49 protein-coding genes, 1 tRNA gene and 1 other RNA gene (2 of these 51 cut by a window edge) are annotated in these 57,671 nt (G+C 54.4%); 38 read left to right on the plus strand and 13 right to left on the minus strand.

The window, feature by feature from the left end; translation table 11 throughout:
- Positions 1-467 carry the 3' portion of an NADP-dependent malic enzyme gene (locus tag H7U06_RS10680; RefSeq protein WP_175626166.1) on the plus strand. 1,846 nt of this gene lie to the left of the window's left edge, so 467 of the gene's 2,313 nt are visible here — the last part of the coding sequence; the start codon falls outside the window, past its left edge; the stop codon is at positions 465-467.
- A gap of 448 nt (positions 468-915) precedes the next feature.
- Here H7U06_RS10680 and H7U06_RS10685 read toward each other — a convergent pair whose 3' ends face one another.
- Entirely contained in the window at positions 916-1,833 is a 918-nt protein-coding gene (locus H7U06_RS10685; RefSeq protein ID WP_175626167.1) for a 5'-nucleotidase, read from the minus strand.
- 133 nt (positions 1,834-1,966) lie between these two features.
- Here H7U06_RS10685 and H7U06_RS10690 point away from each other — a divergent pair, with 133 nt between their 5' ends.
- Positions 1,967-2,347 carry a YkvA family protein gene (locus H7U06_RS10690; protein WP_175626168.1) on the plus strand — a complete coding sequence of 127 codons (381 nt, stop codon included), beginning with the start codon at positions 1,967-1,969 and terminating at the stop codon, positions 2,345-2,347.
- 53 nt (positions 2,348-2,400) lie between these two features.
- Here H7U06_RS10690 and H7U06_RS10695 read toward each other — a convergent pair whose 3' ends face one another.
- Complete coding sequence (locus tag H7U06_RS10695) at positions 2,401-2,661, minus strand: hypothetical protein (protein WP_175626169.1); 261 nt, start codon at positions 2,659-2,661, stop codon at positions 2,401-2,403.
- 165 nt (positions 2,662-2,826) lie between these two features.
- Between H7U06_RS10695 and H7U06_RS10700 the strand changes: the two genes are divergently transcribed.
- The 5 genes from H7U06_RS10700 to H7U06_RS10720 all read left to right on the plus strand — a co-directional run bounded on the left by H7U06_RS10700 (position 2,827) and on the right by H7U06_RS10720 (position 9,097).
- On the plus strand, positions 2,827-3,285 hold the full coding sequence (locus H7U06_RS10700) for an Rrf2 family transcriptional regulator (RefSeq protein WP_175626170.1): 459 nt from the start codon (positions 2,827-2,829) through the stop codon (positions 3,283-3,285).
- A gap of 86 nt (positions 3,286-3,371) precedes the next feature.
- Positions 3,372-4,574: an NO-inducible flavohemoprotein gene (gene hmpA, locus H7U06_RS10705; protein ID WP_175626171.1), complete on the plus strand. Its 1,203-nt coding sequence runs from the start codon at positions 3,372-3,374 to the stop codon at positions 4,572-4,574.
- Between the two features lie 707 nt (positions 4,575-5,281).
- Positions 5,282-7,924: a response regulator gene (locus H7U06_RS10710; protein ID WP_175626172.1), complete on the plus strand. Its 2,643-nt coding sequence runs from the start codon at positions 5,282-5,284 to the stop codon at positions 7,922-7,924.
- A 4-nt stretch (positions 7,925-7,928) separates the two neighbouring features.
- Complete coding sequence (locus tag H7U06_RS10715) at positions 7,929-8,420, plus strand: Hpt domain-containing protein (protein ID WP_175626173.1); 492 nt, start codon at positions 7,929-7,931, stop codon at positions 8,418-8,420.
- A gap of 26 nt (positions 8,421-8,446) precedes the next feature.
- Positions 8,447-9,097 carry a response regulator gene (locus H7U06_RS10720; protein ID WP_175626174.1) on the plus strand — a complete coding sequence of 217 codons (651 nt, stop codon included), beginning with the start codon at positions 8,447-8,449 and terminating at the stop codon, positions 9,095-9,097.
- 92 nt (positions 9,098-9,189) lie between these two features.
- On the opposite strand, the gene H7U06_RS10725 is transcribed toward H7U06_RS10720, so the two are convergent.
- The 4 genes from H7U06_RS10725 to H7U06_RS10740 form a co-directional block, all read right to left on the minus strand.
- Positions 9,190-11,031 (minus strand): nuclease-related domain-containing DEAD/DEAH box helicase, encoded by a 1,842-nt coding sequence (locus tag H7U06_RS10725; protein WP_217703461.1) that lies wholly within the window; start codon positions 11,029-11,031, stop codon positions 9,190-9,192.
- A gap of 272 nt (positions 11,032-11,303) precedes the next feature.
- Positions 11,304-11,388, minus strand: a tRNA-Leu gene (locus H7U06_RS10730).
- A gap of 108 nt (positions 11,389-11,496) precedes the next feature.
- The gene (locus tag H7U06_RS10735) at positions 11,497-13,236 is read right to left on the minus strand and encodes a glycosyltransferase family 39 protein (protein WP_175626175.1); all 1,740 of its coding nucleotides are present in this window, start codon (positions 13,234-13,236) and stop codon (positions 11,497-11,499) included.
- Between the two features lie 180 nt (positions 13,237-13,416).
- On the minus strand, positions 13,417-13,683 hold the full coding sequence (locus H7U06_RS10740) for a type B 50S ribosomal protein L31 (protein WP_175626176.1): 267 nt from the start codon (positions 13,681-13,683) through the stop codon (positions 13,417-13,419).
- 208 nt (positions 13,684-13,891) lie between these two features.
- Here H7U06_RS10740 and H7U06_RS10745 point away from each other — a divergent pair, with 208 nt between their 5' ends.
- Positions 13,892-14,500 (plus strand): trimeric intracellular cation channel family protein, encoded by a 609-nt coding sequence (locus H7U06_RS10745; protein ID WP_175626177.1) that lies wholly within the window; start codon positions 13,892-13,894, stop codon positions 14,498-14,500.
- A 91-nt stretch (positions 14,501-14,591) separates the two neighbouring features.
- Here H7U06_RS10745 and rho read toward each other — a convergent pair whose 3' ends face one another.
- Both rho and trxA read right to left on the minus strand, forming a co-directional pair.
- The gene (rho, locus tag H7U06_RS10750) at positions 14,592-15,857 is read right to left on the minus strand and encodes a transcription termination factor Rho (RefSeq protein WP_124574812.1); all 1,266 of its coding nucleotides are present in this window, start codon (positions 15,855-15,857) and stop codon (positions 14,592-14,594) included.
- 108 nt (positions 15,858-15,965) lie between these two features.
- Entirely contained in the window at positions 15,966-16,292 is a 327-nt protein-coding gene (gene trxA / locus H7U06_RS10755; RefSeq protein ID WP_012078487.1) for a thioredoxin TrxA, read from the minus strand.
- A gap of 286 nt (positions 16,293-16,578) precedes the next feature.
- Between trxA and H7U06_RS10760 the strand changes: the two genes are divergently transcribed.
- The 25 genes from H7U06_RS10760 (at position 16,579) to H7U06_RS10880 (ending at position 47,419) form a co-directional block, all read left to right on the plus strand.
- On the plus strand, positions 16,579-19,266 hold the full coding sequence (locus H7U06_RS10760; protein WP_175626178.1) for a PD-(D/E)XK nuclease family protein: 2,688 nt from the start codon (positions 16,579-16,581) through the stop codon (positions 19,264-19,266).
- Entirely contained in the window at positions 19,266-22,571 is a 3,306-nt protein-coding gene (locus H7U06_RS10765) for an exodeoxyribonuclease V subunit beta (protein ID WP_254873219.1), read from the plus strand. The genes H7U06_RS10760 and H7U06_RS10765 overlap by 1 nt, the downstream gene beginning before the upstream one ends.
- A 157-nt stretch (positions 22,572-22,728) precedes the next feature.
- Positions 22,729-22,944, plus strand: a complete 216-nt coding sequence (locus tag H7U06_RS10770; RefSeq protein ID WP_175626179.1) for a DUF904 domain-containing protein — start codon at positions 22,729-22,731, stop codon at positions 22,942-22,944.
- Positions 22,941-23,252 (plus strand): cell division protein ZapA, encoded by a 312-nt coding sequence (locus tag H7U06_RS10775; protein ID WP_175626180.1) that lies wholly within the window; start codon positions 22,941-22,943, stop codon positions 23,250-23,252. The genes H7U06_RS10770 and H7U06_RS10775 overlap by 4 nt, the downstream gene beginning before the upstream one ends.
- A 37-nt stretch (positions 23,253-23,289) precedes the next feature.
- Positions 23,290-23,468: non-coding RNA, 6S RNA (ssrS, locus tag H7U06_RS10780), on the plus strand.
- A gap of 153 nt (positions 23,469-23,621) precedes the next feature.
- Entirely contained in the window at positions 23,622-24,080 is a 459-nt protein-coding gene (locus tag H7U06_RS10785; protein ID WP_175626181.1) for an EVE domain-containing protein, read from the plus strand.
- A gap of 681 nt (positions 24,081-24,761) precedes the next feature.
- On the plus strand, positions 24,762-25,991 hold the full coding sequence (gene epsL / locus H7U06_RS10790) for an XrtB/PEP-CTERM-associated polysaccharide biosynthesis outer membrane protein EpsL (protein ID WP_254873220.1): 1,230 nt from the start codon (positions 24,762-24,764) through the stop codon (positions 25,989-25,991).
- Entirely contained in the window at positions 25,981-27,384 is a 1,404-nt protein-coding gene (locus H7U06_RS10795) for an undecaprenyl-phosphate glucose phosphotransferase (protein WP_175626182.1), read from the plus strand. Before epsL ends, H7U06_RS10795 begins: the two co-directional genes overlap by 11 nt.
- Before the next feature lie 36 nt (positions 27,385-27,420).
- Positions 27,421-28,209 (plus strand): polysaccharide export protein EpsE, encoded by a 789-nt coding sequence (gene epsE, locus H7U06_RS10800; protein ID WP_175626183.1) that lies wholly within the window; start codon positions 27,421-27,423, stop codon positions 28,207-28,209.
- 13 nt (positions 28,210-28,222) lie between these two features.
- Positions 28,223-29,626: a chain length determinant protein EpsF gene (gene epsF, locus H7U06_RS10805; protein WP_175626184.1), complete on the plus strand. Its 1,404-nt coding sequence runs from the start codon at positions 28,223-28,225 to the stop codon at positions 29,624-29,626.
- Between the two features lie 44 nt (positions 29,627-29,670).
- A complete protein-coding gene (epsG, locus tag H7U06_RS10810) occupies positions 29,671-30,573 on the plus strand; it encodes a chain length determinant protein tyrosine kinase EpsG (protein ID WP_175626185.1) in 903 nt (300 codons plus the stop codon).
- Between the two features lie 16 nt (positions 30,574-30,589).
- A complete protein-coding gene (locus H7U06_RS10815; RefSeq protein ID WP_175626186.1) occupies positions 30,590-31,609 on the plus strand; it encodes a polysaccharide pyruvyl transferase family protein in 1,020 nt (339 codons plus the stop codon).
- A 12-nt stretch (positions 31,610-31,621) separates the two neighbouring features.
- Positions 31,622-32,698, plus strand: coding sequence for a glycosyltransferase family A protein (locus tag H7U06_RS10820; RefSeq protein WP_175626187.1), 1,077 nt, complete (start codon positions 31,622-31,624; stop codon positions 32,696-32,698).
- A gap of 4 nt (positions 32,699-32,702) precedes the next feature.
- On the plus strand, positions 32,703-34,181 hold the full coding sequence (locus tag H7U06_RS10825; protein WP_254873221.1) for an O-antigen ligase: 1,479 nt from the start codon (positions 32,703-32,705) through the stop codon (positions 34,179-34,181).
- Positions 34,178-35,152: an acyltransferase gene (locus H7U06_RS10830; RefSeq protein WP_175626188.1), complete on the plus strand. Its 975-nt coding sequence runs from the start codon at positions 34,178-34,180 to the stop codon at positions 35,150-35,152. The genes H7U06_RS10825 and H7U06_RS10830 overlap by 4 nt, the downstream gene beginning before the upstream one ends.
- Before the next feature lie 20 nt (positions 35,153-35,172).
- Positions 35,173-36,600, plus strand: coding sequence for an Atrophin-1 multi-domain protein (locus tag H7U06_RS10835; RefSeq protein ID WP_175626189.1), 1,428 nt, complete (start codon positions 35,173-35,175; stop codon positions 36,598-36,600).
- The gene (locus H7U06_RS10840) at positions 36,600-37,187 is read left to right on the plus strand and encodes a serine O-acetyltransferase (RefSeq protein WP_175626190.1); all 588 of its coding nucleotides are present in this window, start codon (positions 36,600-36,602) and stop codon (positions 37,185-37,187) included. The genes H7U06_RS10835 and H7U06_RS10840 overlap by 1 nt, the downstream gene beginning before the upstream one ends.
- An 11-nt stretch (positions 37,188-37,198) precedes the next feature.
- Positions 37,199-38,443 carry a glycosyltransferase gene (locus H7U06_RS10845; RefSeq protein WP_217703462.1) on the plus strand — a complete coding sequence of 415 codons (1,245 nt, stop codon included), beginning with the start codon at positions 37,199-37,201 and terminating at the stop codon, positions 38,441-38,443.
- Entirely contained in the window at positions 38,440-39,627 is a 1,188-nt protein-coding gene (locus H7U06_RS10850) for a glycosyltransferase family 2 protein (protein ID WP_175626191.1), read from the plus strand. The genes H7U06_RS10845 and H7U06_RS10850 overlap by 4 nt, the downstream gene beginning before the upstream one ends.
- Positions 39,617-40,807 (plus strand): WecB/TagA/CpsF family glycosyltransferase, encoded by a 1,191-nt coding sequence (locus H7U06_RS10855; RefSeq protein ID WP_254873252.1) that lies wholly within the window; start codon positions 39,617-39,619, stop codon positions 40,805-40,807. The genes H7U06_RS10850 and H7U06_RS10855 overlap by 11 nt, the downstream gene beginning before the upstream one ends.
- 244 nt (positions 40,808-41,051) lie before the next feature.
- Positions 41,052-42,071 (plus strand): UDP-glucose 4-epimerase GalE, encoded by a 1,020-nt coding sequence (galE, locus tag H7U06_RS10860; protein ID WP_175626192.1) that lies wholly within the window; start codon positions 41,052-41,054, stop codon positions 42,069-42,071.
- A gap of 44 nt (positions 42,072-42,115) precedes the next feature.
- Positions 42,116-43,315: a sugar phosphate nucleotidyltransferase gene (locus H7U06_RS10865; protein WP_175626193.1), complete on the plus strand. Its 1,200-nt coding sequence runs from the start codon at positions 42,116-42,118 to the stop codon at positions 43,313-43,315.
- Between the two features lie 11 nt (positions 43,316-43,326).
- Positions 43,327-44,745, plus strand: a complete 1,419-nt coding sequence (locus H7U06_RS10870; protein ID WP_175626194.1) for a mannose-1-phosphate guanylyltransferase/mannose-6-phosphate isomerase — start codon at positions 43,327-43,329, stop codon at positions 44,743-44,745.
- Entirely contained in the window at positions 44,745-45,974 is a 1,230-nt protein-coding gene (locus tag H7U06_RS10875; protein ID WP_175626195.1) for a hypothetical protein, read from the plus strand. Before H7U06_RS10870 ends, H7U06_RS10875 begins: the two co-directional genes overlap by 1 nt.
- Positions 45,971-47,419 carry a lipopolysaccharide biosynthesis protein gene (locus H7U06_RS10880; RefSeq protein WP_254873222.1) on the plus strand — a complete coding sequence of 483 codons (1,449 nt, stop codon included), beginning with the start codon at positions 45,971-45,973 and terminating at the stop codon, positions 47,417-47,419. The genes H7U06_RS10875 and H7U06_RS10880 overlap by 4 nt, the downstream gene beginning before the upstream one ends.
- Here the strand turns inward: H7U06_RS10880 and H7U06_RS10885 are convergent.
- The 3 genes from H7U06_RS10885 to H7U06_RS10895 are packed head-to-tail and all read right to left on the minus strand — an operon-like array spanning position 47,416 to position 49,755.
- Positions 47,416-48,024 carry a phosphatase PAP2 family protein gene (locus H7U06_RS10885; RefSeq protein WP_175626196.1) on the minus strand — a complete coding sequence of 203 codons (609 nt, stop codon included), beginning with the start codon at positions 48,022-48,024 and terminating at the stop codon, positions 47,416-47,418. The genes H7U06_RS10880 and H7U06_RS10885 overlap by 4 nt on opposite strands.
- A gap of 35 nt (positions 48,025-48,059) precedes the next feature.
- Positions 48,060-48,857 (minus strand): prolipoprotein diacylglyceryl transferase, encoded by a 798-nt coding sequence (lgt, locus tag H7U06_RS10890; RefSeq protein WP_175626197.1) that lies wholly within the window; start codon positions 48,855-48,857, stop codon positions 48,060-48,062.
- Between the two features lie 4 nt (positions 48,858-48,861).
- A complete protein-coding gene (locus H7U06_RS10895) occupies positions 48,862-49,755 on the minus strand; it encodes a LysR substrate-binding domain-containing protein (protein WP_175626198.1) in 894 nt (297 codons plus the stop codon).
- Between the two features lie 190 nt (positions 49,756-49,945).
- Here H7U06_RS10895 and ilvD point away from each other — a divergent pair, with 190 nt between their 5' ends.
- Complete coding sequence (ilvD, locus tag H7U06_RS10900; protein WP_175626199.1) at positions 49,946-51,619, plus strand: dihydroxy-acid dehydratase; 1,674 nt, start codon at positions 49,946-49,948, stop codon at positions 51,617-51,619.
- Positions 51,620-51,844: 225 nt separating this feature from the next.
- On the opposite strand, the gene H7U06_RS10905 is transcribed toward ilvD, so the two are convergent.
- Complete coding sequence (locus H7U06_RS10905) at positions 51,845-53,224, minus strand: sensor domain-containing diguanylate cyclase (RefSeq protein ID WP_175626200.1); 1,380 nt, start codon at positions 53,222-53,224, stop codon at positions 51,845-51,847.
- Positions 53,225-53,398: 174 nt separating this feature from the next.
- A complete protein-coding gene (locus tag H7U06_RS10910) occupies positions 53,399-53,614 on the minus strand; it encodes a TIGR04438 family Trp-rich protein (RefSeq protein WP_175626201.1) in 216 nt (71 codons plus the stop codon).
- A gap of 158 nt (positions 53,615-53,772) precedes the next feature.
- Between H7U06_RS10910 and H7U06_RS10915 the strand changes: the two genes are divergently transcribed.
- The 4 genes from H7U06_RS10915 to H7U06_RS10930 form a co-directional block, all read left to right on the plus strand.
- Positions 53,773-54,081: a c-type cytochrome gene (locus H7U06_RS10915; RefSeq protein WP_124574836.1), complete on the plus strand. Its 309-nt coding sequence runs from the start codon at positions 53,773-53,775 to the stop codon at positions 54,079-54,081.
- Between the two features lie 425 nt (positions 54,082-54,506).
- Positions 54,507-55,682: a branched-chain amino acid ABC transporter substrate-binding protein gene (locus H7U06_RS10920; RefSeq protein ID WP_175626202.1), complete on the plus strand. Its 1,176-nt coding sequence runs from the start codon at positions 54,507-54,509 to the stop codon at positions 55,680-55,682.
- 91 nt (positions 55,683-55,773) lie between these two features.
- A complete protein-coding gene (locus H7U06_RS10925; protein WP_175626203.1) occupies positions 55,774-56,703 on the plus strand; it encodes a branched-chain amino acid ABC transporter permease in 930 nt (309 codons plus the stop codon).
- 1 nt (position 56,704) lies between these two features.
- Positions 56,705-57,671: the 5' portion of a branched-chain amino acid ABC transporter permease gene (locus H7U06_RS10930; protein WP_175626204.1), read on the plus strand. Its footprint extends 197 nt past the window's final position; the window shows 967 of its 1,164 coding nt (coding positions 1-967); the start codon lies at positions 56,705-56,707; its stop codon lies off the right edge, out of view.

Below are 57,671 nucleotides of genomic sequence, written 5' to 3' on the forward strand. Positions count from 1 at the left end.
CGACGGCAGAGCAGCTGGCGGAGATCACTATCCTGGCTGCAGAAGAAATGCGTCGCTTCGGCCTGGCGCCACGTGCTGCGCTGTTGTCGCACTCGAACTTCGGTTCCAGCAATAGCGAGTCTGCACAAAAAATGCGCAAGACTTTGCAACTGGTACGCGAACGTGCGCCTGACCTCGAAATCGATGGCGAGATGCATGGTGATCTCGCATTGAATTCTTCACAGCTGAAAACGGCTATGCCGGACTCGACTTTGAAGGGTGATGCTAATCTGCTGATCTTGCCTAATATTGATGCGGCTAATATTACTTACAACCTGTTGAAGACGACTGTTGGCAATGGCGTTGCGATTGGTCCTATCTTGCTGGGTTGCGAGAAGCCTGTTCATATTTTGACGCCGTCGGCTACTGTACGTCGGATTGTTAATATGACGGCTTTGTGTGTGGCGGATTCGGTGGCTGAACGCTAAGCTGTAGCTCTTATAAAAAAGCCGCTCTTGCTTTAGGTAGGGCGGCTTTTTTTATTGCTTGTCTGATTTCGTTTAGTGTTGCTGGTGCGGTATTTTCTTCGATCAGTGTTGGGTTGCCGGGGGTGGCCCGGCGGCCACTCACTTTCTTTGCTTCGCCAAAGAAAGTAAGCAAAGAAAGGCGACCACGGCGCCGCTGCCCCTGCGAGGTCCCCGTTTGTGCAGGAGAAAAAATGGGAAGTGGACGAAACTCGCTACCCTTGCAGGGCGCGTATCCGCTTGCAAGCGGATACCGTTACGCAGGCGCGGAACAGTGTTCCGCGAATTCCCTGCTACACCTCAAACACATCCACTTCTTTTTCCATTTTCTGTCCCGCACAAACGGCATCGTCACAGTGGATCACAACCACGGCCTCTGTGTGAACGACGCGGTCGCTTTTATTGAAGGAATTTAGCTGTCTTTAACTTCAGCCTTTAAGGGCACTCGCCCTGTCTGCACCAGCGGCGAAGCCCGATCGCAATGCCCGGGCTGGTCGTCGAAGAACATATGCGGTTTGAATGCCGCCAATACATCGGACTTGGAAACGCCACCCATGAAGAAGGTTTCATCGATGGTAACGTCCCATGCGCGCAAGGTGCGGATGACGCGCTCATGCGCCGGGGACGAGCGTGCAGTCACCAAAGCAGTGCGTATTGGTGCTTTGTGTGCGCTCGAGTTCTTGAAGCTGTTCTGGATGAAGGACAAGGCTTTGAGCAGACGCGCAAACGGGCCTTCTGGCAAAGGCCTCAATGCATTTTCGCGTTCATGGTTCTCAAACGCTTCTATGCCCTGGGTTTGGTAGATGCGTTCCGATTCGTCGGAGAAGATGACGGCATCACCGTCGAAGGCGATGCGGATTTGATCCAGCTCTTCAAAGGCGTTTGCCGGTTTTTGATACAGCAGCGCAGCCGCGGTACCTGAATCGATCGCCGCCTGTACGTCATCTTCATGCAGCGACAGGAACAGGCTGACGTTGAAGGCGTGCAGATAAGGGGCTAGCGATGCACCACCGGACAGAACGGCTCTGGTGATGTCGAGATCGTAGTGTTTGATCGAGTTGAAGATGCGCATCGAGGTTTCGGTCGAGTTGCGCGACATGATGACGACTTCAACGAAGCGTTGGCCGGGAGCCAGCGCATTGAGTTTCAGTAGTGCACGCACCAGCGCAAAACCGGCACCCAGCTTGAGGATTTCTCCTTCATTGTCGAGCTGGTGCTGGCGATAGGCTTCCAGGCCCTGGGTGCGAAAGATGGCTTCTTCGACTTCGAGGTCAAAGAGTGCGCGGGATGAGATTCCAACTACCAGCAGGCGGTCTAGTGAAACGGGCATGTAGGGCTTTTCTTCCAGGTATCAGGAATGGTGTGCAAAGGGCATAATTGCAGGATTACTTTGCAGGTTCAGGTCGGGATCATTATAAACATTCCTGCTTGCTACACCTGCTGAACCTTTATCTGAGAGCGCAATGCTGGCAACCATCAGGAAATGGGCGAGACGCATCAAGAGCGATATCATCGTTTTATGGTTCGCCCGCAAGCATCCGGATGCGCCCTTCATGGCGAAAGCGGTATGCGTGATTGCAGTGGCGTATGCACTGAGTCCTATCGACCTGATCCCCGACTTTATTCCTATCCTCGGTTATCTGGACGATGTATTGCTGGTGCCCGGTTTGATTTGGCTGGCTTTGCGCCTGTTGCCACCGCAGGTGTTGCAGCAATGTCGGGTGCAGGCGGAGGAGTGGATTACCAAATACGCACGCAAGCCCAAGAGCTATATAGGCGGTGCGCTGATCGTGCTGGTATGGTGCTTGCTAGCTTATTTGTGCTGGCGCTGGTTGGCGCAGTAGCCGGCCATATGCCTGAAGTGAGAGCGGTAGGCGTACCGCTCTCTTTGAAGAATTTACTGTTGTGGTTTGTCTTCGCCGTCTTCGTAAAACGAGACGCGCAAGGTACGGGTGCGATGCAGTTTTTTAAGGCCTGCTTTGGTACCGAGATATGCCGCCAGTACGCAGTACAGCAAAGCCATCCAGCCGAGGTAGTAAACACCGACGAAAGGCAGGACGATGACGAGGACGGTCGCGAAAAAGTCGCGCCGTTCGATTGTGATCCAGTAATGCGATAACGCGTACACAATGAAGAGCCCAATGAAGCCTAGCAACATGATGTTTCCCTATTGACAGATGTGTCTGCATTCTAGCATCCGGATATTTGCTGATGAGCGGTTTTCGCTGCTGCGCTGCGGCAAGGAAACGACGTCAGGGAATCAAATATGTTGCGTTCAATATGCATATTTAATAGAATGTGTATCACTGGAGAGCGATAGCTTATGAAACTGACCCGGTTTTCGGACATAGGATTGCGAGTGCTGATGTATTTGGCACGGGAGTCGCGCAGCCCGTCGGTTACAGTGGCAGAGGTCGCGATGCAGTTTGATGTGCCGCATAACCATCTGGTCAAAGTAGTTGGCATGATGGCAAAGATGGGCTGGATAGATGCTGTGCGTGGACGTAACGGCGGTATCAGTCTGGCTGCCAGTCCGGAGACGCTGCATATAGGCAGCATCCTGCGCGTGCTGGAAGGTGATGACGAAGCCATCGATTGTGAAGGGATAGGTTGCCGTCTTTCTGGTGATTGTCGTTTGCGCAATGCCTTGAAGATAGGTGTTGATGCTTTCTACAATGCGATGGATGAGTACACGCTGGCCGATATTGTTTCCGGTAATACGGGTGAGCACATCGTCATGATGCATCGCAATTTCCTGATGGATCGCGCAGCTATCGCATAAGTTGAATTGGTTGGTATGGTCGGGCCTGGATCGGGCCCTTTTTAATAAGTTTAAAGTTGCATTTTAAATGCATCATAGGAGTGATTATGTTGTCTGCAGCATCCCGTCCTTATATAGACGCCAGTGTTCCTGTCCTGCGTGAACATGGTTTGGCCATTACCCAGGCCTTTTACAAAAACCTGTTTATCTCACACCCGCAGCTGCACAATATTTTTAATGCTGGCAACCAGGCTAACGGTGCGCAGCAGCAGTCGCTGGCTTCTGCCGTATTTGCCTATGCTGCCAACATTGATAACCCTTCCGCGTTGGCACCTGTTATCTCGCGCATCGTGCATAAGCATGTTTCGCTGGGCGTGACTGCTGCGCACTATCCGATAGTGGGCGAGCATTTGCTGGGTGCGATCAAGCAAGTGCTGGGCGATGCCGCCACGCCAGAACTTATCGCGGCGTGGGCAGAAGCCTATGGCATCCTGGCACAAGCGCTGATCGACGAAGAAAGCCGTCTGTATGCTGCTGCTGGTGTGAACCCGGGTGATCTGTTCGAGATGAACGTCACGGCAGTCGAACAGGAAAGCGCGCAGGTCAAATCGTTCACGCTGGTACCCAAGGATGGCAGCACTACACCTGCATTCCGTCCAGGCCAGTATGTCAGCGTGGCAGTGCACCTGTCGCATGGTCTGCGCCAGCTACGTCAGTACAGCTTGTCGGATGCGCCGGATCATCGCCACTTGCGCATCTCGGTCAAGCGCGAAGTCGCTGGCAAGGAAACACCCGCCGGTATGGTTTCCAATTGGTTGCACGACCATGTACAAGTGGGCAGCGTGCTGTCGGTCAGCAAGCCATTCGGTGACTTCACACCGGATACCGATAGCGAAGAGCCTATTGTTCTGTTGTCGGCAGGCGTCGGCATCACGCCTATGATTTCGGCGTTGAACCGCATTGCTTATGTGGCGCCACAAAGACGTGTGATCTTTGCGCATGCCGCACGCAATGCAAGTCATCATCCGCATCGTGCAGATATTGCAAAAGCAGCGGCGCTGATGCCTAATCTGCAGAGCGTGACCTTCTATGAAGAAGAGGCCGCTGAACAAAGCAGTGCACATGCTTTGCCGGGTCGTATGCAGCTGAAGAAACTACCGCAATGGGATGTTGCCAATACCAAAGTGTATATGTGCGGTCCTTTGCCTTTCATGCAAACACAATGGGCGGATCTGGTAGCTTCTGGTGTGCCGGTCAAGAACTTGCATCGTGAAGTCTTTGGTCCGGACATGCTGGATCATCTAATCTGATGACGGGTATCTGGTCGTCATCCGGTGCGTGCTCATAAGCGTGCCGGATGGTGAGCATGATAGGCACAGCCAGCGCTAGCCCCGCTGGCTGTGTCACTTCTACACGCATGCTGTTGGATGTTGCGTCCAGTCGTACTGGTAGCGACTTAAAAACTCTGCTGAATTGCTTGTCTGTAGCTGGCGCAAGTTCTTACTTCATTTCTGTCCGCGCTCCATCACTCTTCCTGCATTTCACCTCATCGATGCTGCATCGATGTTCTTTCCATTGCTCGCGCTGCTCGTTTGCATATGCATAGTCAGTGCGCATGCCGCATAAATGTTTTCAGATTACAGATGTCACGCGTTTAGAAATATGACGATGGTCTGCACGTTTGTACCGAAAATGTCGTACGGGAATTTGAATATGGCAATGAAGATGCAAAAGCGTTAACGGATGCGCAAATAATCGAACGATCATTCTCCGTTAATTGGGACGTAGTAGTCGATCAAGACTAATCTTGGTACGTATCAAGTTTATTCTCCCTAGACTGATCTCAATGACAAATAAGAGGAAAAAAGGGAGTGACAATTATCCGTCGTTGGCACCTGGTGCGCCGGCGGCACTCCTGAAATTTTTAGCGTTAGCGTTGTTGCTTTGTATAGTCGCCGGTACAGCGCTGTTTTTGTACTGGCACTTCAGTAACTTGGTATCTGCACACCGGCGGCAGATGAATGCTGCTGCCTATAGTGCGCAGATTTATTTCGATCAGCGTGAAGAATTATTGCGCTCTCTTAAGAATTCCGCGATACGTATACCTGCATCATCACCATCCCTGCATCTCTATGCTGAAATGAAAGGTGATGGCGTGATGGCTGCGCCGCTACCAAGCGGCGATCCTGCAAGCAGCTGGGCTTTACTGCTTACCAAGCGTGACCTGCACGCAATCAGCTCGGCGTATACACGTCTGATTCATTTCTTGCCGCGGCAGGGCATGAAGACCACTTCTATCTGGCCTGCCGAGAGTCCGGATGCAATTGTGAATCCACAGCAAGCGAAACTGATAGAGCAGGAATTGATGAAGGTAGAGCTTGCCGCTGATAAATCGCAAGTGCAAAAAATGGTGTGGCTGGATGTGTCCGGAAAAATGCGTGACAGTCTTTATATATTCAGCCTGCTGGATCCCAGGCAACCTGCAGCTGGCTGGTTAGGGCTGGAGTTGCATAGCATAGATAGCGGGATTGAATTCCCCAGTATCCATGGCAGCAGCTATGTCTTGCTGGATCAGAATCAGGACGCAGTTCTGCAGAGCGTGCCTCAGTTGGAAATGCCGGAGCAATTCAGGAAAAGCTTTCAGCAAGATGCCTTCGGTTTGTACGGCAATAATTTTTGGCCCGACTACATGGCACTTAACAAACGGGTAGGCGAAGCGGGCTGGAATTTAGTCTATTACATACCCATAGGTCACTTGCTATACGACGGCAGAGTGGCTATCCAGCTTGCGCTGCTTCTTTGTGCCTTGCTCATAGCGGCAGTATTCCTCGGTATGCGCTATATCCGTGATTACCTGATTGTTCCAGCGACCAAGCAATACGATGCCTTGCTGGATATGGCTTCCTTTAGCCAGACCATGATAGAAACCGCGCCGGTGGCTCTGTGTGTATTGCGGCGTGAAAACGGCAGCGTGGCCCTGGCGAATGAATTGACGCGTAGCTGGCTGGACGGTGAGGAGGACTGGCAAGCGAAGGTACTGACTAATCCTTACGGCGACAAAGACAGGGAAATGATTTTGCGTGATGGCCGCGACGTCTACCTGACGATAGCACCTACGCGTTACCGTGGTGAGGAAGTCTTGCTATGTGCTTTCATTGATATAACAGCACATAAACGGATAGAGACGTCATTGCTGCAGGCAAAGATCAGTGCCGATGAAGCGAATACGGCCAAGACGATTTTTCTTACCACGATGAGCCACGAATTGCGTACACCTTTGTATGGCATGTTGGGTGCACTGGAATTGTTTTCCATGACTACGGTGACGAACCAGCAAAGGATGTATCTGAACGCGATGCAACAGTCGTCGTCGATTCTTTTGAATGTGGTGAGCGATACGCTCGATATTTCGAGGATAGAAGCTGGTCAGGTAAAGCTTGAAGCAAGCGCGTTCTCACCCGTGGCGCTGGTCGAGGAAGTGGTCGCGGTCTATGCCGCGCGGGCAGAACGTAAATCGCTGGATATCTACAGCCTGCCTGACCCCCGCATACCGGATGCCTTGATCGGTGACGTGATACGGGTCAAGCAGATACTCAACAACCTGATGACCAACGCCATCAAGTTTACCCAAACAGGGCGCGTCGTCGTCCGGTCAGAGTTGCTGGCTACAACGGATGACATGGTGACGCTGGCCATACGGGTGGAAGACACCGGGCGTGGCATAGCCTCAGAAGATCTGGTGCATATATTTGAACCGTTCTATCAGGTCGAGCAGGATGCCTTGCTGAAAAATGGCACAGGCCTGGGCTTATCGATTTGCTGGCGCTTTGCCCAAATCCTGGGCGGCACTATGGATGCGACCAGTCAGCCCGGGGTGGGCAGCATCTTCTCTTTGACCTTGTCGCTACCGATCAACAAGAGTGCTGTATCGCAGGATGTGCCGGTTCTTGATGATGTAAAGCTATACGTGCACTCAGGTTTCCGCGATCTGTCTGAAAACATATGTGGCTGGTTGGCAGCGTGGGGAGGCGCTGCCATACGCTATGACAAGGCGCTGCATCAGGACGATGGTAAAGCCATCCTGCTGGATATCGCGTCATCCAGGAAACAGGGCGGGATTGCATGGAGCGGGCCACGCATCGTAGCAAAGCTGCCTGGATCATCGCTGGATGATGATGCGAAGAATAAATCGCAGTTGGTACATATCTACAGCGTGCGGGCGATCGCAAAAGCAATCGATCGCGTGCAGCGTCTGCACGATGTCATAGAAACCACGGAAGTGGAGCCGCAGGCTGCGCCTATGGAGCTACGCATACTGACGGTGGAAGACAACCCCATTAACCGCATGATTTTGAAAGAGCAACTGTCGCATCTGGGTTGCGAAGTCGAGTTTGCCGGCAACGGGCGCGAAGCGCTGGATCGTGCAGACCTGATGGAGTTCGACATCATATTGACTGATGTAAATATGCCCGTGGTTGATGGTTATGAACTGACTGAGCGTTTGCGCAAGATGGAATATCGCAAACCTATCTTTGGCATTACCGCCAATGCGATTCCGGAAGATGAGCAACGTTGTCTGGCGGTCGGCATGAACAGGGTGTTGACCAAGCCCCTGTCTATCGCTGTTCTGCAAGCTGAGCTGCAAAGCATACAAGGATAAGGCGATGGCGACTGCAGTTCAATTCAGTTCGTATGGAAATTTTTCCAGTGACAAGTTCTGGCTATTGTTATGCGTGGCCATTGCGTTGCTGTTGTCCGGATTTACCTATGTGATTTTTCGTATACGTAAAAGGAATAAGCAGATGAGGGACGCGGCTTGCAGGGAGGCGATGGAGAACGTCAAGGAAACTACATATACACCGCAAATTTTTGTGGAAGTACCCGCCAGATACCGTGAGGTCTTTGTGCAAACCATGGAAGAAGACCTGAACATCCTGAATCAGGCATTGCAAGAAGATCGCACAAGGGCGGTGCTGAGCATGTTGCACCGTATGCATGGTGCATTGGTTGCCGTCGGCATGACGGAGTTTGCGCAGCGATGTGAATTGTTAGGAAGAACAGGGGGCTTGCTAGGTATGGAAGATGAACTGAAAAAAGACATCAAGGAACTGGCGCAGGATTTAATGCGCATGGTGCAGTGGCAACACACGATTTAATTTAACCATAGTAGGTGATTATTGTTATGAAAAAACAGACCGTCATTATTGCTGATGACCATCCTTTGATTTTGATGGGATTACGGGACCTGGTGGAAAAAGACAGCAGTTTTGAACTGACAGGTGCGGTGTCCAGTTCCAGTGCCTTGATAGCACTGGCGCGGGAGAATCCAGCCGAGATATTCATTACTGATTACTCGATGCCGGGCGATGATGTCTATGGCGATGGCATACGTCTGATCAAGTATCTGATCAGGCATTTCCCGCAAACCAAGATACTGATCGTGACCATGATGTCCAATCCGATGATCATCTCTGCACTTTACGATGCCGGTGTGTATGCAGTTGTCAGGAAGAGTGACGATCCGGCTGAATTCATCGCCGCCTTGCATATACTGAGACTCGGGCGTAAATACTTCCCGCCCGGTTTTCAAAAGGATAGCAAGGCGAATGAACGCACCAAGTTCATCGGTGAGCGCATTAATAGTCTGTCGCCCAAGGAGTTTGAAGTCTTACGTTATTTTATCCAGGGCAAGCCCATCATGCAGGTCGCCTTGCACCTGAATCGCAGCATCAAGACTGTGAGCGGGCAGAAAATCGCCGCCATGCATAAGCTGAATGTGAAGACGGATCAGGAGTTGATTGCGTTTTGTCTGGAGACGGGCTTGTTTCAGTGAGCATTAATCTGAATATTGCCACTCAAAAATAAAATCGCTCTTGCAAAGTAGGAGCGATTTTATTTGTCTCAGACTTTAGGTCAGATTAGATATCAAATGAAATTTAAGGTCGTCATTGCCCTTTGCATCTTCCCTGTAATCATTGAATCTTCTCCATATGTCATTACTAACTCATGTGTTGCTCGTGTCATCGCTACATAAAGCAATCGTGCCTCGTCTTCTTCTGGTTCTACGTGCTTTGTAGTGGTTCCGACAGCGGGAATGCAAACTAATGGAAACTCCAATCCTTTGCTGCTGTGCATAGTCACGATTTTTACACTCTCGTGATTTAGGTCGAATTTTTTATTCTTGTCTTGTTGCCATTCGAAGGGAATACCTTTGCGGTTAAGTGCCTGACTTACTTCCTTGCCGATGCCGTAATTTCGATAAATTACTGCCATCTGACTCCAGGGCATTCCCGTTTTGTTGGCGTTGATTAGTCTTTCGGCCAAGTGCTCAATCTCAGCGCTCAATTTCGGAAACTTAATGAGTAATGGCTTCGGTCCATGTCGCCCTGTGCTCATGGGTTGTACCGTTGGCATTTGATCTTCTTCAGTGTCTTTCGTGGAGAGCAAGTCGTCGGCGAAGGCACGCGCGACTGCCAGGATTTCAGCGGTGTTACGATAATTTAATTTGAGTATGGTTGTACGGCCTTTAGCCTGTACCCCAACGCTGGAAAACGAGAAACGTAATTTCTTGGGGCCGTTATAAATCGATTGTGCATCGTCATATAACACCAGCAATGAATTCGTATCAGGATGAATCATCTGTACCACCAATTTGAGCCATTCTGCTCTAAAGTCATGTCCTTCATCGATAAGCACAGCGTCATATTGAGCTGACGGGATCAACTTTTGATCGACGGATCGAATAACTTTTTCGATACAAGCTTCGAAGAAGCCATCCATATCGGTATTATTTGGTGGCATGCCTACGTTATAAGCTTTTAATTGCCTCACACACCAGGCATGAAAATTGACGACATTGACTTTGTTCTGTAATCCCTTGGTCGCCATAGTGCTGGCAAGCTTGGCCGCCAGCGTCTTGTTATAGCAAAGTACGAGTATGGGGCGTTGGCACATTTTTGCCAGATGTTCTGCTCGGTAGCCTAAGATTAGTGTCTTACCTGATCCGGCTACTCCATGAATGACACGATGTCCTTCGCCTAGGCTACGTGCCAGTTGTTCCTGCTGGATATCCATGACGCGCAATACATCTGGGATTTCAATTTCTTTTTGGCTGTTGTCTGAAAATATATCCGCCTGTGCAGGGATGCGAATTTCTGGAAACATGTGCCAGCGCACGCGGTCGATTTGGGGCAACGAAAGTGTGCGTGCAAACTTGTACGGGAACATATCCCACAGGCGTTTTTGAAATTCTTCGGCGTCAACACTTTGTGTCATTTCGTCTTTGCAAATGACAAGATGTGCCGGTAGCACATTCTCCATGTTGTGATCATCGAACTGCTTACGGTCAATGTTGGTCAATGCCACGCCATGCCCATAAGGGAAGGCTGGCTTTCCTTTTAACGATCCGTTTGGCCAAATTAACTGTGGATCACGTTCGAGTTTATTGGTTATGACATACATGTATTGTCGCGCTTGCTCTAGCGGATTCAATTCATGTTTGATGCCATGGTCGGTGTGAAGAACAACGCTTTGTTTGTCTATGCTCTGGATGGACGTGAGTTTCCAATCCTTGACCTCGATTACCAGCAAGCCACGACTGGGATGAAAGATAACGAAATCCGGGTGCCGCGTCTTCTCGCCGATCGATACGTCATACCAGCACAGGTAATCGTCCTCAAGCTTTTCTTCTAAGCGTTCGGCCAAACGTTTTTCGCCGCTAGTCATGCGGGACTTACACGCACCGATTGCAGGGATGAGAGTGGCCATGGCTACACCTATAGATGTTTCATCGCATATTACTATTTGGAAACGAGGTTTTGTAGATTTACTTCTATCCGCACTTTTGTTTTAGTGCGCTTGATCTGAAAGCTTTGTTCTATGAGGAGATAAGCATGTCGCTTATCGATGCGCGCTAATGTCGGAACTGAAGTGTGGTTCAGGAGGGCTGGAGTCATTATGCAATATGCAGAATGCAGAATGACTTGAATAACAAAAAACCCGTTATGTCAGAAGACAAACGGGTTTTTGATATGACTTATTGGTGCCGAGAGCCGGAATCGAACCGGCACGCCTTGCGGCGCGGGATTTTGAGTCCCGTGCGTCTACCTATTCCGCCATCTCGGCAACGCAAGCTGAGCATTATGCTCGATTTGCCCGATTTGAGCAAGACTCATGACGCTTGAATATGCTGCCTGTACGCAAATTTTTTACAAAATCGATAGCTAATCGACATTACTGCTGGCTGGCGGCCGGGGCGTTGTAGACACGGCGATACAGGCGGAAGCGTTCGTCGCGGTCAGCCGGCCGGCGACCGTGCCAGACCAGTTGCCATTGCTGGTTGTAACGCGTGATGGACTGCGCTGCATCATTGCCGCGGTGGGTGTCCTGCAGCAGCAGGTAGTCGCAGTTTTTCTCGCCAATTTGCGCGAACTCTACCTTGCCGAAGTAAGCGAAGGAAGCACGCTGGGCCGGGCCTACATTCGAGGCGACGCAACGTTTGACGGTCGGCAAGGCCGCATCGATTTGCTGCGCGACGCCGACATAGCTCTTGATGTAGTTACCCCATGGCAGCCACAGTGTCATCAGCAGTAACCAGCACAGGATGATACCGCCGGATGAGAGCACGACCGCGCGCCACAAGACCGACGGGCGACGCGAGACGCGCCAGTAGACGATCCAGATCCAGCCTGCGGACGCAGCAGCGGCGACCAGCAGGATGAAGAGGTTGAATTCAGGTTTGAAGCCTGGCGCGATCTTGAATGCGTTCTTCGCCAGTTGTGCTGGCCAGCCGGTTTGCTTGGCGATCCAGCCTATCCAGATGAAGGCCGCGCAGGTGGTCAGCATCATGACGGAGAACCAGTCGACCGCATTGATGGCGCCACGCTTCATGGTCGGCAAGCCGAAGGCAGCCAGGATCGCGAGCATAGGCAGCAGTGGCAACAGGCTGGCTTCTTCACCGTGTGAGTTGAGCAGTGCCAGTACCAGCAGTGCAGCGAAGAAAGTCAGTGGCAGCGTGATATGCAGTGCCGCGTGCTGGCGACGCCATGCATAGACGGCCCAGATCGCGAACGGCCATGCTGGCCATGCGAACCAGATGGCATTCTTCAGGAAATATTGCAGCGTGGACCAGGACGGGGCGTCGACCAGGTGGTAGTTCCACGCCATCCACGCATCTATCGGCGAGTTGCCGTGTGGTTGCACTTGTTGACTGGCCCATATCCACGCACCGGTGATGGCGGCAGCCAGTGGCAGCGAGATTAGTATAAGGCGTGGCAACAGGGCACGCTCGCGTATTGCCGCGAGCACTATGATGCCTAGCCAGATGGCGAAGGGCGTGACCCAGCCGCGCGTCAGTGCCAGCAAGCCGAGTGCGACACCCAGCACCACTGCGCGACGCACGGTGTGTTTTTCAAACAGGCGGGTGGTGGCGTACAGCGCGCAAGCGACCAGTGAAACCTGCAGCGCTTCCGAGGTAGTGCCATGACTGTGTACCAGCAAGCCGAGGCAGCCCAGGTAGATCAGCAGTGCGCCGTCTGCCAGTGTGCGGCCGAAGTCCTTCGGTTCAGGTTGTCCGCCGAAGGCGAGCTTGAGTGGTTGCGCTTCAGTGCGACGACCCAGCAGGTAGGTGGTGTACCAGACTGCGGTCGAGCCCAGCAGGAAGAAGCAGATAGGTGCGATGCGCGCAGCCATGGGCGCACCGACCAGCCAGCCAAATAATTTGATGCAGATGGCGCCTAACCAGAATGCCAGCGGACCTTCTTCCGGCATGGCGAGGCCGACGATATTCGGTGATAACCAGTCGGCCAGTGTGCCGGTGGCCATGGTCCACATGATGCCAAAGCCGGCAGCGTCGTCTGGTTTCCACGGATCACGGCCAACCAGGCCGGGCAGGATATACAGCAGACACAGTGCGAACAAGGCCCAGCGCGGGAGTGCGAGTGTAGCGGAGGCGGGCAGGCGGACTGGCTTCATGTAGGGGACGTTATTTTTATTTGATCCGGCGTTATTGTGCCGTAAAAATTCTTTATCAGTGCAGCGGATTCATCCGTATAGAGTGAAAAGGCCGATTTTGCGCGCACTGACAGGCACATGGGGCCTGATGCAATAATAAAAAAGGCAGCCGTAGCTGCCTTTTTAAAACGCTGTGACGAATTATTCTGCCACGCTTGTTTTGGAACCGACGGAACCGAATTTCTTGCGGAATTTATCCACGCGACCTGCGGTATCAACGATTTTGTGTTTGCCGGTGTAGAAAGGATGCGATTCCGACGAAACCTCGATCTTGATCAGCGGGTATGTTGCGCCTTCAAATTCGATGGATTCACGAGTTTGAATGGTCGAACGGGTGATGAATTTGAAATCGTTAGACATGTCTTGAAACACGACTTCGCGATATTCTGGGTGTATGCCTTCTTTCATTTTTCTGCCTTGGTTAGTTTGGTAGCCAATCGTCACTTCGTCGGTCGCACAGCTTCTTGACCCGATTGTCGATCACTTGCCTGGGTTGGAACGAGCCGGAGATTATACAATGAAATCATGGGTTTGCGATAGATTTGGCAACAGCGGTGTTACAGTTCAGCACCAAGAATAAAAGGGAGACCCTGTGACAATAGGTTTGCAAAGTGGCATGAGTACGCTACTGCAGGTGGTGGAGGCCTGCGGCATTATCGCCTTTGCCTGCTCTGGCTTCGTCGAGGCGCGGCGCAAGGATATGGATCTGGTAGGGGTGTTTATTGTTGCCTTTGTGACAGCTTTTGGCGGCGGTACCTTGCGCGATATGTTGCTGGACCGGCGTCCGCTGTTCTGGGTCGAGCATCAGGAATACGCGATTCTGGTCTTCGTACTGGCTTTGCTGGCCGGGCCGTTTTTGCCGCATTTGCGTTCTGCCGTCGCTGAAAAGACGATAGTCGTGGCGGATGCGCTGGGTCTCGGCTTGTTTAGCGCGGTCGGTACTTCGCTGGCGATGGAGGCGCAAATGCCGGTGTTTATCTGCGTGATGATGGGGGTGACGACCGGTATTTTCGGTGGCGTGCTGCGTGATGTCTTGTGTAACCAGATACCGATGGTGTTCCGCCGCGAGCAGTTGTATGCGACCTGTTCATTGCTCGGCTGCACTGTGTATTTGCTGCTGGAGTGGTTGAATATGACGTCTGCCTTTGCGTTGATAAGCAGCATCCTGGTGACGTCGGTGTTACGCCTGTTGGCAGTGCGGAAGAACTGGCGTTTGCCGGGATAAAGCACAGGCTAATAAAAAAGCCCGCTTTCATTTTTAGTGAAAGCGGGCTTTTTGTTTTCAGCCGAATACTGGCTGAAAAGCAGATGCAGGATCAGGAATTTCCGCGACGCATCATGTCGAAGAATTCGGCGTTGTTTTTGGTCGCCTTCATCTTGTCGAGGATGAACTCCATCGCTTCGATCTCGTCCATGCCGTACAACAGTTTGCGCAGGACCCAGATCTTTTGCAGTTGATCCGGTTTGATCAGCAATTCTTCGCGGCGGGTGCCGGATTTGTTCAGGTTGATGGCAGGGTAGACGCGCTTCTCGGCCAGACGGCGTTCGAGATGGACCTCCATGTTACCGGTACCTTTGAATTCTTCGTAGATCACGTCATCCATACGGCTGCCGGTTTCGATCAGTGCGGTCGCGATGATGGTCAGCGAGCCGCCTTCTTCGACGTTACGTGCAGCACCGAAGAAGCGTTTAGGACGTTGCAGTGCATTCGCATCAACACCACCGGTCAGTACCTTGCCGGAAGCAGGGATCACGGTGTTGTAGGCGCGTGCCAGACGAGTGATGGAGTCGAGCAGAATCACCACGTCTTTTTTCATTTCGACCAGGCGCTTGGCTTTTTCCAAAACCATTTCGGCGACTTGCACGTGACGTGTTGCTGGTTCATCGAAGGTCGATGCCACGACTTCGCCGCGCACCGAACGCTGCATCTCGGTCACTTCTTCCGGACGTTCGTCGATCAGCAAGACGATCATGACCGCTTCAGGGTGATTGGTGGTGATCGCGTGTGCGATGTGTTGCAGCATCACGGATTTACCGGATTTAGGCGATGCAACCAGCAAGCCGCGTTGGCCTTTACCGATAGGGGCGATCAGATCGATGATGCGGCCGGTGATGTTTTCTTCGCCGCGCATATCGCGTTCAAGCAGCAATGGCTTGTTCGGGTGCAGCGGCGTCAGGTTTTCAAACAGAATGCGGTGTTTCGAAGCTTCCGGCGATTCGCCGTTGACCTTGTCTACCTTGACCAGTGCAAAGTAGCGTTCACCGTCTTTCGGTGTGCGCACTTCACCCTCGATCGAATCGCCGGTGTGCAGATTGAAGCGGCGGATTTGCGAAGGTGAAATGTAAATGTCGTCTGTGGACGCCATGTAGCTGGCGTCGGGCGAGCGCAGGAAGCCAAAGCCGTCAGGCAATACTTCGAGGGCGCCATCGCCAAAAATTTGTTCTCCTGATTTCGCGCGTTTCTTGAGAATCGCGAACATCAGTTCTTGTTTGCGCAAGCGCGCAGCGTTGTCTATGTCCAGGCTAATTGCCATTTCTAGCAGTGCGGAGACGTGTAACGCCTTTAATTCAGATAAATGCATATGTTTGAGTTTCCCAGGATGGGAGATAAAAAGGTGGGGGAGGGAACGACGCGGTGAAGTTGGTAATCATGCAGCGATGCGGGCGCATCGCTGCCATTTTTAATTATTTCAGATGTTGCTATCGATGAATGCGGTCAATTGGCCTTTTGCCAGTGCGCCGACTTTTTGCGCAGCTGGTGCACCGTTCTTGAACAAGATCAGTGTAGGAATGCCGCGGATACCGAATTTGGCCGGAATCGCCTGATTGGCGTCAACGTCCATTTTCGTGATCTGGATTTTGCCTGCATACTCTTTGGCAACGTCTTCCAGGATAGGTGCAATCATTTTGCACGGACCGCACCACTCTGCCCAGAAGTCGACCAGAACAGGTTTGTCGGATTTCAATACGTCTGTATCAAAAGATGCATCGGTAATATGTTTGATGTTTTCGCTCATGTTTGCCTCAGTCTGAGGGGAAAAGGATAAATCTGCGCCTGGGCATCACCTACTAATTGGTATTTGCCTGCAGCGTCTCCGCTTACTGAAACTCAGATGGAGACGTTGCGTTTGAATTCAAGTTTTGAAGGTGTAACCAGAGGTGATCAGGCGGGGTCTGGGCAAATCATAACCTATTTTATAAAAAGTGGGGCATTGCTCGAAAAATTTCACTCGTGTCGCATAAAATGCAAAACCGGATAGTCTGTAGCTACTAATTCCATTGATTTCTTCAACTGAGCCCTTGATGCCGCCTCGCACTGTATTAATTCCACCTTCCGCCGCCTTTTGGGACGATGCCGCACGTGCATTGTTACAAAGCGATGCGTTGACAGGTGCGCCGCAGTCGGCGGTGCGGGATTTATCCTCATTGCGGGTAGTGGTATCGACTTTCGCGCATATACAACTATTAAAGAATGCATTGGGGCGGCAGCTGGGCGCGGCTTTCATCCCGCCGACGATTACTTCGCTGGGTGAATATATAAGGCTGTTACCACCGCAAACCGTTGCCAGTGCCACCGCACCTAGCGAACGACTGATGTCGCTGTATGCGGACCTGCGCCAGCATGCGTGGTTAAAGAAGCTCTTCAGCGCACGCCGCAATACCGATTTGTTACCGCTGGCAGAAATCCTGCTGGCACTATCAGATGAATTGACGCTAGCCATGCTGCCGGAGTTGCAGGTGTCGACCGATGTGGCCGATGCGCGCTGGCAGGCGGCGCTGGAGCAATTGTCACCAGTGGCGCGCAATTTGTTATCAGATGAAACGCAGCTGGTCTGGACCATCTGGAAAACCCAGCTGGATGCCAGCGATGCGATCGTGCATCGCTACGCGCAAATGATGCGTATCGCCGAACAGGCGCAATTGCCATTGTTCTGGATCAGCCCGGTAGAAGCCGATGCGCTGGAACAGGCTTTCCTCGATGCTTATCAGCGCAACCGACCTGTGGTTGCGATCACACTGGACTGGCATGCGCAACATATTAATAGTACTTATGCCGCCGCCTGGCCCGAGTTGCTGGCTGATGAAGACACACACGCTATCAGCGAATTGCCATTGGCAACACCTGCGGATTTGTCTTTGTATGCTGCGCATAACCTGGAAGCAGAAGCTAAAGCTGGTGCGCAAACCATACTCGACTGGCTGCAGCAGGGTAAAACGAATCTCGCCATCGTCGCGCAGGATCGCGTAGTTGCACGTCGCATCCGTGCGTTGCTGGAACGCGCGCAAGTCATCGTCGCGGATGAGACCGGCTGGAAGTTATCGACTACGCGTGCTGCTGCCGCGCTCGCATCATGGCTGGAGCTGGTGGCGGCGCGTGCTGAAACCATCGCCTTGCTCGACTTCCTGAAGTCGCCGTTTGTTTTTGCCAACACGGACAATAAAGCCGACCTGGTGATGGCGAGTGAACTCGCTTTGCGTCGCTCCAATGTACTGGGTGGCTGGGATGCGGTCGGTGACGCACTGACCGCGATTCCTGCGGCGCAGAATATGGTGAAGCTGCTGGCACAACAGGCGACCGGTTTCAGCAAGGGCAAAACCTTGTGCGACTGGATCATCGCCAGCCAGCAAACGCTGGATGCGTTGGGCATGCGCGCAGCCTTGCAGGCGGATGGTGCCGGTGCACAAGTGCTGCAGCTATTGCAGGATATAGAGCAGGACTGCACGGCAGTCGGACACGTTTTTTCATTTGCCGAATGGCGCGCTTTCCTCAATCTGCAACTGGAAGCAACTGCCTATGTGCAATTGAACCGCGACCGCCGCGTCGTGATGTTGCCTTTGAATGGCGCGCGTTTGCGCAGCTTCGATGCTGTCTTGCTGGTCGGTGCGGATGCCGAACACTTGCCGTCGCAACCGAGCGAGACTTTATTCTTCGCGAATGTGGTGCGACGTGAATTGGGCTTGGCAACACGTGAAAGCAGACAGCGCCAGCAGTTGCGTGATGTGACCGAATTGTTGTCGTCGAATCAGTTGGTAGTGATGTCATGGCAGGCGCATAAAAATGGCGAACCGAATCCTGTCAGTCCATGGATAGAGCGTTTGCAACTGAGCCTGGCGCGTGCCGGTTTGCCGGGAGTCGCGATGCATCAGGTCGAGATAAGCCCGCGCAGCCTGACACCTGCACCACTCAGCATGCCAGCTCCACATGCTGCCGTGTTGCGCCCGCAGAAACTTTCTGCCAGCGGCTACAACAGCCTGGTTGCTTGTCCTTATCAATTCTTTGCCACACGCATGCTGGGTTTGTCCGGGCTCGATGAGTTATCGGATATGCCGGAGAAGCGCGATTACGGCGACTGGCTGCATCAAATCCTGGCGATCTTCCATACCCGTTTGCACGAAGTGGCGCAGTCCGGGCGTGCAGCTTTACTGCAAGAGATCACCGACCAGGTATTCAACCTGGCGCTGGATAAAAGTGCGGCCGCTCTCGGTTATTACGCACGCTGGCAAAAAGCGATGCCCGCTTATCTGGACTGGTTAAGCGAGCGTGAAGCGCAAGGCTGGCATTTTGTGCTGGGTGAAGAGAAGTTTGAAAAAGTGCTGCGTTGGGATGATGGCGAAATCATCCTGCACGGTCGCGTCGACCGCATGGATGAGAATGAAGCAGGCGAACGTGCAGTGCTGGATTACAAGAGTACCAACCAGACTGCACTGCGGGAAAAACTCAAGCATGGCGAAGACCATCAATTGCCGTTCTACGGTTTGCTATCGGATGTGCCGCTGACGAATGCGCTGTATATCCCGCTGGAAGCCAGCAAGGACAAGATCAAGGAAGTGGAATCACCCGACTATGACAACTGGCAGCAGACCTTGAGTACGCAGATCGTCAACAGCATGCGTGCGATTGCGCATGATGCACCTTTGCCTGCGACCGGCCCGGAATCGGTATGCCAGTACTGCGATGTGCGCGGACTCTGCCGCAAGGGAGCGTGGTAATGCGCGGGCCCGATGAGATGACACAGGATACAGCGATGTCGGAGCAGCGCATGGTGCCGCGTGCTTATGAAATCAATGGCGAGCAGGCGGATGCGGCGCACTTCGTCGCACGTGCCTGTGATCCTGCACGTTCAGTGGTGGTGGAAGCCTGTGCCGGGAGCGGCAAGACCTGGTTGTTGGTAGCGCGGGTACTGCGGTTGTTACTGGCTGGTACCGAGCCCGCTGCCATTCTCGCGATTACTTTTACGCGTAAGGCGGCGCAAGAGATGCGCGAACGCCTGATGCAGTTGCTGCACGAGCTGACGCTGAAACCGGATGCGGAAGTACTGGCCTTGCTGCGCGAACGCGGCATCCCTGAACATGCGCTGGCCGAGACTTTGCCGCAGGCGCGTGCATTGTATGAAAAGGTTTTGCGCAGTCCGCAAGCCTTGTCGATAGACACCTTCCATAGCTGGTTCGCACGCCTGATCCAGATCGCACCTTTGGCTTCTGGTGTGCCGCATGGCTATAGCCTGACAGAAGCGACTGGCGAATTGTTATCGGATGCTTACAGTCGCTTCATGCAGGAAGTGAATGAAAAGGACCAGCAACACGTCAAGGACGCACTGATAGACCTGTATGGTCAGGTCGGTGACTTCAGCACGCGTAACTTATTGAATTCCTTTATTGCCAAGCGCGCCGAGTGGTGGGCTTCGGTGCAGGGCGGTGAACCGCTGCAGTGGCTGGAAGAACTTTGCGGTGCAGATGGCGTGAGCGATGCACGCCTGTCCTTGTGGTCGGATGAAAAGCTGCTGGGACGTATCAATCAGATAGCCTGGTTGCTGGGGCAGGGCACAGCTGTTAACCAGGAAAGAGCGACGGCGATAGAGAAAGCCGTCAGCGCCGGTGCTGCACTGGAAAACTTTGAAGCACTGACGAATGAGTTTTTTGATGCCGGCGGCAAGTTCCGTAAAAACCGCTCTACCAAAAACCTGACCAAAGCCTTGCTCGATAACCTGGGTGAAGACGGCGTCTATGCATTTGAAGTTGAGTTTGAAAGCACAGGCGAAGCGCTGAAGAAGATCCTGCGCCGTAGCATGGAGCCCAAAGTCATCGCGCTGAATCGTTCCTTGTTTATTGTGGGTGCTGCCTATCTGGAGATCTATCAGGCAGTCAAAGCTGAGCAACGGGTATTCGATTTCGCCGATCTGGAATGGCAAGCTTATCGCCTGTTAACGAATGAAGAACACGCGGCTTATTTGCAGAGTCGCCTTGATGCACGTTACAAACATGTGTTGCTGGATGAATTCCAGGATACCAATCCGCTGCAGTGGAGCATAGTCCAGGCCTGGCTGAATGCGTATGGCGACGATAGCGACAAGCCCAGCATGTTTGTGGTCGGTGATCCCAAGCAATCGATTTATCGCTTCCGTCGTGCCGAGCCGCGCGTGTTTTCTGCTGCACGCACCGTGCTGGTGGCGCAAGGTGCAGACTTCCTGCGTACCAATCAAACGCGACGTAATGCACGCGGCATCGTTGAAGTGTTGAACGACAGCTTCCGCGGCAATCCTATTTATACGCCACAGACTACCCTGTCGGCCAACGAAGGCGCAGTGTGGCAGTTACCGCTGGTGCAGCAGGAAAAGACTACGAAGACGAGCTGGACACCAGCCGATATGCGCGATCCGTTGACCGAGCCGCGCGAGGAAGAGGAAGATGCGCGCCGTCTGGAAGAAGGGCGTGCGGTAGCGCAAGCCATCCTGCGGGCACGTACCTTAAACAAAGGAGCGCAGTGGTCGGATGTAATGTTGCTGGTAAAGAAGCGTACCCATCTGGGTGCTTACGAGCGTGCGTTGCGTGAAGCCCGTATCCCGTTTGCATCAGACCGGCGCGGTGGTTTGCTGGAATCGCTGGAAGTGGCCGACTTGATCGCCTTGCTGACTTTCCTGATTACGCCACATGACAATCTCGCGCTGGCGCATGTACTCAAGTCGCCCATCATGGGTGCAACCGATAACGACCTGATCGCACTGGCCTTGCGCAGCGAGAAAACCTGGTGGAGCCGTTTGCATCAGGCCGAATTGAATACACCAGTGCTACAGCGCGCAGTACAGCTATTGGAAAAATGGCTGGAGCTGGCCGCGCGTTTGCCGGTGCATGATTTGCTTGATCGCATCCTGCATGAAGGTGATGTGGTCGCACGTTATGCGCTCTCGGCATCGCCGTTGGTGCGCGGGCAAGTGCTGGGTAATATCGAAGCTTTTACCGAGCTGGCGCTGAACCTGGATGCCGGACGTTATCCGAGCTTGCCTAAGTTCATCGATGCCTTGCGTCGCCTGCAAAAGTCTGCCGAAAGCGATGCGCCGGATGAAGCCGATATCGACGCTGCGCTGGATGCAGTACGCATCCTGACTATACACGGCGCGAAAGGGCTGGAAGCCGACATCGTGGTTTTGCTGGACGCCAACCACAGCGATCCGGCGCGTGATGATTACGGCGTGCTGTGCGAGTGGAAGCAGGAAGCAGATGCGCCAAATCACTTCTCGGTATTCGGGCGCCAGGCTGAACGTGGTGCGGCGCGTGATTATTTGTTCGCAGAAGAAGAACAGCTGAAAACCCAGGAAGACTGGAACCTCTTATATGTAGCGACCACGCGCGCCAAGAAGCTATTAATAGTCAGCGGTGTGGCAGATGCGCGCAGTGGCTCGGAGAGTGGTATGGCTGAGGGTTGCTGGTATGCGCGCTTCCAGGGCGCCCAGGAAGTCGAGCTGGAGCAGCAGGAGCAGGTGTCGGATGTCGCTTTGGAACAGGAATTCCAGTTGGCGATCTTCAGTCCACCTGCCATGCCCTTGCCACAGACCGAGCTGCCGGAAGCATTCAGTAGCGCCGAGATAGAAGAGGGCATAGCCCTGCATGCGCTGATGGAGCGCCTGACCCAGCACTGGCCGATACAGCGCTACGATGCAGCAGCTGTCGCGAAATGGCTGCCGTGCACACGCGAGATGGCGGAAGTAGTGCGGGTGCAGGCTGAGGCGATATTGGGGCAGCCTGAATTAAGTCGCTTCTTCGATCCGGCGCAGTATCGTTTTGCGCGCAATGAGATGGAAATTGTCAGCAATGCCGGAGTTGCGCGTTTTGACCGCGTGGTGATGTTTGACGATGAGTTGTGGATATTGGATTACAAACGCAATTTGTTCGATAGCGAGCGGGCGGCGTACACTGCGCAGCTGGCGCGTTATCGCATTGCAGCACAGGATGTCTTCCCCGGCCTGAACATCCGTACCGCACTGATCACGGTGGATGGCAAGCTGACTGAGGTAATATGACGCATGCCGTGCATGCATTGCGTGGCGTGTAATTTTGGCAAGCGAGCTAGTCCTATCGCTGACCGCTAATCGATAAATTTAAACCTTGCAGCGGAAAACCGACGGCCGATAGTGCTATCTATTGACGGTCATTCCTCTGCACTACTATAGTGGCGAGATGATTACAGACTTTCACAATCTTTCTGCAAAGATCAGCCAGCTGGCTGATTTGACCCAGTCGCTACGTAGCGAAAATGCGGATTTGCGCATCAAATCGGCGGCTCTGGCAGCCGAAAATGCCGAATTGACGCGCCGCATGCAGGAAGCGCACGAACGCGTTGCTGCACTGCTCGCAAAAATCCCGACACAAGAACAAGATGAGGAGACCGCATGATCCAGCTCGACGTATCCATCATGGGGCAGCCTTATAAGCTGGCTTGCAAGGAAGGCGAAGAAGGCGCGTTGCAGGAAGCGGTTGCGTATCTGGACGGCAAGATGTCGGCGATCCGCGATGCCGGCAAACTGAAGGGTAACGACCGTATCGCTGTCATGGCTGCACTCGGAATTGCTGCAGAGCTTTTGGCGACAAAATCGCCAAGTGGCCCTTTGTCCGAGATGTCGATGTCCGAGGTCAAGCAAAAAATCGCTGCAATGCACGAAACGCTGGATACAGCATTGGCGCCACAAGAAAATCTTTTCTAAGATTTCTTTTCCTTGTCCTGCGATTGGAGTAAACTAAGCGCTCCTGCCGTGTTCGCCATTGCCATAAAATCCTTGAACCATTTATGCGCAGCGGCTGCGGAATTTTGTTCGATGGGAGTGCGCGTCGCTAGTCCGATGAACCCGAAGTTGAACTAACTGTGGCCAACTTGAACCTCTTGGTTCAGGATGCCGGCAAAGCGGCACAGGCGGGACTTGAATACTGGAACGGTTGCATGCAAATGCAGCCGTTTTTTATTTCCGCCGTCGTTTTGAACAAGAGCGGGCATCTGCTGCAACATCACCGGACGATATGGTGGTCTCTTTGGTTTTATAATTCCCCGGTATATCCAACCTTTCAGGCAACAGCTTATGCGCTATTGGCTCATGAAATCCGAACCGAGCGAAGTCAGCATCGACGATGCATGGTCTGCTCCCAAACGTACCGTGGCCTGGACCGGCGTGCGTAACTACCAGGCGCGTAACTTCATGCGCGACACCATGCAGGTAGGTGACGGCGTCCTGTTCTACCACTCCAGTTGCGCCGAACCCGGCATCGTCGGCCTGGCCGAAGTCGCCAGCACCGCCTATCCCGACCATACCCAGTTTGAGCCGGACAGCCACTACTACGATCCGAAAGCGACGCAGGAAACGCCGCGCTGGATGATGGTCGACGTCCGTATCAAGAAAAAGACCCGCCTGCTGTCACTGGCCGAAATGCGCACTATGCCGGAATTGAGTGGCATGGTGCTCCTGCAGCGTGGCAGCCGCCTGTCGATTACACCTGTCACAGCGGATGAATGGAATTTCATCTGCAAACAATTGGCCTGATTCCGGGCAGTTAATTCTCTTCATCTTGTGCAGGCGGAATATTGCCTGCGCATCTTTGCCTCTTCATCCCCTGTTTTTTGCGTCGGGAAATTTTCTGCAATGGAAAATTATGTTGATGAAGTGCGCCTCTGTTACAAAAAATATTTAACATTTTTATGAATATTTAATGACAGCGAGCATGTAATTTTTTCGCATGTCCTTATACGGTAAAAAATTCAAATACGCTGATCTGCCTCTTTTTTGAGCAGTTAGGTGCGTTGACCACGCAAGATGTACAGGCATTGCGCGTAACTTTTACAAACTCATTCCTCTCGTCCTTACGCACGGACATCAAGCGTTTCCTTTCATTATTTTTTCTCAATTCAGGAGAGGAATATCTCGTATTTATCTGCGCGCATGGCGTGGAACTAAATCATGAGCCCCCTCTCTTAACCAGCTCTTTGTATAGACAAAATGACACGAATTTATTGCTGCAGAAAATTTTTGTTCGAGCGCAATTTGAAATAAAAAAGTTTCTCACTCGCGCTCTTATCTGTGTGCATGTTTGCTTCCTTCATCGGGGCCTTATTGAAGAATGGTGGAAAAAATGATGGTGTCGTTGATTTCATATACACACAGCATGCGTGACTTAAGTGTGACTGCAGTGATTCAGGTGTTGGTAACCCAGGCGCTGGCAGATTAATGATGAACATACTTGTGATGCATGAGCGCGCCGTTCTTGCGCGCCGCAAGGAAGTTGGCCTGAGATCGGCCTTGCTGCTGCTCGCCACGATGGCGAGTCTGCCGGTATTTGCTGCAGATCCGGTCAGTGGCGATACCTTTACCCCTTATGCCAGCTACGGTATTTACTACGATTCCAATCTGTTGCGGCAATCGGATATCGTGCGACAGAGTGGGGCGCAGCTATCAGATCGCTGGACGCGCGCTGCGGTAGGGATACGCATGGATAAGGATATAGGCCGACAGAAATTGACCGCCGATGCCTCTGTCTATCGCGCTGATTACGATCGCTTCAACCAATTTAATAACACGGGTAAAGACCTTATCGCCAACTGGAAATGGGCGTTGGGCAACCAGTTTTCCGGTAACGCTGGTGTTAACTATGCAGAAGGCCTGACTTCTTTTGATGACTTCCGTAGTCTGCAACGCAGCATACAAACGCAGACCAAGACCTACGTCGATGGTTCGTGGCGTTTCCATCCGAGCTGGGCACTGAACGCTGCTTATAGTCACTATGACTTGGGCTACGACCTGGAAATACAGAAGCCGTCCGAACGCACGCTGGACATCACTGATGTCGGCGTCGACTACCTGGCGCGCAGTGGCAATAAGGTTGGCATGGTTTTGCGTCACATCGAAGGTGACTACACCTATGCCGACATCAACTCCTATACGCAGAATGAAGTGAAGGCCAAGGTCGACTGGCAAGTCACCGGCAAGACTATGCTGCAATTCCTCGGCGGCTATTCCAAGCGTGAATATGCAATCAATCCACAGCGCGATTCGGGCGTACCGAGTGCACGCCTGACTGCTTACTGGAAGGCGACCAACAAGACCGCCGTTTCGCTCGCTGCGTGGCGTGAGCTGGGTGCGACCGACAATCTGGCCGCCAACTATGCGCGTAACCAGGGTGTGAGCCTGGCGTCGACCTGGGATGCGACCAGCAAAATCAGCGTTGATGGCCTGGTAATGACAGAGAAGCGCAGTTACAACGGCGTGTCAGTGGTACAGGGACTGGACCCGCTGAATCGTTCTGATGACTACCGCAACGCCTTGCTCGGCGTGACTTACAAGCCGACTTCGCATTGGCGCATACGCGCAGCGGTGTTCCGCACCACCCTGGATTCGAATATTCCATCGGCGTCCTACAGTACCGATGGTGCTCATATCAGTACACGCTATGAATTCTGACATCAGCCAAATCAAATATCCGGCGGATATACCCGCGCGGAATTTTTATCGCCGCCTGCTTGATCCGCTGATTGCGATCGGCTTGCTCTATCTGATGAGCGTGCTGATAGGTCAGGGTTTCAGTGCACAGCATGTAGTGCTGGCGATACTGACTTTCTTTATCAGCTCGACGGTATTCAGCTGGAGTGATCCGTGGCGGGATGCGGCTTCGAATAACTTCCTCAGCAAACTCAAAGCCATCCTGCTGACCTGGAGCCTGGTAAGCGTGCTCTTGCTGTTCTTCGGCTATGTGGCTGGTCTGTCGGTCTTGTTTGCGCAACAGGCTGTCGTGCTGTGGCTGCTGCTGACGCCGCCGGTTCTGTTGCTCGGCCAGATCGTTCTGCAGAAGGCCAGCTCCGGATTGCGTCGTACCGGCATACGTTCGGTGGTGCTGGTCGGCGTCAATGAGTTGAGCGTGAAGCTGGCCGAGCGTGTCGATGAAAATCCGGATCTGCGCATGGAAGTCAGCGGCTTCTTTGACGACCGCGATATCTCGCGTCAGCCGGAGGAGCAGCGCGTACCTTTGCTCGGCAGCATGTCAGATATCCCGGCTTACGTGCGGCAAAACAATATCAACACCATCTTCATCAGCCAGCCTATCTCGGCACAGCCGCGCATACGCAAGTTGCTGAATGAATTGCAGGACACTACGGCATCGATTTACTTCCTGCCGGACATCTATGTGTTTGACCTGATACAGGCGCGTTTCGATAGTGTGGCCGGTTTGCCGGTGGTCGCGATCTGCGAGTCGCCGTTCACAGGCATTAATAGCATGATCAAGCGCGGCAGCGACATCGTGCTGGCCTCGATCATCCAGCTCATGCTGCTGCCGGTGATGCTGGGCATCGCGATTGCGATCAAGGCCACCTCGCCAGGCCCTGTGATCTTCCGCCAGCGCCGTTACGGCCTCGATGGCGAAGAAATCATCGTCTACAAATTCCGCTCTATGACGGTGTGTGAAGACGGTGCTCGCGTAGTGCAGGCGACCAAGGACGATCAGCGCATCACGCGCATAGGTGCTTTCCTGCGCAAGACTTCACTGGATGAGTTGCCACAATTCTTCAATGTCCTGCAGGGCCGTATGAGCATAGTCGGACCCCGCCCACATGCAGTCGCGCACAACGAGCTGTATCGCAAGCAAATCAAGGGTTACATGCTGCGCCACAAAGTACGTCCCGGCATTACCGGCTGGGCGCAGGTGAATGGCTTGCGCGGTGAGACCGACACGCTGGACAAGATGGAAGCGCGCATCGCCTATGACCTCGACTACCTCAAGCGCTGGTCGCTGGCACTAGACCTATGGATCATCCTGCGCACCTTCAAGGTCGTGCTGATGCGTGACAACGCTTATTGATACCGACAACTGAATACGAAGCAAATGGAGTGAAGCATGAAAAAAATAAGACAAGCAATGTTAGCGATTCTGATGGTTACCGTAGGTAGCTGGGTGCAGGCGGCCGATGTGCCGCTGGGTGCCGGTGACGTGGTGAAGATCACGGTATTCGGTAACAGCGACCTGACAGTGGAGACACGTGTCAGCGAAGCGGGCAGCATTTCATTCCCGCTGGTCGGTGAAGTCAAAGTCGGCGGTCTCTCATCCAACCAAGCGGAAAAGAAAATCGCCGACCTGCTGGATAAAGGTGGTTTCATCCGCAACCCACAGGTCAACCTGATGGTGACCGAGATGCAGAGCCAGCAGGTATCGGTGCTGGGACAGGTCAACAAGCCCGGGCGTTACCCGGTTGATGGCAAGCGCAGCCTGACCGATGTGCTGGCGATGGCGGGCGGTGCGAATGAAGAAGCGGCCGATACCGTGATCCTCACGCATACCCGCGATGGCAAAACCAGCAAGGAAACCATAGACCTGCTGGAACTGGTGCGCTCCGGTGACCCGAGCAAGAACCGCGAGCTGGTGACCGGTGACCAGGTATTCGTCGAGCGTGCACCGCGTTTCTACATCTACGGCGAAGTACAGAAGCCAGGCTCTTACAAGCTGGAACGCAACATGATGGTGCTGCAAGCCTTGTCCACCGGCGGCGGCCTGAGCCCACGCGGTACCGAACGCGGCGTACGCATCAAGCGACGTGATGCGAATGGCGTGCTGCAAATCATGAGCGTCAAACATGACGATTTACTCAAGCCGGACGACATCGTCTATGTAAAAGAAAGCCTGTTCTGAGCGGGGGGCGACTATGACTATCAGCCAAATCCTGCGCACCCTGCGTGCGCGTTACAAAATTATCGTGTTGTTGCTGGCACTGACGCTGGCATCCGCCTTCGTGGTCAGCCTGGTGATGTCCAAGACCTACAAGGCAACGACCGCACTGGTGCTGAACAACAAAGGTGTTGATCCGGTTACCGGCCTGAATGTGCCAGCGCAACTAACGCCAGGCTATATGCCGACCCAGGTCGATATCGTCAACAGCAAAGTGGTCGCGATGAAGGTCATCGACGATCTGAAGCTGGCAGATAATCCTGCCGTCAAGGAACGCTATGCGCGCTTGGACCCGGGCCACGGCACGATACAGGACTGGCTGGCCGATGGCTTGCGCAGCAATCTGACGGTAGAGCCAGCACGTGAAAGCAGTGTGTTGAACATCAGCTTCAAAGGGGATGACGCTGATTACGTCGCCAAAGTGGCGAATGCCTTCGCTGCGGCTTACCAGCAAGTCAGTGTCGACCTGAAAGTCGCACCGGCACAAAAGGCCAGCGGCTACATCAATGAGCAAATCAAGGTTCTGCGTGATCGCTTTGAGGATGCGCAAAACCGCATGTCGGCCTACCAGCAAAAGAACAACATCTTCAGCAGCGACAACAAGCTGGACGTGGAAACCTCACGCCTGAATGAATTGTCGAGCCAGCTGGTGGTAGCGCAAGGGCAGGCGATGGATGCGACTTCGCGCCAGCAACAGGTCAAGCGCAATGCCGGGGATTCGCCGGATGTTTTGTCCAATCCTTTGATACAGACGCTGAAGTCGCGTCTGTCGGAGGCAGAAGCCAAGTTCGCAGATACCTCGAAAAAACTCAACATCAACCACCCGCAATACATCGCCGCCAAATCAGAAGTGGATCAGTTGCGTGCCAACCTGAACCAGCAGATAGGGCTGGCTTCCAGCGGTGTCGTGAACAACGCAAGAATCGCGCAGCAGCGTGAAGCGGAGATCCGCGCGGCGCTGGATGCTCAGAAGAAGAAAGTACTGGCACTGAACGGTGCTCGCGATGAACTGAGCGTGCTGGCGAATGAAATGGAAAACGCCAAGAAAGCGTACGAGACCGCATCGCAACGCCTGACCCAGACCAGCCTGGAAGGCCAGTCCACGCAATCTGATATCTCGGTACTGACCGCCGCAACGCCACCGCGCAGCCCGGCCAGTCCGCGTCTCATGCTCAACTTGCTGGTCGCACTGGTGGTGGGCCTGATGTTGGGTGTGGGTGCGGCGATCGCGATGGAATTGCTGGATCACCGTGTGCGTTCACCGGAAGACCTGACGCGCATCTTCGATTTGCCTTTGATAGGCGTGATCGAAAAAACGAAAAAGCTGGGCAAGAGAAATCCTCCTCGCCTGGGCCCTGCAGCACCGGCGCTGCCTGCCTGACGCCATAAGCGACAGCACAGCGCACATTTTAGATAGGAAACATCATGATCAGAAACGCAACGCAGATACAGGATGCCGCCACACTGCATTATCGCGAGACACGTCCTCTGAGCACTGCCAACCAGATGGGCAGCATCCTCATCAAGAGTGGCCGTCTCACTGCCGGTGATACCGAACTCATCCTGCGCGAGCAGCATAAATACCGGCAGCGCTTCGGTGAAACCGGCGTCGCACTGGGTTTGTTGACAGCCGCCGATATCGATTTCGCGCTGTCCAGCCAGTTTGCCTATCCCTACTTGCGCCGCGGTGAAAGCAGCGTCAGCGAAGAAGTCATCGCTGCCTATGACCCATTCAGCAAACAGGTCGAAGCCTTGCGTGCCTTGCGTAGCCAACTGGTGATGCGCTGGTTTGGTGCCGGTGCACAGCGCTCGGCATTGGCGATTACCAGCGCTGAGCGTGGTGATGGGCGCAGCTATATCGCGGCCAACCTGGCGGTATTGTTTTCACAGTTGGGGCAGCGCACCTTGCTGATCGATGCCGATATGCGCAGACCGCGCCAGCACAAATTATTCGGTATCGAAAATCGCAGCGGCTTGTCCGGCATCCTGTCCGGACGTAACGCCGCGACCGATGTGCAGCGCATAGAAGCGTTGATGGATTTGTCGGTCTTGCCTAGCGGTGTGTTGCCGCCGAATCCGCAGGAGTTGCTGGGGCGAGGTGCTTTCCCGCAAATGCTGCGCGACTTCAGCACCGAGTTCGATGTGATCCTGATCGATACCCCGCCGGATTATGACTATGCCGATGGCCAGACCGCGGCCGCCCGTGCCGGTGCGGCACTGGTGGTGGCGCGCAAGGACAACAGTCACGTCGGTGCGATCGGCAACCTGGTCGATTCGATGAAGCATAGCGGCGTGCTGGTGGTCGGCGCTGTCATGAATGAATATTAAATTTGAATGAGATGACATGGCCAGTCCGAAGAATCACAAACAGCTATGCAAGGAATTGATGCAACGGCATGAAGTATTGCTGGAGCTGATAGGCGATGCGCCTTTCCATTATGTCGATATCCCGACGCATGGCAATGTCGGCGATTTGCTGATCATGCATGGCACGCTGGCTTTCTTCCGCAAGCATGGATTGTCGCCCAAGCTGATCGCGCCATACGATGCCTATGACCCGGAGTGGATAGACGACGGTGATGTGATCGTATTCCACGGCGGTGGTAATTTCGGCGACCTGTATCCGTGCTTCCAGCAGTTGCGGGAAGACATTGTCATGTCGCATCCGCACAATCGCATCATTGTGCTGCCGCAATCGCTGCATTTCTCTTCAGCCGCCGAGCAGGCTGCTTCCGCCGAAGTATTCCGCAGCCATCCGGATGTACACCTCTGTGTACGTGACGAAGTTTCGCTGCAGATGGCGCAAGCCTTCAGCGATCACGTCTATCTGTTGCCGGATATGGCGCATCAGCTCTATCCGCTACGGTCTGGCAACAAGCGCCCGTCGCAGCATGGCTTGCGCATCAGTCGCGTCGATGATGAAGGTGGTGTGCACACCGATATGGCTGAGCTGAATATCGACACCGTCACCGACTGGCCGGAGTTCGTAGGTGAGCGTGAAGAACATATCAATCTGTTCCGCCGCGGACTGGGTGGTTTTTACCGCCGTGGCATGGGGCGCGCTGCGAATCGCATCCTGGTGCGTTTGTGGATCGCCTACTCGGCACGACTGGTCAAGGATGCGGCGCGTTTGTTTGCCCGTCATGAATTCATCGTGACGGATCGCCTGCACGGCCACATCCTCGCCTGCCTGCTGAATCGGCCCAACATCGTCCTTGATAACAGCTATGGCAAAAATTCCCGCTATGTCGCGGCGTGGACGCAGCGTAGTGAGTTGGTGACGCTGGCTCAGGCACAGACGCAGCCCACTCAGCCACGGACAACACGAATCGCAGATGTCGCGCAATTGGCGGCCATCATTTAAGGGAGAATTATTGTGGCAACGATAGATGTATTACTGCCGGTGAAGAACGGCATCGATTATCTGGCGGCATCGCTGGACAGTATCTGCATGCAGACTTTCAAGGATTGGCGCGTGCTGGTACTGGACCACGGTTCTACCGATGGCAGCCTGGAGCTGGCTGAAGACTACCACCGACGCGATCCGCGCATAGAAGTGCACAGCTTCCCGCAAGCTGAAGGCCTGGCTGGCTTGCTGAACTGCGGCCTGGAGATCAGCGATTGCAAATATGTGATGCGCCACGATGCCGATGACGTCTGCTTCGTTGACCGCATGGAGATCGTGCTGGCGGCTTTCAAACGACAGCCGGATTGCGTCGCCATCAGCGGACAATCGTCAGTAATCAATGGCGCGGGTGAGGTCGGCGGCAATATCAAGATGCCGGTCGGTCGCCAACGCGTGGCAGCCGCCAGCTTTTTCCGTAATCCGATTACGCATCCGGCCGCGATGATGGATTTCGCCGCGGTACAAAAGCTGGGTGTGCGTTACGGCTCCGACTTCCTGAAAGTCATGCCTGCCGACAAGCGCTTACAGGTGAATAGCCTGGCCGAGGATTACTTCATGTTCGGCCAGCTGGCGATACTCGGCAAGTGCACCAATGTGCCGTCGCAGCTAATCCAGTATCGCTGGCACGGCAGCAATGTCAGTGCGACGCGCTTCCGTGAACAGGTGGAAGTATCGCTGGATATCTCGCGCTACCTGACACGCTCCTTCTGCATCATGCATGACTTGCCTTACTTCGATCCGGCACCGTTCTGCAATCATGGCGGCATCTTGTTTGATGTGAATGGCAGGACTGATTTCTCCGATGAGTTCGCGCAGATGGCGTATACCCTGCGCCGTGGCCTGGGTGCGTCGGAAGAACTGGAGCGCGAACTGATCTTCCGCAAGGCGGCATCGACGCGGCAGGATGCCGCTTTGCTGTGGCGTTACTTCCAGTTCCAGTCGCGCAATGCACCTGAGACCGGTGAGTGGAATGCCATCCGTTCCTGGCTGATCCGGCGTTTCCCGGGCAAGGGCAGCATGAGTGTGGCCGGGGAACTGGCTGCTTAAGTCCATGCCTACCGACATTCCATATCAAGGCACTGCCTCCGGTGGCAAAGTGCATATGCGCTGGCTGCCGAACCAGGGGCAGGCGTACACAGTGCTGGGCGTGATCGTGCTGGCACTGCTGGCCGGTATCGTCGTGCCGTTTTATGCGGAAGTGATGGATTACAAGCTGGCGCGACTGGCGGCTTTGCCTGCCTTCCTGCTGTTTGGTTTCCTGCTGTTGTTTAACCGTATGGCGCTGCTGACGCTGATTATCGTGTTCCGCTCGGTCGGTGATGTGGTGCTGGAGTCGACTCGTTTCTCGATAGGTGGCTACACCACGGGCCTGGGTGGTGTCATCAATCTGTGCGTGATCCTGCTGGCTTGCATGCTGGTGATGGAAAGACCGCAGCAGCTACCTAAGAAGATGGTCTGGTCGTGGTTGCCTTTCCTGCTGGCAGCCTTGTTCGGCGTTGTGATCTCGCCGGAGAAGGGTGATGCGATCCGCACTTACCTGACCTTGCTGTCTTACTTCGCGATGTTTGTCAGTGCCTTTTACTTTGTGCGTTCAGCGCAGAATTTCCGCTATTGCGTACGACTGGTTTTATGGTCCTCGGTCTTGCCTGCGCTGTATGCGGTAGTTGATGTCGCCTTGCACGGCGCCAGCGGCGGGGCAGAAGGCTTCCGCCTGCAATCTACATTTACCCATCCAAATATCTTTGCCTTTTACCTGACGCTGGTCATTCCGCTGACCCTGTTCACACTGAAGGATAAGGCGATGCCACTGAGCGGCACCATGCGCGTGGTAGTGACGCTGTATTTCTTTTATCTGCTGGCTTTGCTGGTATTGACGCAGACACGCAGTGCCTGGATCGCCTGTCTGTTTGTATTTGTCGGCTATGCCTTGTTGTTTGAGCGGCGTTATTTGCTGTACCTGATGCTATTGCCGGTCGTGGCTTTGCTGGTACCGGAAATCCGTGATCGCTTGCTGGACCTGGGTAGCGGTACCGAAGCGGTCGGTTATGCCAAGCTGAATTCGTTTGCCTGGCGTTTGTCGATCTGGGAAAGCGGCTTGCAATGGATGCGTCCCAGCCATTATCTGTCCGGTTATGGTGTCGAGGCTTTCCGTCATTTCTCGCAAACCTTCTTCCCGGCCGCCAACAAGATGAACTGGGGTGCGCACAATGTGTATGTGCAATGGTTCTTTGACGCCGGTGTGCTCGGTTTGTGTGCCTACCTCTTCCTGTATGCACGCATGGTACTGGCACTGAAAGCACTGTTCCGGGTAGACCGGCTGGCATCCTTCATCACGATCGCGATTGTGATTGTGTACCTGGTGGTGTCGTCGTCGGACAATATGTTTGGTTATCTGGTCTTTAACTGGTACTTCTGGTTTGTCATCGGTGCCGGTTGTGCGTTGGCGACTATCAGCGGTGCATTGCCCGCGGCTAAAACCGATGCCAAAGTTAACAGCGGTGCGGCGCAACAAACGGCAGGTGTGCGATGAGCGGCCCGCGTCTGGAAGTGCTGGATGGCTGGCGCGGCGTCAGCATCCTTTGTGTACTGGCTGCGCATTTGCTGCCTATGGGGCCCAAGGTATTGCAGATGAATGCGATGTTTGGGCTGCTCGGCATGTCCTTGTTCTTTACCTTGTCCGGCTTCCTGATTACTTCCTTCCTGCTGAAGGATCCACCGGTTTCTGATTTCCTGGTGCGTCGTTTCTTCCGCATCCTGCCACTGGCGTGGTTGTACCTGGCGCTGGCATTGACGCTTGCTGGTGCATCGGCTGATACCTGGCTATCGCATTTCTTTTTTTACGCGAATCTGCCACCAGTACATCTGGTCACGCTGACCGAGCACATCTGGAGCTTGTGCCTGGAGATGCAGTTCTATCTGGGTATCGCTCTGCTGTTTGCCTTGTTTGGTGTGCGCAGCTTGTTTCTGCTTCCGTTGCTGGCATTGTTTTTCACCGGCTTGCGTGTGACGGATGGCGTGTATGCATCCAGCATCAGCTACTACCGCATGGATGAAATCCTGGCCGGTTGTACTTTGGCCTTGCTGGTGCATCACCGTAGTGATTTGCGCGTGCTGGCATGGCTGAAAAAGATACCGCAATGGCCATTGCTGCTGTTGCTGCTGGTGTCTTGCCATGAGCAGGGCGCAGCACTGAATTACCTGCGTCCTTATCTGGCGGCGCTGCTGGTAGGAAGCACCATCGTCAATCCGGCCAGCACGCTTGCCGCCATGCTGAATCGTCGCGTACTGGTGTACCTGGCGACTATTTCCTATGCGTTGTACGTGATCCATCCGCTGCTGGCGCACACATGGCTCGGTAGTGGCGATGTGATCGTCAAATACCTGAAACGACCATTGCTCTTCGCCGTGCTGTTCGTCCTTGCGCATATTTCTACCTTCTACTTTGAACACTGGTGGATAGCGCGCGGCAAGTTGATGGCCAACAAATTGAAAACAGCTTAAACAATATGGAGAACCCAGATATGCCTATTTCCTACCCTGATGTCGGTACCAAGAACAGCATTGCGACTGCACTGGCTTTGTGCGGCGCGCTGCTGTTGACAGGCGCGCCCATGCAAGCGGCGGCGCAGGGTGGCTGGGGCACATATCAAAAACCATTTGCCGCGACTTCGCCATGGAATAGCCGTCCGGTGCAGCCGGTCCTCGGTGATTTTGTAATTCCGAAATCCACCTATGCCCCCGGTGTTGCCGGAGGTGAGTGGTCGACTGGCGTATTCCTCGCGAAGGCTGGGGATCAGCCTGTCACGGTGAGCGGCTTGCCTAAGACACAGGGTTTGTGGGACCCGGATGCGTCGGCCTTCCATGACGTGACCATCCCGCGCTGGCCTGCAGATGTGGTGGCTGCCAGCGCCAGCGACGGGCATGCCGATATCGTTGATCCGGCGACCGGCATTGTCCACTCATTCTGGCAATTGAAAAAAGTGGATGGCAAGTGGGTCGCCGCCCAGTATGCATGGACCAAACTGAATGGTCGCGGCTGGGGTGATCCGGCGCATTACTTCCAGGGGGCGCGCGCGGCCGGAGTGGCAACTGCGGGCGGCCTGATACGCAAGCATGAAGTGAAGGATGGTGATGTGATGTATCGCCATGCGCTGGCCGTGTCGCTGACTTTCGACGGACTGGCGTCGCAACCGACTTATGTATTCCCGGCGACTTCGGCAGATACCGATGCCGCCACGCGCAACACAGGAAAGATACCGGAGGGTGCATTGCTGATGCTGCCGCCTTCCTATGACACCAGCAAGATCAGCAATCCTGATTTGCGCAAAGTTGCAGAGACCTTGAAGACCTATGGTGCGTATGTGGTCGATCGCAACTTCGGTACGCCGTTCTTTATCTATGTGGAAAACGGTGCAGGTTTCGATTTGCATAAAGGCGGCTGGGACAACAACGTGGCCAATGATCTCGAACGCATGCGCGTGGCATTGCGTCCGGTGGTGTCAGCGCAAGGCTGGCTGGATGGAAATGGGCAGCCTGTCGTCCTGCAAAAACAAATGAATCTCCTGTCCATGCGCGGCCCGTGGCAATTGCAATCCGGTGCCAGTCTCGGGGATTTCGATACATGGCGACAGGCGGTGGTATTTCCTGCCAACGCGCAGGCGGTGACACAAGTCAATTATTCATCGCGTGGTCTGCATCCGGTGAACTGGGCATTGCCACAGGCCGGCAAGAATTATCGCGTGACCGCACATACTACCGGCGGCGGAAAATTGCGCCTGCAAGTGCGTGACCCATCCGGTACCCCGCTTCATTTCGATAGCGGCGAATTGACGAACGGCGAGGGCAAGACCTTTGCCTGGCCTGACCCACGCGCGATAGTGACTGTGTACGCGACCAGCGGTGTCGGCACTGTGTCTACGGTCAGTGGTGAGTTACTGCAACTGGATTGATGAAACGAATGATGGATAGCGACTGGTCAGCAGATGTGCAACGTTATGACGTGCGACGCCCCTTCCTGAAAGAGCAATCGATCTGGGCGGTGTGGACTTACCGCCTGGGGCGACGCATAGATAGCCGGGAACCGGGTCGGATGAAACGCGTGCTGACGGCTGTGTACTGGCCGTGGTTCCGGCTGGTGGAAACAGTGGTCGGCATCAGTTTGCCGAAGTCGGCAGTTATAGGTGGCGGCCTGCGCATCTGGCATTTCGGCGGCATCTTTGTGCACCCGCAAGCGCAGATAGGTCGCAACTGCACTTTGCGCCAGGGTGTGACCATAGGTAATCGTGTCGCCGATGGCGCGGTGCCGGTAATAGGTGATGACGTTGAGTTTGGGGCGTATGCACAAGTGCTGGGTGCGGTGCGCATAGGTAATGGTTGCCGTATCGGTGCGCTGTCCGTGGTCTTGTGCGATGTGCCGGATGGTGCGACTGCGGTAGGTGTGCCAGCACGAATAGTCGGACAGACGGAAGTAAATGGTCTGCAAAAAAACATACAAGAAAATGTGTCGAGGATTATGCGCTTCGGTACCGAGCGCTGAAAGGATATGAAGTGAACGCTATACGTGTTGCCTACCTGATTAATCAGTATCCGAAGGTGAGCCACAGCTTCATCCGGCGGGAGATACTGGCGCTGGAACGCCAGGGCATGAATGTGCAGAGGATAGCGATGCGCGGCTGGGATGGCGACCTGGTTGACGCCGAGGATTTCACTGAACGTGATCGTACCCGCTATGTATTGAAAAACGGTTTGTTTGGCTTGCTGCGCTCCGTGTTATCGGTTGCTACTTCGACGCCGAAGCGCCTGTTTCATGGCTTGCGCCTGGCCTGGCAGATGAGCAAACGCGCTGACCGTTCCTTGCCTTATCACCTGATATACCTGGCTGAAGCGTGTCGGGTTGCCTTGTGGCTGAAGCGGGAGGGCGCGACGCATTTGCATGCGCACTTCGGTACCAATTCGGCCGAGGTGGCGATGCTGGCGAGCGAGTTGGCAGGCGTGCCTTACAGCCTGACCATACATGGCTCGGAAGAATTCGATAAGGCCGAGTTCATAGGCCTTGGCGAGAAGCTGCGTCGTGCCACTTTTGTCGCGGCGGTCAGTTCTTTCTGTCGCAGTCAGTTGTACCGCAGCGTCGCTTATAAGCACTGGGCCAAGATGCACATCGTGCATTGCGGCGTTGATCCTGATTTCTATCGCATCGGTGCGACGCAGGTCGCCGAGAAACCGCGCTTTGTTTGTGTCGGTCGCTTGTGCGAACAGAAAGGCCAGCAAATCCTGATCGAAGCGGCGGCACGACTGGCCGCCAAGGGCATAGATTTTGAACTGGTGCTGGCGGGTGATGGCGAGATGCGCCCCGAGGTGGAAGCGCTGATCGCCAAACATGGGCTGGCTGCGCAGGTAAGGATTACCGGTTGGATCAGCAGTGAGCAGGTCAGGCAGGAGCTGCTGGCAGCGCGGGCACTGGTGATGGCGAGTTTTGCTGAAGGCTTGCCGGTGGTGATTATGGAAGCGATGTCGGTGCAGCGTCCGGTGCTGACGACATGGATAGCAGGTATACCGGAACTGGTGATCGAAGGTGAAAACGGCTGGCTGTATCCGCCCGGCTCGGTCGATGAGCTGGCACTGGCGATGGAGCGTTGCCTGAATACGCCGCATGATGAATTGGCGCGCATGGGCTCACGGGCGCGTACCCGCGTGCTGGCACGCCACGACATCGACCGGGAAGCGGCCAAGCTGATCGCCTTGTTTTATCAGGTGTCGCAAGGCGATCGCTGGCTGCTGGGAGGCAAGCCATGATGACCTTATTCCAGATCATTTTGTCGCTGGTGGTGCTGGCCTTGCTGGTGCCGGTTGCCGTGCTCCTGCTGCAGGTACTGGCTGCGATGGGTAAAAAATCCATGGTCGCTGCACCCGATGGTCGTCGTCCGGAAGTCGCCGTACTGGTTCCTGCACACAACGAAGCACAGGGCATAGCTGCGACCGTGGCGGGCATACGCGCGCAATTGCGTGCAGGTGACCGCATCCTGGTGGTCGCTGATAACTGTGACGATGACACAGCAGAACAGGCATTGGCGGCTGGTGCGCCGGTATTGGAACGCCATGATTTGTCGGCACGCGGCAAAGGCTATGCGCTGGATGCCGGTGTGCGGCAACTGTCCTTGAGTCCGCCGGAAGTACTGATCATCATCGATGCCGATTGTCGCGTAAAAGCAGGCTCGATCACGCAGCTGGCTTGTACTGCACTGGAAACGCAAAGACCGGTGCAGGCACTGGATCTGATGCGTGCGCCACGCGGTGCCGGGCTGAAGATACGTATCGCCGAATTCGCATGGATAGTGAAGAACAAGGTGCGCGCACTGGGTTTCCATCATCTGGGTTTGCCGTGCCAGCTGATGGGTACCGGCATGGCCTTTCCGTGGCCGCTGATAGCGCAAGCGTCATTGGCGAACGGTCATCTGGCGGAAGACATGAAACTGGGCGTCGAGCTGGCGCGGGCGCAGGCAGCACCTGTGTTCTGTCCGGAAGCCTGTGTGATCAGCTACTTCCCGAGCAGCGACGAAGCCGCGCGCATGCAACGCACGCGCTGGGAGCATGGCCATATGGGCATGATCATGCACGAAGGTTTACCTTTGCTATGGCAGGGCATACGTGAGCGCAATCGTGCGCTGTTCGCGATGGCACTGGATATGTGCGTACCGCCGCTGGCTTTGTTGACGCTGCTCTCGTGTGCAGTGTTTGGCATTACATCTCTGAATTTCCTGATCTTTGACTATGCTGCACCGCTGGTATTGGCTGGCGTATTGGTGGCTGGACTGACGTTGGCGATCATGCTGTCCTGGCAGCGCTTTGGTCAACAGGTGTTGAGCCTGAAGGATTTATTCTCGGCATTGGGTTATGCCTGCTGGAAGTTGCCGCTGTATATGAAGTTCTTCGTGAATCGCCAGCTTGAATGGGTAAGGGCCAGACGTGATGCAGAATAATCAGGCATTGATGCCGGACTATAGCGGCACGCAAATATCTTCTTATCCGGTGCAAACGGATTTCCAGCGCAAGGTGGTGTGCATACTCGGCCTGCCTTTCGATGTCATCAGTACGGAACAGGCAGTCGATCAATTATCGGATGCCGCACATCACTATCAGCGCTGCTTTCTCTCGACCCCGAATCTCAATTTCGCCGTGGCCAGTCTGGCCGGTGGCGCATTCCGCGATTCAGTCATACGCAGCGACTTATCGGTGGCAGACGGCATGCCGCTGGTATGGATAGCAAAGCTGCTGGGCCTGCCTGTCACTGAGCGGGTTGCCGGTTCCACTTTGTTTGAGCGTCTGCACGTACGCAAAGATGGTGCTGAAAAGTTGCGTGTGTATTTCTTTGGCGGGCCAGATGGTGTGGCCGCTGCCGCAGCAGAGAAGCTGAACGCCAGTGCATCTGGCCTGGTGTGTACCGGTTATGAATCGCCTGGCTTTGGCAGCATAGAGCAGATGAGTACGCCCGCCATCATCAATCGCATCAATGCCAGCCAGGCTGATTTTGTGGTGGTCGCCTTAGGTGCGAAGAAAGGGCAGGCGTGGATAGAACACAATCTCGCTGCGCTGGATGCACCTGTCATCGGTCATCTGGGTGCAGTGGTGAATTTCGTTGCCGGTACCGTCGCACGTGCACCACGCTGGGTGCAGCACATAGGTGGTGAGTGGTTGTGGCGTATATGGGAAGAGCCCAGCCTGTGGCGCCGTTATCTGCATGATGGCTTGACCTTGATCCGCTTGATGACGCGTCATGTGTTGCCGTGTGCGGTGATGGTGCGTTTGCGCAAACCTGAACTGCATGCGCTGGTAGCGGCACGGATAGAGATGCAGCAGCACACCAGCTACATCAGTATTCACGCCAGCGGTGCATGGGATGAACGTAACCTGACTGCGATGCGCAAGATATTTACGGAGGCAACGACGATGCCTTTTGATATCCGCATCGATTTTTCCGGAGTAACGCACATTGATAGTGCATGCATAGGCTTGCTGTTATTGCTGTATGGCCACCAAAGCAAAGTGCAGCGTGATTTCGTTTTGCGCGGGGTGCGTCCTGGTGTGTTGCGTATCTTGCGTTTGTATTGTGCTGACTATCTGGTGAGTGAACAGCAAGCCGCTTACGTCGCCGCTGCCTGAAATAATTTGCAGAAATTCGCGCTGTAAAAATTACGTACATCCATGATTTTTACCGTGCATATTTTTCAAAAAACAGGCGATACATTTCTGCGAAAAAATATTTCAGTTTGATGAAGTTTCCCTCTGAAAACGCGTAAATTTTTCAACTAACTTTATTGTTAAATCTTCTATCTAAATAGTGAACTTTGCAGTGATCTGACTATCTTTGTAAGGGTGCAAACTTGCCGCTTACTGGATAAATGAAATGCAAATATTAGTAACGGGAGGAGCTGGTTATATCGGCTCACATACTTGTGTAGAACTGATCAATGCAGGGTATCGGGTAGTCGTTGTCGATAATCTCTGTAATAGCAAAGTGTCGGTGCTGGATCGCGTAGCGACAATTACCGGCAGATCAGTCAGCTTCATAGAAGCGGACTTGCGTGATTACTCTGCGATGGATGAAATTTTCTCCGCGTATGAGTTTGATGCCGTCGTGCATTTCGCCGGACTGAAAGCAGTCGGTGAATCAGTGGCAGAGCCGCTGCGCTATTACGACAACAATGTGGAAGGCAGCCTGGTGCTATTTCAGGTGATGGCCAAGCATGGTGTGAAGAGCCTGGTCTTCAGTTCTTCGGCCACGGTCTATGGTGATCCGGCCACTGTGCCTATCGTCGAAGACTTTCCGTTGTCGGCAACCAATCCTTATGGTCGCAGCAAGCTGATGATAGAAGAGATGCTGCGCGATGTGGCGACTTCTGATCCGTCATGGCGCATCGCTTTGTTGCGCTACTTCAATCCTGCCGGTGCGCATGAGAGCGGCCTGATCGGCGAAGACCCGAATGACGTGCCGAATAATTTATTTCCGTATGTGGCGCAGGTGGCTTCCGGACGTCGTGAGTTGCTCTCGGTCTATGGTTCCGATTACCCGACCTCGGATGGCACCGGCGTGCGTGACTACATTCATGTAGTTGATCTCGCGATAGGTCATGTGAAGACGCTGGCACGATTAATGAATACCGATGCAGGCGTGCTGGCCTACAACCTGGGTACCGGTTGCGGCAGCAGCGTGTTGCAAATGATCAGCGCATTTGAAAAAGCGAGCGGACGCAAGATTCCGTATCGCATCGTGGCGCGCCGTCCTGGCGATATCGCCGTGTGTTATGCCGATGCCTCACTCGCGCAAAGAGAGCTTGGCTGGCGTGCGATCCGCAGCATAGAGCAAATGTGCGTTGATTCCTGGCGCTGGCAAGCGATGTCGGAAGACAAGCTGGCCTATGCCTGAAGTCACATCCATATTGATTTAATACTGAAGAATCCGAGGGAACCATGAAAGCAATGATACTTGCCGCAGGCAAAGGAACACGCGTCCAGCCCCTGACTTATGAATTGCCGAAACCGATGATACCGATACTGGGTAAGCCGGTGATGGAGTACCTGGTCGAGCACCTGGTGAAGTACGGCATCCAGGAGATCATGGTTAACGTTAGTTATCTGCACCAAAAAATAGAAGACTATTTTGGTGAGGGGCAGCGTTTTGGTGCACAGATAGGCTATTCCTTCGAAGGCTATATGACCGATGAAGGTGAAGTCATGCCCAAGCCTATCGGCTCCGCTGGCGGCCTGAAGAAGATACAGGAGTTCGGTGGTTTCTTTGATGAAACCACCTTGGTCATTTGCGGTGATGCGCTGATCGACCTGGATATCAAATCAGCCTTGTTTGAACACAAGCGCAAAGGCGCGATGGTCAGCATCATCACCAAGGAAGTGTCACTGGACAAGGCATCCGATTACGGCATGGTGGTGACCGATGAAGAGGGGCGTGTCTTGTCCTTTCAGGAAAAACCTAAGCCGGAAGAAGCGCTGTCGAACCTGGCCAGCACCGGTATCTATATCTTCGAACCGGAAGTACTGGATTTGATTCCATCTGATACCGAGTTTGATATCGGTTCACAGCTGTTTCCTTTGCTGGTGGAGAAGGGCGTGCCTTTCTTTGCGCAGAAGCGTTTCTTCAACTGGATAGATATCGGTAATGTCAAAGACTACTGGCAGGTTTCGCAAAATGTGCTGAAGGGCGAACTCGCGCATATGACCATGCCGGGTACGCAGATCGCCGATGGCGTGTGGGTCGGGCTGAATACGCGCATAGACTGGGAAGGTACGAAGATAGAGGGGCCGGTGTATATCGGTTCCGGCTCGACGGTGGAAGCCGGCAGCACCATCATAGGCCCGACCTGGATAGGACACGGCAGCCAGATCTGCAGCGGCTCGGAAGTTACGCGTAGCGTACTGTTTGAATATACCCGTGTGTCGCCGAATTCCCATATGTCGGAGCTGGTGGTGTGCAAGGATTACTGTGTCAGCCGTATCGGCCAGATGCAGCATGTCTCCGAATGCGTGGAAGACTACTGGCGCGATGCGCGTGATCGTCGCGGTAAAACGCGCACACCGGAAGCAGATTCCAAATCCGAGGCTCCTGCGCTGTCGCCGCAAGAGGTAAAGCCGCGCAAGCTGGCCAATGTGGCGTAACGCGAGCCTGCATGAAAATCTATCCCGTTATTTTGTCTGGTGGTTCCGGCAGCCGTTTGTGGCCCTTGTCGCGTGCCGCCTTGCCCAAGCAATTATTGCCACTGGTATCCGAGCGCACGATGCTGCAGGACACCGTACTGCGTGTCTCCACCTGGAAAGGCATGGAGCCGCCGCTGGTAGTGTGCGGTGATGATCATCGCTTCCTGGTCGCCGAGCAGTTGCGCCAGATAGGCATCACGCCGACCGCCATCCTCCTCGAAGCACAAGGGCGCAATACTGCACCCGCAGTCGCGGCAGCCGCTAATTACCTGACGGCACTGGAGCCGGATGCCGTGATGCTGGTGCTACCAGCGGATCACATGATTGCGGATGAAGATGCTTTTCATGTCGCGGTGATGCTGGCAGCCGATGCGATAGGCACGACTGCGCTGGCTACCTTCGGCATTGTGCCGACGGCAGCGGAAACCGGTTACGGTTATATACGTCGTGGTGCGGCGCTGGACGCATCGGAAACCTGCTTCGCGGTGGAACGCTTTGTGGAAAAGCCTGATCTGGCGACGGCAGAAAAATTCATCGCAGACAAGAATTACTCATGGAATAGCGGCATGTTTATGTTCCGCGCTTCCGCTTACCTGTCCGAACTGCAACGCCTGCAACCAGAGATGGCCCAGTGCTGTGCGTTGGCAGTGCATGATGCGTATACCGATTTGTCGTTCTGCCGCCTCGATGAAACCGCCTATGCTGCTTGCCCGGCCGAGTCCATCGACTTTGCCGTGATGGAACACACTGCGCATGCGCTGGTGATCCCGGTCGATATGGGTTGGAGTGATGTCGGCTCATGGTCGGCGCTGGCCGAGATCAAGCCGGGCGACAAGGACGGCAACATCCTGCACGGCGACGTGTACACCGATGGCGTGACCGATACGCTGATCCGTTCCGGCAGCCGCTTCGTTGCGGCGATAGGCGTCGATAACCTGATCGTGGTGGAAACCAAGGATGCGGTACTGATAGTCGCGAAAGACCAGGTACAACGCGTCAAGCAGGTGGTCGAACACCTGCAGCTGGAACAGCGCGGCGAGCATTTAAACCATACGCGTGTGTATCGCCCCTGGGGCTGCTACGAAGGAATAGATGCGGGTGAGCGCTTCCAGGTCAAACGCATCACCGTCGATCCGGGTGAAAAATTATCGCTGCAGATGCACCACCATCGTGCCGAACACTGGGTCGTGGTGACGGGCACTGCCCGCATCACTTGCGGCGAAACGGTCAGGCTGCTGACTGAAAATGAATCCATCTACATCCCGATAGGCATGACACACAGGCTGGAGAATCCGGGCAAGATGCCGCTCCACCTGATCGAAGTGCAATCGGGGGCTTACCTGGGAGAAGATGACATCGTGCGTTTCGACGATGTGTATCAACGTGCCTGATGAACCTGTCTGACCATCCGAATTTGCAAGAGCATCCTTTTATACAGCACGCGACGCGTCCGCTGATCGTACGTCTGACCGAAAAGCGTAGCGAAGGCCGCGTCGTCCGCAGTGCCAGCTTTGGCAACCAGCAAGTCTGGTGGGAGCTGGCCGGACCGGAGCACAGTCTGCCTGCACCGCTGGTGGCGCACGATATGGCGGCGACCGCGCTAGTCTTCGTCGCGATGCATCGCGGACAGGATTTGTATATCGATGGCCCGGTGACTTTTTCCCTGTTGAAGAACATGGAAGACCTGATTGCGTGCTGGGTCGCGTGGCGGCCGGATCTGTACCGAGCGATACGGGTAGGTGCGGCACAGGAATTGCCGGATAGTGCTATCCCCGCACCGTACGCGACACGTGCAGTGGCGGCTTTCTCGGGCGGTCTTGATGCGTCATTCACTGCATGGCGTCACGTCACCGGACGCGCCGGACGACGCAGCTATCCCTTGCATGCGGGTGTGCTGATACAAGGCTTCGATATTGCACTGGATGCGAAAGCGGCTTTCGATACCACCATCGCTTCCGCTGCCGATACCCTGCATTCGATCAGTGTCCCCATGGTGACGCTGAAGACTAACTGGCGCACCGTCGCCTGCGTGAACTGGGAAATGGAATTCGGTAATGGCGTTGCCACCTGTTTGCGTAACTGGCAGGGCAGTGCGAACGCCGGACTGGTCGGTTCCGATGAAGACTACGCACGGCTGGTGCTGCCCTGGGGCGGCAATCCGATTACCTATGCGATGTTGTCCAGCCGCGATTTCCAGATTGTGTATGACGGCGGTGAATTCGCCCGTACCGAAAAAGCCGAAGGCATACTCGACTGGCCGGTAGGTTTGCGCAATCTACGCGTGTGCTGGGAAGGCCCGACCACCGGGCGTAATTGTGGTCGCTGCGAAAAATGCATGCGTACCAAACTCAACTTCATGGCGGTCGGTGCAGACTTGCCAGAGTCGCTGGCGGGGCGTCCGACGGATACGCAAATCTTGCGTCTGCGTGCGGGGAATCATGCGCAGCTGGTCTTGCTGGAAGAGATCGTCCTGATCGCGGAGCAGCGCCAGATCAACGAATCATGGTTGCGTATGCTGAAGTGGGCGATCAAGAAGAATCGCTTCCTGAATACCTTTTCCATCTTTGGCCGGATCAGGCGCGTGCTGGGTTCCTTTAAACGCAGGCTGGTGGCCAGATGAAAAATATGCGACGGGTGGTGCCGTGGGCCATCGTCGATAGCCTGGGAGTAGGGCTGCTCGGTTTCCTCACGCTGGCCATCATGACACGGGTGCTGACGCCTACCGATTTCGGTAGCGTCGCCTTTGCGCAATCCATCGTCTTGCTGACGCAACTGGTGATAGGCCTCGGTATCAATGAAGCGCTGATACAGCGACGGCCTATCGATATGCTGCATCTGGATAGTGCGTTCTGGATGGCGGTCGCGCTTGGCTTGTCCGGCTTTCTGTTCTGCGTCGGCGTCGGTCTTTACTTCATCTTCTATCTGCAGGAAAGCCTGGTCGGTACGATCTTGCTGGCCGAAGGTACGGCTTGTCTGTTCACAGGATTGAATCTGTTGCCATCTGCGATGCTGGATCGCAAGCTGCGCACCAAGGCGATTGCGCGCCGCACGGTAGCGGGCAAGCTGAGTTACGGCATCGTCGCGATTACGCTGGCGCTGTCGCAGTTCGGCGTGTGGAGCATTGTCATTGCGGGCATCGTGCAAAACATTTTATTGACGGTGATTTTTTGGCGCGGCCAGCAGCGGTGGCCGCAGCGTCGTTTCTCATGGCCGCATGCGAAGCAACTGATCGTGTTTGGTTTCCCGGTGATGCTGGAAGGTGCGTTGTGGGCTTTCCTGACGCGCGTGTTCAGCCTGCTGATCGGTGCGATACACGGCATGAGCATGCTGGGATTTGTCAGCGTTGCGTTCAAGGCGACCGATGCCTTGTCGAATATCGTCGGCAGTGTAGCCGGGCGCATAGGCTTGCCGCTGTTTTCTTCCATGCAGCAGGACAAGGAGCGCTTGCAGCGATCCTTCCTGCAAACCACGCAGGTGATGGCTTTTGTTTCCACGCCTATTTTCGTCGGCCTCGCATTGACCACCGCGCAATGGGTGCCGCTGCTACTCGGGGATAAATGGGCGGAAGCGATCCCGATGATCGTGATCCTGTGCTTTGTGTGGGCGATCAGCTTTACCCGTATTTTCGTCAGTCCGTACTTGCGTGCGCTGGGTCATCCGCGTGCCTTGCTGTTACCGGCGGTGTGCGCGAGTGCCTGCACTATTGCGGCGGTATTCCTGACCGCGCATCAGTCCGCAATTTATATCATTGCGGCATGGTCGTGCCGGGTAGCGGTGACTTATCCGCTAGGTTTGCACTTGTTACGCAAGTACGCGGCGATTCCTATGCGTGCGCAATTGCAGCCTTTGCTGTCGCCTGTGATGTGCGTCACTTTCATGGCGGCTTGCGTTTATGCGGCGCAACGCGGCTTGCAGCATTTGTCGCTGCCTTTGCTGGCGATGCTGTTTATTTCGATGGCGGTAGGGGCGCTGAGCTATGCGCTCGCGGTGCTTTTGCTGCACCGTGAGCATTTGTCAGGTTTATGGGCGAACTGGCGTGGCGGGGAATTGAAGCAAAGTCGTTAGCTTGGATCTGCCGGATGGCGATGCAAATTCTCATTGCCGGACAGGTAGATCGCGATGCGTTCTATCCAACCTTCGGTCGGTGCCGGTTTGAGGGTGAGTATCGGGAACAGGGCGATGGTGCCTATGATGAGTAGCTTGCGATCAAAGACGATAGGCGTCCATCCCCGGCAATACCAGATGAAGCCCAGGCTGATGACAGCACCCAACAGCAAACCAGTAATGACTTCAGAAACCGAGTGCACACCCAGCGCCAGGCGCGAGATGCCTATCATGAGGCCGAACAGCAGGCCTGCCAGCACACCCAGCGTGGCCTTGCGCTTTCCCTGATTCTGCAGCAACACATACAGGAATGCGGGTGCAACCGACATCGCGCGCATCGCATGACCGCTGAAGCCTTTGAAATCAATTGTGGCGATACCTATGCCCCAGCCGACATAAGCGATCTTGGTCGCTGCGACCAGGAAGATGCCGAAGCCGAATAGCAAACACCAGCAAAGCGCAGGACGCCAGGCGCTGGCGGCTGCCAGCCACACTGCAAGCAGTGCGGCCAGTGGCATAGTGAAGTTGGTATCGGCGAGTTTGGTAAAGGCGAGCCAGGCTGTCATCTATGGGGTATCTCTAATCGATTGAACGGGAATCTTCACGCAGGCTTTTTGCGATAAGCAATCAGCAGCATGACGATGCCCAGCACGATCAGCGGTACCGATAACATCTGTCCGGCAGAGATGGTGATATTGGCGAAGTGCACTTCGTAATCCGGCATGCGGAAGTATTCAGTGAAGAAGCGTGCCGAACCGTACAGCAAACAGAACATGCCGCCGACTGCCATGCGTGGACGTTCCTTGCGCGAGAACAGCCACAGCAGGATAAACATCAGCAAGCCATCGACCAGTGCCTGGTACAAAGGCGAAGGATGACGTGGCAGGTTATCGACGTTAGGCCAGATCATGGCCCACGGCAGCGAGGCATCGGCGACGCGACCCGGCAATTCGGCATTGATGAAATTGCCGAGACGGCCGAAGGCATAACCAAGCGGCACCATAGGTGCGATGAAATCCCATACGTCCAGTACATTGCGGCGCTGACGGTTGGCCCAGATGCTCATCGCGAGTAGCACACCGAGGAAACCGCCGTGGAAGGACATGCCACCTTTCCATACCTTGAAGATTTCAAGCGGATTGGAGAAGTAGTAGCTCGGATCGTAGAACAGGACTTCACCAAGGCGACCACCGATGATGACGCCGAGCACGCCGTAAAACAGCATGTCGTCTATGTCTTCTTTCTTCCAGCCGGCGCGTGCGATATGTGGCTGCTTGATGCGTACCCGCGCCAGCCAGATGAATTGTGCGAATGCTGCCAGGTACATGAGGCCGTACCAGCGGATGGCGAGGGGACCGATTTCAAGTGCAATCGGATCGGGCATAGGGTGTATCCACATATTTCTATTTCTTTCTCAGTAATTCCAGAAAAGCGTTTAATACCGGCGAGGTGTTATCCCGTCGCCATGCCATACCGGTTTCGACCAGCGGCGTTTTATCTGCCAGTGCCTTGTAGTCGACGCCGGGGCGTTTTAAGTTTGATACGGATTGTGGCACAAGCGCGATACCCATGCCGGCAGATACCAGTCCTATGATGGTTTGCATCTGTATCGCTTCCTGCCCGATATGCGGCGTCAGGCCAGCATCGCGATAACAGGCCAGGATCGCATCATGGAAGGCCGGCGCGATCCGGCGCGGGAAGATAATCAGCGGCAGTTCGGCGACTGCCTGCAAGGCTACCGTCTGCTTGCCACGCACCGCGTTCAATCCCTTAGGTACAGCCAGGATCAAAGGTTCAGATAAAACCGGCAAATAATCCAGTTGCAGCCGCGCCTTGTCTGGCAACGGCGGGATCAGCAGGCCGACATCTATGCGTCCCTGCGTCAGCTCATCTAGCTGGACGTCGGTGGTGGCTTCGCGCAAATCGATCTCTACCTGCGGGTAGGCTTCGCGGAATTCACGCAGGAAGTGCGGCAGCACGCTGTAGTCAGCCGTTGACACAAAGGCCAGCGAGAGCCGGCCCGAAGCACCGGACGCGGCACGGCGCATCAGGTCCGGCAGGGCTGCGGTTTGCTGCAGGATGCGTTGCGCTTCCGGCAACAGGGCGCTGCCGGCAGGAGTCAGTGCCACGCTGCGGCTGGTGCGGCGGAACAGCTGCACCCCGAGCAGGGCTTCCAGCGCCTGGATCGACTGCGACAGCGGCGGCTGCGTCATGTGCAGGCGCTGGGCGGCGCGGCCGAAGTGCATTTCCTCGGCGACCGTGACGAAGTGACGTAACTGCCGGAGTTCTATATTCATGACCTCAATTTACCCCATATCAATATATTTTGCATATTGATAATGATGGAATCATATATTTGACACATGGCACGGCGCAAGGCAATCTAGGCGTCTTTTCAAGGATTTGCCCTGTTACCGGGCAGGCAAGCGTCGTAGCCCTGGTTAAATGCGACGTACTACCGATAGCTTATTTTCTTCTGGAGTCATCATGGCATTCAATCGCCGTTCGAAAAATATTACACAAGGTATCTCCCGCAGCCCGAATCGTTCCATGTACTACGCAATGGGCTACGAAAAGGAAGATTTCGACAAACCTATGGTTGGTATCGCCAACGGTCACTCGACGATCACGCCATGTAACTCCGGCCTGCAAAAGCTGGCTGACATCGCCATCAAGACCGTCAAGGACTCGGGCGGCAATCCACAAGTATTCGGCACACCGACCATTTCCGACGGTATGTCCATGGGTACCGAAGGCATGAAGTACTCGCTGATTTCGCGCGAAGTCATTGCCGACTGTATCGAAACAGCTGTTAACGGCCAATGGATGGACGGTGTGCTGGTCATCGGTGGTTGCGACAAGAATATGCCAGGCGGCATGATCGCGATGTTGCGCACCAACGTACCGAGTATTTACGTATACGGCGGCACCATCAAACCAGGCCACTGGAAAGGTAAAGACCTGACCATCGTTTCGGCATTTGAAGCGGTCGGTGAATTCACTGCCGGTCGTATGTCGCAAGAAGACTTCGACGGTATCGAACGCAATGCCTGTCCATCGGCTGGTTCTTGCGGCGGTATGTACACTGCAAACACTATGTCGTCCGCGTTTGAAGCGCTGGGCTTGGCCTTGCCGTACTCGTCGACGATGGCTAACCCTGACGATGAAAAAGTCGGCTCCGCTGCTGAATCCGCACGTGTGCTGATCGAAGCGATCAAGAAAGACCTGAAGCCACGCGATATCGTGACCCGCAAAGCAATCGAAAACGCAGTTGCAGTCATCATGGCTACCGGCGGTTCGACCAATGCTGTCTTGCACTTCCTCGCGATTGCACACGCTGCTGAAGTGGAATGGACCATCGATGACTTCGAACGCATGCGCAAAAAAGTACCTGTCATCTGCGATCTGAAACCATCGGGTCAATACGTGGCAACCGACTTGCACAAAGCTGGTGGTATTCCGCAAGTCATGAAAGTCTTGCTGGACGCAGGCTTGCTGCACGGCGATTGCATGACCATCACCGGTCAGACCGTTGCTGAAGCGCTGGCGAACGTACCATCGGTACCGAGCGCAGAGCAAAAAGTTATCCATCCGATCAAGGATGCGCTGTACGAACAAGGCCACTTGGCAATCCTGAAAGGCAATCTGTCGCCTGAAGGTTGCGTCGCAAAAATCACCGGCCTGAAAAACCCAGTGATCACCGGCCCTGCACGTGTATTCGACGACGAATACTCGGCCATGGACGCGATCATGGCGAAGAAAATCGTTGCTGGCGACGTACTGGTCTTGCGTTACCTCGGCCCTAAAGGTGGTCCTGGTATGCCTGAGATGCTGGCACCGACTTCGGCGCTGGTTGGCCAGGGCCTGGGTGAGTCAGTCGGCTTGATTACCGATGGTCGTTTCTCCGGCGGTACCTGGGGCATGGTGGTTGGTCACGTGTCGCCGGAAGCTTTCGTTGGTGGCTTGATTGGTCTGGTGGAAGAGGGTGATTCGGTTACCATCGATGCACACAATCTGCTGATCCAGTTGAACGTACCGGAAGAAGAAATCGCACGTCGTCGCGCTAACTGGAAACAACCTGCGCCACGTTACACACGCGGTGTCCTGTCGAAATTCGCAGCATTGGCTTCGACCGCCAGCAAAGGCGCAGTCACTGGCTGATAGTTGCTTGCTGTAAGTGTAAAAAAGCCGGCTGATGCCGGCTTTTTTTATGTGCGTATGGAGTAGCGCTTTTTGTTTCCCTTATCCACATTTTCTGTGGATAAGTCTGGGGGGAACTCTTGCTCGCATCGCGCACAACCTTGCTGCTATTGGCTTGGATATAAATTGCCTGTCTCGCGATGATCTTGCACAAGTTGTGACTTGTGCATAGACGCGATGGCACTATCAGTCGGCAAATACGAATTTATTTTTACCGAGTTGCTTGGCCTGGTACATCGCGCCATCGGCACGCAGCATAAGCTCGTCGCGTCCGAGCCCGGGCTGATACATGGCGACGCCTATGCTGGCGGATACGACGACTTGCTTGCCATCGATTTCTACCGCTTCCTGCGCGGCCTTGATCATGCGCGCGAGGATTTTTTCGCATTCATCGATGGAGTGCAGTTCGTTCAGGACGACGACAAATTCATCCCCGCCAAAACGTGCCAGCATATCGCTTGCGCGCATGCAGTTGTGCAGGCGTAGTGACATTTGCTGTAGCAAATAATCACCGGCGGCATGACCGAGGCTATCGTTGATTTCCTTGAAGCCGTCGAGATCGAGGAAGCAGACGGCGACCTGATGTTCGCCATTCGCGGCACCTGCGATCGCCTGCTTCAGATGGCTTTCCAGCAGGCGACGATTCGGCAGACCGGTCAGGGCGTCGTACTGGGCGATGCTTTGCAACTCGCGGCGACTGCGGATGATGGCGGCCAGCACATAAGCGAACCAGCCCATGCACAGACTGCTGATGATGACGATAACAGCTGCCACCAGTGTGCGGGCACCAGATTGCCAGCCATCTTTTTTACTGACTTCCAGCGTCCATTCATCGCTGCCGACTTTGACCTGGCGCGTGAAGATGCGACCTTGCAAGGGTTTGCGCGAAGCTGCGATCAGTTCTACCTTGTCGGTTTGCGGATTTTTGCCACTCAGGCGGTAGGTGTAGCCGCGGCTTTCCATGTCTTCGAGTCGTGCGTCACTGAAGGCATCAGGAAACTTCAGGGTCACCAGCGTATAGCCCCAGAAGTAGGCTTTGCCTTCTGCATTCTTCAGGAACACCGGCAGCTTGCCGATCGCACCCATAGGTCCTTGCAGCAAGCGGATAGGGCCATAGAACTCGACCACGTTCTGATCCATGGTCGGTATCAGTGTGGCGCGATCCATGCCCGCCATGATGTCGTGTCCATTGACGCATGCATTGCTGGCGGCGGGCTCGATTTGCTGCACTACGCCGTCAGGAGCCAAGGCGAGGGCATAAGCGCCTTTGTACATATTCAGCATGTATTTGGACAGGCGCGAGAATTCAGCTACGCGACCTTTGCCCTGATGCACCATCACGGCCAGCGCATTGGCAGCGGACAGCGCATGGTCGAATTGCCGGGTAATCGCGGTGGCATAGCTGGAGACCAGTTGATTCGCCCGCGCCATCTCGATCTCGCGCCGGTTGGATTCGGACTTGAAAAAAATCCAGCCGCCGACCATAGCGGTCAGCAGGAATACGATGATGGGGAGTCGCCAAGTAGGGCTGGTGGGGTGCGCTGTAAACGTTAAAGGTAGGCGCATGACGTGGCCTCACTTTAAAATTTAAGAAACAGGCTCTGCAGCCCCTAGTAGAACCGCTACACCGCATGGGGTCAAGGATGCGCGGTCTTTGTTTAGAAATGTTTACTCGGTGTAGGACTAGCACTGGTGTAGGAAAAATCTGCCCAGTGCTGGGCGTGTTAAATCAGATGCTATTTATTTGAAGGTTTTCTTCACGCGTTCCTGGCGTGCTTTTTCCAGTTGTTCGTGTGCTTTGCGCTTATCGAGGCCGAACATGCGTTCGACGAATTCAAACCAGATAAAGGCCACCACGAACAAGCCAGCGATCCACCACCATGACAGGCTGGCGAGCGGACCGACTTCAAAGTATTTCAAAACGGTCAACAGTACGATCGCGATGATGAGTAACATGAATTCTCCCTTTTGCCGCAGGATATTGTGAAAAAGAGTAACGGTCAATTGCACGCGTCAACTGGCGTGTTAGCTTGGCGTTATAGCAGTATGGGAGTGTGCCATCGTGGCGCGTAAAACGCGGTAGAATGGCGGCGATCAATCTTGTGGAGAAAAGCATGAAACGTACTTTGTTGCTTGGTTTGGTTCTGGCTGCAGGCGTGTCGAATGTCGCGCTGGCGAATGCTGATTTGGCGAAGGCAAAGAATTGTATGGCTTGCCACTCGGTGACCAACAAGGTGGTGGGGCCTTCCTTTAAAGACATCGCAGCGAAGTATTCTGGTCAAAAAGGCGCAGAAGATAAGCTGGTGCAGAAGGTATTGAAGGGCGGTAGCGGCACCTGGGGTGCTGTGCCTATGCCGGCTAATGCTCAGGTTAGTGAGGCTGAGGCTCGCACGCTGGTTTCTTGGATTATGACTTTGAAGTAAGCAGATTTACTTGATAGTTAAAAAGCGCCTCCCGGGGCGCTTTTTTATTGTCTGTTTGGATTGCTTGTTGATGATGCGGTTCTTTCTGCGTGGAGAGCGGGGCCACCCCCGGCAACGCACTTCTCTACGGAGAGAAAACCGAATCAGCGCCATCAACGCGCAAACCAACAAGCTCCCCCATTAAGTGCACCCCCTCTCCATTTCGGCGCATCTTGTTGCCAGCAGCACATTCGATTACCACCATTTGTATCCGCTTTACCACACTCAATTTACCCCTTCTCCAGAGAGGGAAGCCTCTCTCGCTTTCCGATTGGCACGCTTGTTGCTGAACAAAATTCAAGCTACTTGAATATTTAAGTTTTTGTTGTTACTGTCATTCAAGCAACTTGAATTGTTCCCGTCGATCGTTTTCAAAGGAGATTAAAGTGAGCAAGACCAACACTGTATTAAAGGCGGCGGTTGTTTGTGCTGCTGTAGGCATGGGTTTATTGAGCATGACGGCATCGGCTAAAGATGTCGTGAAGATTGCATTTGTTGGGCCGCTTACTGGCGGTGTCTCCTCCATCGGTCTGGGCGGGCGTAACTCGGCTGACCTCGCAGTGCGCTTGCGCAATGCAGATCCGAAGGCCAAGTACACCTATCAACTCGTGACCCAGGATGATGAATGTCGTCCTAACGTCGGCGTGCAGGTTGCTACCAAAGTTGCTGCAGATAAGAGCATCGTCGCGGGCGTGACCCATTTCTGTTCCGCAGTGGCGATGGGTACCGTTGGTGTTTACAATCGTTTCGGTTTGCCGGTCATCGTGTGGGGCGCTGTGCTGCCTGAGATCACATACGGCAATGACTTCAAGGAAGTTCATCGCGTCAACGGCACGATGATTAACCAGAGCGAAGTGGCTGCCAAGTTCATGATCAGCAAGGGCTATAAGAAGTGGGCCATCATTCATGACACCACCGATTACGGCAAAGGCCACAACAAGTATTTCTCCGAGTTCGTGAAGAAGAATGGCGGCACCGTGCTGTCGACTTTTGGTGTGACTGCCGACCAGCAGGATTTCACCACCGAACTGACCAAGATCCGCGAATTGAAACCAGATGTCGTCTACTTCGGTGGCCTGACACCGCTCGGCGTTCGTATCCGCACCCAGATGGAAAAGCTCGGTATCAAGGCGCAGTTTGAAGGCACCTCCGGTATCAAGTCGGATGCATATATCCAGGGTGTAGGCGAGAAGGTTGCGGAAGGTTCCTTGTCCTTCATCGAAGGCGCACCATGGGAAAAAATTCCAGGCGGCTTGTTCTTCACTGCCAAATATCAATTGCAAAAATACAGCGAACCACCTGAAGCCTACGGTCCATTCGCATACGCAGCTGCCAACCTGATCATGGATGCAGTTGAAAAAGTCGGCCCGGATCGCAAGAAGGTGCGTGATGTGCTGAATCAAACCAAGGACGCCGATACCCTCATCGGTAAAGTGACCTTCGATGACCACCGCCAAAACATCGTGCCATTGGTAACCAAGTATGTGGTTGAAGATGGCAAGTGGGTGATTTGGGAAGACAGCAGCTATGCCACTGGCAAGCGGAAGTTGTCCGGGCTCTAAGCTCTAAGCAATCATAAGACAGGCATGAGATCGCAGGCCCCGCCCCTGTGCGGGGACCTGCTGCCTGAGAGAATCTGGAACGGAGCAAACGATGAGTGAAATCGGTCAATATGTGTTTAACGGACTGATGCTGGGCATGATCTATGCCATGGTGGCGGTCGGTTTTACCTTGTTTTTTGGCGTATTGGACGTCATCAAGTTTTCGCACGGCGATACTTTGATGGTCGGTGCGTTCGCGGGCCTGACGGCTTCCACTGGTGTCTTGATGCTGGACATCAGCTCACCCTGGATACGCTTGCTGGCAGTTGTGATTAGTGCGGTGTGCGTGACCGGTTTGCTCGGTGCGGCGATCGCCAAATTCCTGATTCTTCCCTTGCATAAGGCACCGCCGCTGAATACTTTGCTGGCGACCCTGATGCTGGGTACGGTAATGCGTGAATCGGTACGTCTGTTTTACCCGGACGGTTCGAATTCCAAACCTTTCCCTTCCTTGTTGCCTACCGGCTCGGTGGATATCGGTACGCTCGCGCTGCGAGCGGATAACGTGATCCTGCTGATCAGCGGGCTGGCGATTATCGCTGGCGTGCACTTCCTGATTACGCGCACCCGCCTTGGTATGGCGATCCGCGCCGTGGCGCAGGATGGTGAAACGGCGCGCCTGATGGGTATTAATTTCGAAGCAGTGGTCTTGTTGACGTTTGCACTGGGCTCCGGCATGGCTGCGCTGGCTGGTGTGATGAACGGCTTGTACTACAACGAGATCAACTTCAACGTCGGCCTGCTGCTCGGCGTGATCGGCTTCTCGGCTGCGATCCTGGGCGGGCTGGGCAATATCTACGGTGCGATTCTCGGTGGCTTCCTGTTCGCTGCCTTACAAGTACTCGGCAGCGCCTTGTTGCCGGCACTGATACCGAATATCCCTAGTGCATACAAAGACGTCTTCGCCTTTGCTGTCGTCATTATGTTGATGGCGTGGAAACCAACCGGGCTGATTGCCGAAAAATCAAGCGAGCGAGTCTGATATGAGCGACATCAAATTGAAAACAAATTCAGCCAAGCTGGTATTGGCGCTGGCCACCGTCCTGGTGACAGCATATATGTGGTTGTTCCTGCACGCTGAATCGCAGCTCGCCATCGGCGTCCTGATCGTGCTGGCACTGGTGCTGGCAATCGTCGGCAAAAAAACCGGCACCACGCAAAAGGTGGAGCAGGCTGCAGCAATTCAACCTGGCCTGGCGCGCCTGTGGAGCGTCATGGGAGTGCTGGCTCTGGTGGCGGCTTTCTATGACAGCCACTTCGTGCTGATGATGATATGCGCAGTGTTGCTGTATTCGACTGCATGCATGGGACTGACCCTGCAATTCGGTTTTGTCGGTGTGGCCAACTTTGCCGGTGCTGCGTTCTTTGGTATCGGTAGTTACACCACTGCGGTGCTGGCGACGCACACCGGTCTGCCGCAACTGGCCAACATTGCGATCTCCGGTGTGGTTGCTGCCATCATCGGTTCGGTGCTGATCCTGCCCGTGCTGCGTACCCGTGGTCACTATGCAGCTCTGGTCACGATTGCATTCGGCATCCTGTTCAAGACCTTTATCGAAGTCAACGATGTGCTTGGTGGCCCGCAAGGTCTGCAAGTGCCGGGCATGCAGTTGTTCGGTCATGCCTTCAATGATGGCTTCAAACTGTTTGGCATTGAGTTCTCCTTCTATGTTTCCTATGTGCTGCTGAGCCTGGTGATTTGTGCCGGTGCGTTTGTACTGGTGAAAGCACTGGAACGTTCGTGGGTAGGCTTGAGCATGGATGTGGTGCGTACCGATGAAACAGCTGCGGCTACCTTCGGTTTGCATATCGCCCGCTGGAAGGTGATTGCCTTCACCATGGGCAATCTGTTCGCCGGTATCGCCGGTAGCGTGTACGGCATGATGGTGGGCTTCATCGCGCCGAATAACTTCACCTTCTCCGATTCACTGTTGCTGGTATCGATCGCCA

Source organism: Herminiimonas sp. Marseille-P9896 (genome assembly GCF_903993245.1).
Taxonomy (GTDB): domain Bacteria; phylum Pseudomonadota; class Gammaproteobacteria; order Burkholderiales; family Burkholderiaceae_D; genus Oxalicibacterium; species Oxalicibacterium contaminans.

What these genes read in the sequence shown, in the direction of transcription:
- H7U06_RS10685 (WP_175626167.1), bottom strand. Translation starts at nt 1,833, where the DNA reads ATGCCCGTTTCACTAGACCGCCTGCTGGTAGTTGGAATCTCATCCCGC.
- H7U06_RS10690 (WP_175626168.1), top strand. Translation starts at nt 1,967, where the DNA reads ATGCTGGCAACCATCAGGAAATGGGCGAGACGCATCAAGAGCGATATC.
- H7U06_RS10695 (WP_175626169.1), bottom strand. Translation starts at nt 2,661, where the DNA reads ATGTTGCTAGGCTTCATTGGGCTCTTCATTGTGTACGCGTTATCGCAT.
- H7U06_RS10700 (WP_175626170.1), top strand. Translation starts at nt 2,827, where the DNA reads ATGAAACTGACCCGGTTTTCGGACATAGGATTGCGAGTGCTGATGTAT.
- hmpA (WP_175626171.1), top strand. Translation starts at nt 3,372, where the DNA reads ATGTTGTCTGCAGCATCCCGTCCTTATATAGACGCCAGTGTTCCTGTC.
- H7U06_RS10710 (WP_175626172.1), top strand. Translation starts at nt 5,282, where the DNA reads ATGAATGCTGCTGCCTATAGTGCGCAGATTTATTTCGATCAGCGTGAA.
- H7U06_RS10715 (WP_175626173.1), top strand. Translation starts at nt 7,929, where the DNA reads ATGGCGACTGCAGTTCAATTCAGTTCGTATGGAAATTTTTCCAGTGAC.
- H7U06_RS10720 (WP_175626174.1), top strand. Translation starts at nt 8,447, where the DNA reads ATGAAAAAACAGACCGTCATTATTGCTGATGACCATCCTTTGATTTTG.
- H7U06_RS10725 (WP_217703461.1), bottom strand. Translation starts at nt 11,031, where the DNA reads ATGGCCACTCTCATCCCTGCAATCGGTGCGTGTAAGTCCCGCATGACT.
- H7U06_RS10735 (WP_175626175.1), bottom strand. Translation starts at nt 13,236, where the DNA reads ATGAAGCCAGTCCGCCTGCCCGCCTCCGCTACACTCGCACTCCCGCGC.
- H7U06_RS10740 (WP_175626176.1), bottom strand. Translation starts at nt 13,683, where the DNA reads ATGAAAGAAGGCATACACCCAGAATATCGCGAAGTCGTGTTTCAAGAC.
- H7U06_RS10745 (WP_175626177.1), top strand. Translation starts at nt 13,892, where the DNA reads ATGAGTACGCTACTGCAGGTGGTGGAGGCCTGCGGCATTATCGCCTTT.
- rho (WP_124574812.1), bottom strand. Translation starts at nt 15,857, where the DNA reads ATGCATTTATCTGAATTAAAGGCGTTACACGTCTCCGCACTGCTAGAA.
- trxA (WP_012078487.1), bottom strand. Translation starts at nt 16,292, where the DNA reads ATGAGCGAAAACATCAAACATATTACCGATGCATCTTTTGATACAGAC.
- H7U06_RS10760 (WP_175626178.1), top strand. Translation starts at nt 16,579, where the DNA reads ATGCCGCCTCGCACTGTATTAATTCCACCTTCCGCCGCCTTTTGGGAC.
- H7U06_RS10765 (WP_254873219.1), top strand. Translation starts at nt 19,266, where the DNA reads ATGCGCGGGCCCGATGAGATGACACAGGATACAGCGATGTCGGAGCAG.
- H7U06_RS10770 (WP_175626179.1), top strand. Translation starts at nt 22,729, where the DNA reads ATGATTACAGACTTTCACAATCTTTCTGCAAAGATCAGCCAGCTGGCT.
- H7U06_RS10775 (WP_175626180.1), top strand. Translation starts at nt 22,941, where the DNA reads ATGATCCAGCTCGACGTATCCATCATGGGGCAGCCTTATAAGCTGGCT.
- H7U06_RS10785 (WP_175626181.1), top strand. Translation starts at nt 23,622, where the DNA reads ATGCGCTATTGGCTCATGAAATCCGAACCGAGCGAAGTCAGCATCGAC.
- epsL (WP_254873220.1), top strand. Translation starts at nt 24,762, where the DNA reads ATGATGAACATACTTGTGATGCATGAGCGCGCCGTTCTTGCGCGCCGC.
- H7U06_RS10795 (WP_175626182.1), top strand. Translation starts at nt 25,981, where the DNA reads ATGAATTCTGACATCAGCCAAATCAAATATCCGGCGGATATACCCGCG.
- epsE (WP_175626183.1), top strand. Translation starts at nt 27,421, where the DNA reads ATGAAAAAAATAAGACAAGCAATGTTAGCGATTCTGATGGTTACCGTA.
- epsF (WP_175626184.1), top strand. Translation starts at nt 28,223, where the DNA reads ATGACTATCAGCCAAATCCTGCGCACCCTGCGTGCGCGTTACAAAATT.
- epsG (WP_175626185.1), top strand. Translation starts at nt 29,671, where the DNA reads ATGATCAGAAACGCAACGCAGATACAGGATGCCGCCACACTGCATTAT.
- H7U06_RS10815 (WP_175626186.1), top strand. Translation starts at nt 30,590, where the DNA reads ATGGCCAGTCCGAAGAATCACAAACAGCTATGCAAGGAATTGATGCAA.
- H7U06_RS10825 (WP_254873221.1), top strand. Translation starts at nt 32,703, where the DNA reads ATGCCTACCGACATTCCATATCAAGGCACTGCCTCCGGTGGCAAAGTG.
- H7U06_RS10830 (WP_175626188.1), top strand. Translation starts at nt 34,178, where the DNA reads ATGAGCGGCCCGCGTCTGGAAGTGCTGGATGGCTGGCGCGGCGTCAGC.
- H7U06_RS10835 (WP_175626189.1), top strand. Translation starts at nt 35,173, where the DNA reads ATGCCTATTTCCTACCCTGATGTCGGTACCAAGAACAGCATTGCGACT.
- H7U06_RS10840 (WP_175626190.1), top strand. Translation starts at nt 36,600, where the DNA reads ATGAAACGAATGATGGATAGCGACTGGTCAGCAGATGTGCAACGTTAT.
- H7U06_RS10850 (WP_175626191.1), top strand. Translation starts at nt 38,440, where the DNA reads ATGATGACCTTATTCCAGATCATTTTGTCGCTGGTGGTGCTGGCCTTG.
- H7U06_RS10855 (WP_254873252.1), top strand. Translation starts at nt 39,617, where the DNA reads ATGCAGAATAATCAGGCATTGATGCCGGACTATAGCGGCACGCAAATA.
- galE (WP_175626192.1), top strand. Translation starts at nt 41,052, where the DNA reads ATGCAAATATTAGTAACGGGAGGAGCTGGTTATATCGGCTCACATACT.
- H7U06_RS10865 (WP_175626193.1), top strand. Translation starts at nt 42,116, where the DNA reads ATGAAAGCAATGATACTTGCCGCAGGCAAAGGAACACGCGTCCAGCCC.
- H7U06_RS10870 (WP_175626194.1), top strand. Translation starts at nt 43,327, where the DNA reads ATGAAAATCTATCCCGTTATTTTGTCTGGTGGTTCCGGCAGCCGTTTG.
- H7U06_RS10875 (WP_175626195.1), top strand. Translation starts at nt 44,745, where the DNA reads ATGAACCTGTCTGACCATCCGAATTTGCAAGAGCATCCTTTTATACAG.
- H7U06_RS10880 (WP_254873222.1), top strand. Translation starts at nt 45,971, where the DNA reads ATGAAAAATATGCGACGGGTGGTGCCGTGGGCCATCGTCGATAGCCTG.
- H7U06_RS10885 (WP_175626196.1), bottom strand. Translation starts at nt 48,024, where the DNA reads ATGACAGCCTGGCTCGCCTTTACCAAACTCGCCGATACCAACTTCACT.
- lgt (WP_175626197.1), bottom strand. Translation starts at nt 48,857, where the DNA reads ATGTGGATACACCCTATGCCCGATCCGATTGCACTTGAAATCGGTCCC.
- H7U06_RS10895 (WP_175626198.1), bottom strand. Translation starts at nt 49,755, where the DNA reads ATGAATATAGAACTCCGGCAGTTACGTCACTTCGTCACGGTCGCCGAG.
- ilvD (WP_175626199.1), top strand. Translation starts at nt 49,946, where the DNA reads ATGGCATTCAATCGCCGTTCGAAAAATATTACACAAGGTATCTCCCGC.
- H7U06_RS10905 (WP_175626200.1), bottom strand. Translation starts at nt 53,224, where the DNA reads ATGCGCCTACCTTTAACGTTTACAGCGCACCCCACCAGCCCTACTTGG.
- H7U06_RS10910 (WP_175626201.1), bottom strand. Translation starts at nt 53,614, where the DNA reads ATGTTACTCATCATCGCGATCGTACTGTTGACCGTTTTGAAATACTTT.
- H7U06_RS10915 (WP_124574836.1), top strand. Translation starts at nt 53,773, where the DNA reads ATGAAACGTACTTTGTTGCTTGGTTTGGTTCTGGCTGCAGGCGTGTCG.
- H7U06_RS10925 (WP_175626203.1), top strand. Translation starts at nt 55,774, where the DNA reads ATGAGTGAAATCGGTCAATATGTGTTTAACGGACTGATGCTGGGCATG.